Raw genomic sequence first — 45,646 nt, 5'->3', positions numbered from 1 at the left:
GCGTATTCTGGATGATATTGAAACGCGCATTATTTCTGGCGAGTGGCAGCCCGGTCATCGCATCCCGTTTGAGCACGAGCTTACCGAGTATTATAATTGCTCGCGCATGACCGTGAATAAGGCGCTAACGCAGCTGGCAAAAGCCGGTCTGATTGAGCGAAAGCGCCGTTCGGGCAGCTTTGTTTCTTTCCCGCAGTCACAAGCCGCGATTCTCGAAATCCATGATATTCGCGATGAGGTCGCAGCGCTTGGGCAGCCTTATCGTTTTGAGCTGCTGAAACGAAACGAGCGGTTGAGCGGCCCCGCCGATGCGCGTCATATCGACATGCCGCGACACACGCCGCTGGTCGAACTAGTTTGCCGTCATTATGCAGGGAAGCGGGTCTTTGCGCTGGAAGAGCGCATTATCAGCCTTGATGCCGTGCCGAGCGCGGGAGAGACCGATTTTGCAGAGCAATCACCCGGCCCTTGGCTTGTTTCCTGCGTGCCTTGGAGCAATGCGCAGCATTCCATCCGTGCGGTTGTCTCAACCGAGGAAAACGCTGCGATGCTTGGCGTGCCTGCCGGTTCGCCTTGTCTTGTCGTTGAGCGCCAGACATGGAATGCCGATCAGCCGGTGACACATGTGCGCTTCACTTATCCGGGCGATAGTCATGCGCTGGTGGCAAAATTTACGCCGTCGCAGAGCTAAATTTAGCGATGTAATGTAACGTTATTACGCTTTTGGAGGCTTCGCACATAGTGGCCGCTAAAATGATAATGCGCAGAATCCCTTGGACCACTTTCCGCATAATGTGATTCATAGAGAAGTTCTGGTTATGCATAATGCCAAAACTTCTCTATCTGTTTGTTTTTACGCACTATCTTACGCAAAACCGCTTCGTACTTTTGCTGGAAATGCTTAAGAAAAAAGCCGCCGCAGGGGAAAGCGGCGGCCAAGTTGCGGCTCGATCTGGGTGGTGATCAGGCCGCGCGTTTAAGCGCATCTCCGATCATGGAAACGATTGTGTCGATCTGTTCTTTTTCCACGATGAGCGGTGGCGAAAGCGCGATCACATCGCCGGTGACGCGGATCAGAAGACCCTTCTTGAAGCAATCGACAAAGACATCGTAAGCGCGTGCGCCGATGGCGCCTTCGCGTGACGACAGTTCGATTGCGCCAACGAGGCCGAGGTTGCGGATGTCGATGACATTTGGCGCGCCCTTCAGCGAATGAAGCGCGTTCTGCCAATGCTCGGCCAGCTCTGCGCCGCGGGTCAGAAGACCTTCTTCGGCGTAGATTTCAAGCGTGGCAAGACCGGCAGCACAGGCAACCGGATGGCCGGAATAGGTGTAGCCGTGGAAGAGCTCGATGGCGTTTTCCGGGCCGGTCATCAGCGCATCATGCACTGTGCGGCTGGCAAAGACAGCACCCATCGGGATTGCGCCGTTGGTGAGGCCCTTGGCGGTGGTGACGAGATCAGGCTTTACGCCGAAATAATCGACAGCAAATGGTGTGCCGAGGCGTCCGAAGCCGGTGATGACTTCGTCATAGATCACCAGAATGCCGTGCTTGTCAGCGGTCGCGCGAATGCGTTCGAGATAGCCCTTTGGCGGAAGTACAACACCGGCAGAGCCGGACATTGGTTCGACGATGACAGCGGCAATCTTTTCTGCGCCATGCAGCTGAACCAGACGTTCCAGATCGTCGGCGAGTTCAATGCCGTGTTCAGGCAAGCCCTTGGAGAATGCATTGCGGCCAATATCGAGCGTATGACGCATATGATCTGCAGGAATCTGCGGGAAGACGCGGCGGTTGTTGACGAGGCCGCCGACAGAAATGCCGCCGAAGCCAACGCCGTGATAGCCTTTTTCACGACCGATAATGAGGGTACGGGTGCCCTGACCAATGGCACGCTGATAAGCGATGGCGATCTTCAGTGCGGTATCGACCGATTCCGAGCCGGAATTGGTGAAGAACACGCGATCAAGCTTGGCATCCGGGCCGCCGGGCGCAATGGCTGCAAGCTTTTCGGCGAAGTCGAAAGCAATGTTGTGGCCCATCTGGAAGGTCGGCGCGAAGTCCATGGTCGAGATCTGGCGCTCGACGGCCTGTGTGATCTGTTTGCGGCCATGACCGGCATTGCAGCACCAAAGGCCAGCCGTGCCATCCAGAACCTGATGGCCGTCGACATCGGTGTAATACATGCCCGAAGCGCTTGCGAGCAGGCGTGGGGCGGCCTTGAACTGGCGGTTCGCCGTGAACGGCATCCAGAAGTTATCAAGACTTGGCGCGTTGGTGTTATTAAGCATTAAAACCTCCTATTTGAGAGCCTGTTCCAAAAGTCGCCCTGAGCGGCTGCAAATGGCAATTTCCTGCGTTCCGGTGCTCATGTACCTTGAAGTACACTGCGCTTCGGTACTCGAAAATCACCATTTTCGCGCGCACATGCCGCTTTTTGAATGAGGCTCTAGGGAGCAGGAGGCCATGCATTATCGAAGGCAACAAGTCCTTTTCTTCAGAAATTTAAGCCATTGAAATTACGTGCTTTGAAACGGAAGTTTGTGATATATCGAACATCATAAACAATAAGGGGAACCGTCGATGAGCATCGATATCGGAGGCAGGCTTCGCTATGTGCGAATGCGGCAGAATCTGTCTCAGCGAGAGCTTGCAAAACGTGCTGGCGTGACAAATTCCACCATATCGCTGATCGAAGCCAATCAGTCCAATCCGTCGGTTGGTGCATTAAAGCGCATTCTGGATGGAATTCCTATCGGAATGGCCGAGTTTTTTGCGCTTGAGCCGGATGCGCCGCACAAGGTCTTCTATCAGGCGGATGAACTGGTGGAGATCGGCAAGGGGCCGATTTCTTATCGACAGGTGGGCGACCACCTCTTTGCCCGTTCGCTGCAAATCCTCAAAGAGCGCTACGAGCCGGGATCGGATACCGGCAAGGTTCTGCTCATGCATGAGGGCGAGGAGGGGGGCATCGTCATTTCGGGTCGCATCGAAGTGACGGTCGGTAGCGAGCGCCGAATCTTGGGGCCGGGCGATGCCTATTATTTCTCAAGCAAGCTGCCACATCGGTTCAAATGCGTGGGGCCAGTAGCCTGCGAAGTGGTGAGCGCCTGCACACCACCGAGTTTCTGATGTGTCAGCCAAAGCGCCTATAGTGGCACAACCCATGAGCGCTTGATCTGCTGCATCGGGATTTCGGATTTTATGTTCCGAACGCCCTTTATCTTGCCGATATATTCCATCTGGAATTTTCTAAAACCTTCCAGGTCAGGCGTAATGACGCGCAGCAGAAAATCGCAATCACCTGCCATCAAATGGCATTCGACAATCTGCGGCAGCTTTTCAATCGCCTTCACAAAGCTTGTTACAGTCTCTTCGTCCTGACCGGTCAACCATATGCGCACATAAACGGTGAAGCCCATTCCGAGCCTCGCAGCATCGACCAGTGCGACATAGCGTTCGATGAAGCCTGCATCTTCCAGCTGCTTCACCCGGCGAAGGCACGGGGATGGGGAGAGGCCAACACGTTCGGCAAGTTCGGTGTTGTTAATCTTGCCTTCCTGTTGCAGCACCCGAAGGATGGCACGATCAATTGCATCAATTGATGTTGGCATTATAATGCGCCTAATGACAAATTGTTGATATTTACAACCAATATTTTGTGTATAGAGAGTGTGAAAGCAACAATAATCTGCGCGAATTGACGTATTTTCCCGGTTCGGAATGAGCGCATTGTTGCTCTTCAAAAAGGAAATAGTCGATGCGTAGTATGGATTTTGTCGAGGGGCAAAGCGGCGTCTCCCGGCGATCTGAAGGCCTGCGTGGCCTGCGGGAAGCCATTCCCGTCTGTCTGAGTTTTGTTCCGTTCGCACTGCTCTTGGGCGCACAGGCCACACAAAAGGGTCTGAGCCCGGTTGAAGTGCCGATGATGACCGGCCTGAATTTTGGCGGAGGTTCGGAATTTGCTGCCATTGGACTTTGGACGTCGCCGCCGCATATCCTGCTGATTGTCGCGATCACATTTCTGGTAAACAGCCGACATTTCCTGATGGGTGCAGCGCTTGCGCCGCTCATCAAGCATTTGCCGAAGCGCAAGGCATTTCTGGCGCTATTCTTCATGTGCGACGAGAGCTGGGCGCTTGGTCTTGCCGATGCGCGCAAGTCGGGAAACCGCTTCAGCATTCGCTATTATTTTGGAGCCGCACTCGGCCTTTACGCAACCTGGATTGTCTTCACGACTATAGGTGCGCTGGTTGGTCCGGTTCTGGGTGATGTGAAACGCTTCGGTTTCGATATGGCGTTTCCAGCAGTCTTTATCGTTATCCTTGCCAGCATGTGGAAGGGACCGGTTGCCGCTCTGCCATGGCTGGTGAGCCTCATCGTTGCGGGCGTAACCTATCTGAGCGTTCCTGGCGCCTGGTATGTGCCAGCTGGTGTTGTGGCGGGTCTTATCGTGGCCTGGAAGCAGGCGAAGCCAGAATGATGATCGACCCTATTCACGCTCTGACCATATTGCTGATGGCGACGGTCACTTACATGACCCGCATCGGCGGTTATATTTTCCTGCGCAATCGCACTCTGAGTCCGCGGGCGCAAATGCTGCTGGAAAGCGCGCCCGGCTGCGTGCTGATTAGCGTTATCGCGCCGGAGTTTTTTACCGGCAACCCAGCGGATATGATTGCACTTGCGCTGACAATTGCTGCCGCAACGCGGTTTCCGATGCTTGTAACGGTCGTGGTGGCAATCGCATCAGCCGGGCTTCTGCGCCATCTCATTGGCTAGGGCGATCTTTGTGCGCCAAGAGAAAATGCCTATGCGGGGAAATCAGTCCACTGGACTGATTTCTGGTTTCGCTTCCTCGCCACCGTGGTTTATGCGTAGCGGGCGATACTAAGATCGTCGGCACGGATATCCGGCTTATTGCCGGAGATGAGGTCGGCGAGCAGCTTGCCCGAGCCCGGACCCATGGTCCATCCAAGAGTACCGTGGCCTGCATTGATAAACACGTTGTCATAGCGTGTTGCACCGATGATCGGGGTTGAATCCGGCGTCATTGGACGCAGGCCCGACCAGAAGGTCGCAGCCTTAAGATCACCGCCCGGGAACAGATCGCTCACCGAGAGATCAAGCGTTGCGCGACGGGCAGCTGGCAGGTCTTTGGTGAAGCCGGAGACTTCGGCCATGCCGCCCACACGGATGCGATCACCAAGGCGGGTAATGGCAATCTTGTAGCTTTCATCAAGCACGGTCGAGACAGGTGCCAGCTCTTCATTGATGATCGGCGCTGTGATTGAATAGCCTTTGACCGGATAGATCGGAGCATTCAGGCCAAGCGACTTGACCAGAGCGGGCGTGTAGCTGCCCAGTGCCACAACATAGCGATCAGCCGTCAGAACGCCTTCCGAGGTTTCAACGCCCGACACCTTGCCGCCAGAGATCAGCAGCGATTTGATGTCGACGCCAAAGCGGAATTTGACGCCGAGACCTTCGGCGATTTTGGCCAGTTCATTGGTGAATTTAAAGCAGTCGCCGGTCTCATCATGCGGCAGGCGCAGGCCACCGACGAACTTATCGCGGGCGCGGGCCAGAGCAGGCTCAACCCGCACGCAATCTTCGCGGTCGAGCACTTCAAACGGCACGCCGTCCTGACGCAGAACTTCGATATCCTTGCCGATGCCGTCGAGCTGATACTGCTCGCGGAACAGCTGCAAGGTGCCCTGTGTGCGCTGGTCATATTGAATCCCGGTTTCCTCGCGCAGAGCGACAAGGCAATCGCGGCTATATTCGGCCACACGAACCATGCGGGTTTTATTGACCTTGTAGCGGCTCTCGGTGCAGTTTGCGAGCATTTGCAACAGCCAAGCGTACTGCTTCGGATCTGTGGTCAGGCGCAGAACCAGCGGCGCATGTTTCTGAAACAGCCATTTGGCAGCTTTCAATGGAATGCCGGGTGCTGCCCATGGCGATGCATAACCCGGCGAAACCTGGCCGGCATTGGCGAAGCTGGTTTCCAGTGCAGGGCCTTCCTCGCGGTCAACGACAGTGACTTCATGGCCAAGCTTGGCCAGATAGTACGCGCTGGTGACGCCGATGACGCCGCTGCCGAGAATGGTGATCTGCATGTTCGCCTCTTAATTATTATGCTTTTGTTTCAGATGCTGCGCCATCCACGTAAACACGGGCATAGCGGTGGCCTAACGAAGTCAGGATTTCATAAGGAATGGTGTCGCAATCGCGCGCTACATCTTCGAGCCGCTGATGCGGGCCGACGAGTTCAACCAGACTGCCGAGCTTGATTGCGCCTTCCGGCAGGGCAGTTACGTCAAGCGTGATCGAATCCATCGAAACACGACCGACAATCGGCAGGCGCGTATCACCATAAAAGGCGGATCCCTTGTTGCTCAAAGCGCGGAACCAGCCATCGGCATAACCGACTGCAATGGTTGCAATCCGCATGGGCTTGCTTGCTACGAATGTGCCGCCATAACCGACTGCCGCACCCTTATCGATATCGCGCACCTGAATGACGCGCGCTGATAGCTCAAGGACTGGCTTCATAGGATTCTCGCCCGTTTCAGGGCCGACGCCATAAAGGGCCACGCCCGGGCGTGCGAGATTGAAGTGGTAGGTGCTTTCGAGAAAGCAGCCGCCGGAATTTGAAAATGCCACCGGCATTTTTGGCAAACGTGCGAGCGCTGCATTCATGGCCGCAAGCTGACGGGCATTGGCCGGGTTTTCCGGCTCATCGCCGCTCGCCAGATGGCTGATGACAAATTTGACGTCGATATGGTCCAGAAGATGCTGGTCATCGACCAGTTGGTCGAGTTCTTTGGCCGACAGGCCAAGGCGCGACATGCCGGTATCGATCTGTAGCAGCGCAGGCAGTTTTTCGTTCAGGCTTGCGGCAAGTGCCGACCAGTTTTCAATCTGCTCCAGCGAGTTGAGAACAGGCAGGATTTTCTCGCGTGCGCAGGCAGCTTCCGTACCGGGCTGAAGGCCGTTCAGTACGTAAAGCGTCGCATCTGGATTGAGAAAAGGACGGAGCGTAATTGCTTCGCCAAGATGGGCGACGAAGAAATCGCGGCAACCTGCTTCATAAAAAGCCGGCGCGACGCGGTTTGCACCAAGACCGTAAGAATCAGCTTTCACAACAGCGGCTGTGCGGGTTGGCGCAATGCGCTTTGCGATGGTCGAATAATTGTGGCGCAGGGCTTTAAGGTCGATGGTTAGAACGCCGCCTGCGGCGAGGTCTCGTTCAGTTTGAGAAAAATGCATCGACATATCGGTCATTTCCAGTGCACTCGGTTTGTTGGTGGGATGCCTGGAATCTAATCCGCTTCCTCCCAAAAGCACATTGCTTCGATGTCGGGTTTCGGCGACTGGCGGATCGCTATTCCTTGCCCCCAAAGCAATAGCGATAATGATAGTCGAAGACTATTCGAATGTTTTTGCATTTTGTCGTAGATTATGCGAATTTTAGCATGATTTACGCACTTATTAGCTCATCATTCGAAGAATATTCATGGCGACACTGGATAGCATAGACCGCAATATCATCCGTTCGCTGCGACGCGATGGCCGGATGACGAACAGCCAGCTTGCCGCCGAAGTGGGGCTTTCACAGTCGGCCTGTCTGCGGCGTGTACAGATTCTCGAAGAAAGTGGCGTCATTCGCGGATATACCGCGATTGTTGGATCTTCCGGCGGGGATGAGCGGCTGGTGGCGATTGTTCGCATCACGCTGGACCGGCAGACGGAAGAATATCTCAACCGCTTTGAAGAGGCGGTGCGTCGCCATCCAGAAGTGCAGGAATGTTATCTGATGACCGGCGATGCCGATTATATTCTGCGGGTTGAGGCGGAGAATGCCGCTTCCTATGAAATCATTCACAAGGAAATTCTATCGCGGCTGCCGGGTGTTGCGCGCATTCATTCGAGCTTTGCAATCCGCACAGTGCTGCTCTCGAAAGTGCCGGCGTCACGGGCATAGAAAAAGCCCGGCATTTGGCCGGGCTTTTGATTTCTTAGGACGGCTGCTGCTTAGCGGAATTCGTAGCGAAGACCGGCGCGGACCGTATGGATGTTGAAGCCATTGTCCTTGGCCTGTGCGCCTGTTGCGCCCGGACCTTCGGAGTTGCCGTAGGGGTTTGTGCTGCTGTCTGCGGCATCATAACCATAGGCTTTGCCACCGTTGATGCGCAGATAGCGATAGCCAAGGTCAAACTTCAGCTGCTCGGTAAGGTCGTAGCTCACACCAGCCATCAGGCCCATGGCAAAACGCCAGCTGTCGAGGCCGCCTTTGTCTGACTGGTAATCGCAATTGCGGGTTGTGAAGTCAGAGCATACCTGACGTGTATCCCAATTGCCGTATTTCACATAGGCAGCACCCAGACCGGCGCCAAGATAAGGCGTGACCGCTCCAACCTTTGGCAGATCGACATAGGCATTGGCCATTGCTGTCCAGATATTTGCCGTCGATGCGTCTTCATAATGGCAATTATCTTCTACCGGGTTGAGGCCGTGGGCGCTCTTTACGTAGCTGGTGCAGTTTGTACGGCCGTTAATATTGGCGCGGAAGAAATCCAGCGTTGCATCTGTGCGGAACATTTCGTTGAAACGATAACCGACGCCGACGCCGTAGGCTGCGCCGCCTTTCAGCTTGAAGCTATCGTATTTCAACGTGTCGTCGATGCCGCGATAGGGTGGATTTTCCTGGTTCCAGAAATCCCATTCACCATCGGTTTTGTTTTTGAAGTTGTAACCGATGTCGCCACGGATGTACCACCCGGACGCCAAAGGAGCAGGTGCCACAACAACTGGCGCTGGCTCCTCTAGAATAATGTCAGCTGCGCGCGCTCCGTTTGCACCGATCAACATGCTGCATGTCATGAGCGCTATAGCGGAAACATATTTCATCTACCCAACTCCAACCGAAATAATTGCGGTTCCCGAACCGTTGGAAAAAGATGGTAAATGAATATGCTTAAGCTATCGTTACTTCTTATTAGCGAGCACTAAACTTGCGGTAGTATTTATCTTGAGAAGTGTCGTCTAACCGGGAAAGAAAAACCCGGCCTGAGCCGGGTTCTGCAATCTTTACTTGAAATCGACTGACTGTATGACGGACTGGTCGATATCGTTAATGTTACGCTTGCCGCAGAGAGCCATCGTGATGTCGAGTTCTTTGCGGATGATCTCAAGTGCGAGTGTAACGCCTTCCTTACCCATGGCGCCAAGTCCGTATAGGAACGGACGGCCAATGAACACGCCCTGCGCACCCAGTGCGCGGGCTTTCAGAACATCCTGGCCTGAGCGAACACCGCCGTCCATATGCACTTCGATCTGATCGCCGACAGCGTCGACAATTGGCTTGAGCATGGAGATGGACGAGACAGCACCGTCAAGCTGGCGACCGCCGTGGTTGGAAACGATAATCGCATCGGCACCGGATTTTGCGGCCATCTTCGCGTCTTCAACGTCGAGGATGCCCTTGAGGATCAGCTTGCCGCCCCATTGTTCCTTGATCCATGCAACATCGTTCCAGTTCAACTGCGGATCGAACTGCTCTGCCGTCCAGGAGGAAAGCGACGACAGGTCGGTAACATTTTTCGCGTGACCGGCAATGTTGCGGAAGGTGCGGCGCTGTGTGCCCATCATGCCCATGCACCAGCCCGGACGGGTTGCCATCTGCCAGATGTGCTTTGGCGTGAACTTTGGCGGGGCGGAAAGGCCGTTGCGCAGATCCTTGTGGCGCTGACCGAGAATCTGCAGATCAAGCGTCAGCACCAGAGCCGAACAACCGGCAGCTTTCGCACGGGTGATCAGGTTTTTGACGAATTCGCGGTCTTTCATCACGTAGAGCTGAAACCAGAATGGCTTCTTGGTGACGGATGCCACGTCTTCGATGGAGCAGATGCTCATAGTCGAGAGGGTAAAAGGAACGCCAAAAGCCTCTGCTGCCTGTGCCGCAAGCATTTCACCATCTGCGTGTTGCATACCGGTTAGGCCGGTCGGGGCGAGGGCCACAGGCATTGCGACCTTCTCGCCAACCATCGTTGTTTCAAGCGAACGATTGGTCATATCGACCAGAACGCGCTGGCGCAGCTTGATCTTGGCGAAATCGGTTTCATTGGCGCGATAGGTTGATTCCGTCCAGGCACCCGAATCTGCATAATCGAAGAACATTTTCGGGACGCGGCGCTTGGCCAGTCGCTTCAGATCGGCGATCTCGACGATGTTAGGCATTCTCCCACCCCTTGTGGTCAGTTTTCTTTACCAATCGCATGACGGATTGCGCGGCTGAAATCAAGAGTGAACCCGCATGGAATAACAATTGGCTCGCGCTAATTTGATGGTTTGCGAAGTGCAACTATACTATCGGCTTATTTCTGCAGCTGATATGGCGATTGTCAGAAATTGCCGCAAAGATATTTTACGACAGGGGTGCGTCGCATTTGGCACCCTAATTATTTGTATTCACGCGCATCCTCTCCGAAAATCGTTTCGCACTTTTCGGGATGCGCTCTAGAATACTGCATCGTAGTACGGCATTCATTGAGTGCAGCGCGTTATGCAGTCGAGGATAGCAAGATGAGCAAGGCTTCGGAAACCCGATTTATTGGCAAACGATCAAGTGCCGCTGGCGGATGGGGCGCTTTGAAAAGTTGTGGCAAGCAGTTGCTGGCCAGCGGTGCGCCATTGACTGGCGCGCGTGCTCTTCTGAAAGCCAATCAGCCCGATGGTTTCGACTGCCCCGGCTGTGCCTGGGGTGATCCGGAACATGGTTCGTCTTTCGAGTTTTGCGAAAATGGCGTGAAGGCTGTTGCCTGGGAGGCAACCGAACGACGCACGACGCCAAAGTTTTTCACCGAACATACAGTTTCCGAGCTGCAATCCTGGACGGATTATGCGCTGGAGAACACTGGTCGTCTTACACATCCGATGCGTTACAATGCGGCAACCGATAAATATGAAGCGGTCGAATGGGACGAAGCCTTTGCGGCCATCGGCGGCATTTTGCAGGGTTTCGATACGCCGGATCGTGTCGAATTCTATACATCGGGTCGCGCCTCCAATGAGGCGGCATTTCTGTATCAGCTTTTTGTGCGCGCCTATGGCACCAACAATTTCCCTGACTGTTCCAATATGTGCCACGAGGCCAGTGGTGTTGCTCTGAAGCAATCGGTTGGCGTCGGCAAAGGCACGGTTCTGCTTGAGGATTTCGAGCAGGCTGATGCGATTTTCGTGGTCGGTCAAAATCCCGGCACCAATCATCCGCGCATGTTGGGTGATCTACGCCGCGCAGCCGAACGCGGTGCGCAGATCGTTGTTTTCAATCCCGTTCGTGAGCGCGGGCTGGAGCGGTTTGCCGATCCGCAGAACAAACTTGAAATGATGCATGGCGGCAGCGAAGCCATCGCCAGCGATTATTACCAGCCGCGTCTGGGTGGCGATTTGGCCGCCTTCCGCGGAATGGCCAAGGCAGTATTTGCGGCCGATGATGCAGCGCTTGCGGCTGGAGAGCCGTCGGTTCTGGATCGCGAATTTCTGGCAGCGCATACGGCAGAATTTGAAGCTTATCGTGCGGCTGTCGACGCAACTTCATGGGAAGCGATTGAAGATCAATCCGGTCTTCTGCGTCAATCGCTTGAACATGCCGCTCGCATTTACATGAAGGCTGGTAGGGTTATCTGCACATGGGCGATGGGCATTACCCAACATCGTCATTCTGTAATCATGATCCGCGAAATCACCAATTTCATGTTGCTGCGTGGCAATATAGGCAAGCCGGGCGCCGGACTTTGTCCGGTGCGTGGACATTCCAATGTGCAGGGTGATCGCACGGTTGGCATCAATGAGCGTCCGTCGCCTGCATTCCTTGATGCCCTGGAAAAGGAATTTGGTTTCAAAGCGCCGCGTGAACCCGGCCATAATGTGCTTGGCGCGATTGGTGCCATGCTTGATGGCTCGGCAAAGGCTTTTATCGGCCTGGGCGGTAATTTTGCGCGTGCAACACCTGACAGTCCGATGATTATCAAAGCACTGTCCGGCCAAAGACTGACTGTGCATATCGCAACCAAACTTAACCATTCGCATCTTTTGCCGGGGCAGGATTCCTTTATCCTTCCATGCCTTGGCCGCACTGAGATTGATCTTAACTCCAAGGGCGTGGCGCAGATTGTCACCGTGGAGGATTCGATGAGCATGGTGCATGGATCGGGCGGTATCAATCACCCAGCTTCGCCGCTGCTTCGTTCGGAAGTTGCGATCATTGCCGGCATGGCAAATGCGACATTGGGCCCAAAGCCGGTTGACTGGCTGGCACTGGCCGATGATTACGATCTGATCCGTGATCACATCTCACGGGTATTGCCGGACTTCTACGACTTCAACGCGCGCGTTCGTGTGCCGCGTGGTTTTCATTTGCGCAACACGGCGCGAGAACTGGAATGGGCAACACCGGCTGGCAAGGCTACGTTCTGGAGCGGTGCGCTGCCTGAAGCTGTCGAGCATCAGCAGGCACGCGGCAAGCCGGGGCGTTATGTGCTCCAGACATTCCGCAGCCATGACCAGTACAATACCACGATCTATGGCATGGATGATCGTTATCGCGGTGTCTATGGCGAACGGCAGGTGGTGTTCATGAACCCCGCCGATATGTCGGATATTGGTGTTGAAGCCGGAGATCGGGCCGATATCGTCGGTGATTTCGAGGACGGTGTTGAGCGCGTGGCTCGTGATTTCCGCTTTGTCCCTTACGATATTCCGCGTGGATGCATTGCGGGCTACTACCCGGAAATGAATGTGCTTGTGCCTTTGGCAAGCGCGGGTGACGAAAGCTATACGCCAACATCGAAGTCGGTCATTGTTTCGTTCCGTCCGGTTCAGGCGGTTAACGCAGCTAACGCCTGATGGAAGAAGCTGAATATATGGCATTGGTCGATGCGCTGGAGGCTGCATCGGGCAAAGTCTCACGGCTCGGCGCGGGAATTATTGCTGCGGCTGCACTGGATATTGCCAAGGATAGCCGCAGTTTTTCTCTCATACTTGGTGTTGCTCACGCTCTTGTGCTGAGGGAGGTTATTGTACTTGAAACCAATGGTGGCTATATCACGGTCCGGCAACGCGATGCTCGGACACAGCGCACTTATTATCAGTTAAACGCTGCAGGCGAGCGGCTTGTCGAAGAAGTCATTTTATAATTATTTTGTTTTATTGTTTTTGATTTAAACGCTTTCGCGAAGCTATTTGAGAGACGCATTTCTATATGCGAATATGATGATTAATAATGTTATTAAAGCATGCTTTTCTCAGCATTCTTTTGGCTGCATGTTGTTGTCAAAGAAACCAGTGAGAATCGTATCAATGGCCACAAAATTTTCCCCTCTCGCACAAGCGGGATATGGTGCGCTGAAAGCGATTGCGAGTGTTCTCGTCGTTACGACGATGCTTATGGCTTCAAGCAATTATGCGCATTCCGAAATGAGCGGCGTCGTTCCGGTGGCCGTGACGGAGAGCAAGCTGGTCGACTATCAGCCCAAGCTGACGCTCTCCGGTGCAATTGCGGCACGCTCACTGGTCAATGTTTCTTTCCGCGTCAACGGACAGGTTGTGGAGCGCAAGGTCGAAATCGGCCAGCATGTCGAGAAAGGCGAGCTTCTCGCACGGATCGACAATGCCGAACAGCAGTCCAACATGCGCGTTGCACAGGCATCCAAGGATGCAGCACAGGCGCAGCTTGTGCAGGCGGAAGCAAGTTTCAAACGCCAGCAGGCGCTCTTGGCACAAGGCTTCACCACGCGGTCGCAATATGATCAGTCTGAGCAGGTGTTTCGCACCGCTCAAAGCACATTGATGAATGCGGAAAGTCAGCTCAGTAATGCGCGTGACGAGCTTTCCTATACCGAGCTTCATGCGCCGGTTTCAGGTGTGCTGACGGCTCGCAATATCGAAACCGGCCAGGTGGTTCAGGCTGCGCAAACTGCGTTCTCGATTGCCGAAGACGGTCCGCGTGATGCGATCTTCGATGTTCAGGAAACGCTGGTCAATTATGCCAAGATCGGCATGGACGTAACTCTGGCCTTGCTGTCTGACGATAGCGTTCAGGCAGAAGGGAAAATCCGCGAAATCTCACCGGTGGTCGATGCACAGACGGGCACCGTGCGGGTGAAAGTTGGCATTGCTGATACGCCTGAGCAAATGGCCCTTGGGGCAACAGTGACAGGCACGGTTCTTATGGAAAACCAGCAGGTCGTGATCCTGCCATGGAGCGCCATGACGTCCGACTCAGGCCGAACGGCTGTTTGGCGCGTAGCAAAGGACACGCAGGTTGCAACGCTCGTTCCGGTCAAGGTGCTGGCCTATGAAAAGGAACGGGTGATTGTTGCGTCTGGTTTGAATGTTGGCGAGCTGATCGTGACCAAAGGCGCGCAGATGCTGCGATCCGGTGCTCAAACCGAGATTATAAAGGGTCTCGAAAAGGCGGACGCACAATGAAATCGACGATGAAATTTTTAAGCTGCGTTGCCATTGTTGGTTCGCTTGTAACGCTTGCGGCCTGTGGCAAAGATGACGACAAATCATCGCAAGCAGAGACAGTCCGCCCTGTTCTTTACACGATCGCAACGCCGAAGCCTGCAATTCAGACCAGCTTTGCTGGTACGATCGAGCCGCGTTATTCGACTGATCTGGCCTTCCGTGTTCTGGGCCGCATTATCGCGCGTCCGGTTATTGTTGGCGATCTCGTCAAAAAAGATGAGATGGTTGCGATGCTCGATCCCTCCACACTCGATCTCTCAGTTCAGTCTGCCAAGGCTGATCTCGCAAGTGCGGAAGCGCAATATGCCAATGCCGCTGCCAGCGAAGAGCGTCTGCACATTTTGCTCAAGGGCAACAACATCTCTCAGGCTGATTACGATGCTGCCAAACAGTCGCGTGACAGCGCACAGGCGGGGCTTGAAAAAGCACAGGCTGGATTGCGCAAAGCGGAAGATCAGCGCGGCTATGCCGTGTTAAGTCCTGATTTCGATGGCGTCATCTCTGCAACCAATGCCGAAGTGGGGCAGGTGGTTGCTGCCGGGCAAGCGGTGATGACAGTTGCGAGACCGGACATTCGTGAAGCGGTTCTCGATATTCCCGACAGCATGACTGAATACTTCGTGGCTGGAACGCCGTTTAACGTCCAGCTGCAGGCTGATCCGACCGTACCCGGACAGGGTACGGTGCGGGAAGTCGCCCCGCAGGCGGACGCGCAGACGCGCACGCGCCGGGTCCGCATTGCACTTGAAAACCCGCCGGAGGGTTTCCGGTTAGGAGCGACGATAAGGGCAGGGCTTGCAAGAGCGGAAAAAGATCATGTGCTTTTGCCGATTCAGGCCTTGCTTGAAAAAGACGGAAAGACCGAAATCTGGGTGATTGACCCAAAGACGCAGACTGTAAGCCTTCATGACATTCAGGTTGTTGAGCGTCGCAGCGACAGTTTTGTTGCCAATAATGTCGAGGTCGGCAGCTATGTGGCAACGGCTGGCGTGAACGAGCTCAAGGAAGGGCAAAAAGTCCGTTTGGATGCGAAAGGAAACAGCCTGTGAAAAAGGGTTTCAATCTTTCTGACTGGGCTTTGAACCACCGGTCGCTTGTCTGGTATTTTATGCTCGTGTTTCTGGTCGCGGGGCTTATCTCCTATCTCGACCTTGGCCGCGCGGAGGACCCCGAATTCACGGTGAAAACCATGGTGGTGCAGGCCAATTGGCCCGGCGCATCCATCGACGAAACCATGAACCAGGTCACAGACCGCATCGAGAAGAAGCTCGAAGAGCTTGATACGCTCGACTATACGCGCAGTGTGACGACGGCGGGTAAATCCGTTGTCTTCGTTTTTTTGAAAGATACCGTGCGCAAGGAACAGGTGACAAAAGCCTGGTCCGAAGTGCGTCACATGCTTGACGACATCAAGCCTAATCTGCCGGAAGGCGTTTACGGCCCATATTACAACGACAAGTTCGGCGATGTGTTCGGCAATATCTTTGCGTTTACAGCCGATGGCTTATCGATGCGCCAATTGCGCGATTACGCCGAAGATGTTCGCACCAAAATTCTGACTATTCCCAATGCCGGTAAGGTTGAGCTGATCGGCGCGCAGGATGAGGCGATCTATCTCGAATTCTCGACGCGGCAGGTGGCAGCCCTTGGCCTCGACCAGCAGGCAATTCTCAAGGCGCTTCAGGATCAGAATGCGATTACGCCTTCGGGTGTTGTGCAGGCCGGGCCTGAGCGGATCAGCGTTCGTGTGAGTGGGCAGTTCAATTCGGAAGCCGATCTCAGAGCCGTCAATCTGCGCGTGAATGACCGTTTCTTCCGTCTTTCCGATGTGGCGACGATCACGCGCGGCTATGTTGATCCACCGACATCGATTTTCCGTGTGAACGGCCATGACGCGATTGGCCTTGGCATTGGCATGAAACCAAACGGCAATCTGCTCGAATTTGGTGAAAAGCTTGATGCCCTGATGGAGCAGGCAAAGGCTGAGTTGCCGGTTGGCGTGAATGTCTTCAAGGTTGCCGATCAGCCGGAGGTCGTGCAGGACGCGGTGTCAGGGTTCACACAGGCGCTGTTTGAAGCGGTTGTCATCGTTCTCGCCGTGAGCTTCATCAGCCTTGGCTTGCGCGCCGGTTTTGTTGTGTCGCTGTCGATCCCGCTGGTGCTGGCTATCACCTTCCTTGCCATGTCGCTGATGGATATTTCGCTGCAACGTGTGTCGCTCGGTGCATTGATTATCGCGCTGGGGTTGCTGGTTGATGATGCGATGATTGCGGTTGAAATGATGGTCGCGCGGCTGGAGCAGGGCGATCCGATCAACAAGGCCGCGACTTATGTTTATTCGCACACGGCGTTCCCGATGCTCACGGGAACGCTTGTAACCATCGCAGGTTTTATCCCGATTGGCCTCAATACCAGTCAGGCAGGCGAGTATACCTTCACGCTTTTCGTGGTGATTGCTGTTTCGCTGATCGTTTCATGGATTGTGGCTGTGTTGTTTGCGCCGCTTCTTGGTGTGACCTTCCTGCCCAAGAAAATGAAGCATCATGAGGAAAAGCGCAGCCGCTTTTTCGAAGCTTTCTCGAAGACGCTGCTTCTGGCGATGCGACACAAGTGGATCACCATCATCACGACGATCGCTTTGTTTGTGGTGTCCGTGTTCGGCATGGGCTTCATCGAACGACAGTTCTTCCCGCAATCCGACCGACCGGAACTGGTGATCGACTGGACCTTGCCCCAGAACAGCTCCATCGCCGATACCAAGGCGCAGATGGAACGCTTCGAGCAGACCATGCTCAAGGATAATCCGGATATCGACCACTGGAGCACCTATGTCGGGCAAAGTGCGATCCGCTTCATTCTCTCGTTTGATGTGCAGCCAGCCAATCCGTATTTCGGGCAGATGGTGGTTGTCGCCAAGGACGTGGAAGCGCGTGATCGCCTGAAGCAGAAGTTCGACGAAGCGTTGCGCAAGGATTATGTCGGCACCGATACCTATGTGAAGTTCCTCGAACTCGGACCGCCGGTCGGGCGCCCTGTGCAGTATCGTATTTCCGGTCCTGATATCCAGAAACTGCGCGGCGTTGCGCAGGACTTTGCCGGTATCATGAGTGCCGATAAACGCTTAGGCGTCGTCAGCTATAACTGGAACGAGCCGGGTCGTGTCATCCGCGTAGATGTCATGCAGGACAAGGCACGCAAGCTTGGCATTTCATCCAAGGATATTGCGACGACGCTCAATGGTGTTGTGGGCGGTATCAGCATCACACAGGTACGGGATTCCATCTATCTGATCGATGTGATTGTGCGGGCGCAGAAGCATGAGCGCGATTCCATCGACACGCTTCAGAGCCTTCAGATTGCAACTGGCAACGGCAGTTCCGTGCCGCTCGCAGCCATTGCCAATTTCCGCTACGAGCTGGAACAGCCGGTCGTTTATCGCCGTTCGCGCATTCCAACCATCACGGTTGCAGCTGGTATTGTTGATAAAACGATGCCGGACACGATTGTGAAGGAGCTTGAGCCTGCGGTGAAGGCATTCGTCGACAAGCTTCCAGCGGGTTATTCGGTTGCGACAGCCGGTACGGTTGAAGAAAGCGGCAAGAGCCAGGGACCGATTGCTGCCGTTGTGCCGCTCATGCTGTTCGTGATGGCAACCGTTCTGATGCTGCAATTGCAGAGCTTTCAGCGCCTGTTCCTTGTGGTTGCCGTGGCACCTTTGGGGCTGATCGGCGTGGTTGCTGCCCTGCTTCCGAGTGGCAAACCGCTCGGCTTCGTGGCAATCCTCGGTGTGCTGGCGCTGATCGGTATTCTTATCCGAAACTCGGTCATTCTGATCGTGCAGGTCGAAGAGCATATTACTGATGGAATGCATCCCTGGGATGCGGTTGTTCAGGCAAGTCAGCACCGTATGCGGCCCATTGCATTGACGGCAGCGGCTGCAAGTCTGGCGCTGATCCCGATTGCGCGTGAAGTGTTCTGGGGACCGATGGCCTATGCGATGATGGGCGGCATCATTGCCGGTACGGGCATCACTCTGCTGTTTCTGCCAGCACTTTATGTGGCCTGGTTCCGCATCAAGGAGCCTGACGCCAAAGAAGTTGAAACAGCGGTGGAGCCGCAACCGCAACATTGATATGAGTTAGACGACCCAACCGGAGAATGATTATGCAGACTGCCCCATCCCTGATGCTACAGGAAACCGAACAGTCACCATCTGTGGTGGCGAAACTTCTTGCAGCAGAAGTTGGGACATTTGCTGAGATCGGTCGGTTGTTTGAAAAGTTGCCCACCATGATTACGACAGCTGCGCGCGGCTCGTCCGATCATGCCGCGACTTTCTTCAAGTATCTGATGGAGATTGCCACGGGCATTCCGGTTGCCTCTATCGGACCATCGGTGGCCTCCGTTTATGGCGCGAAGCTGAAACTGGGGGGTGGTTTGCATTTCACTGTGTCGCAATCGGGTGCAAGCCCGGACATTATCGCGGTGCAGGATGCAGCAAAGCGGGGTGGTGCAACGACAGTTGCCGTTGTTAACGTGACCGATAGTCCGCTTGCGAAGGGTGCCGACATTGTGCTCGCCCTTCATGCAGGCGAAGAGAAAAGCGTTGCCGCCACCAAGTCCTTCATTGCATCAGTCGCAGCGCTTTCAGGTGTGGTGGCTGCCGCCAGCAACGATGTCCGGCTGAAAGACGGTTTGAGCCGCTTGCCTGAAGCGTTGGCTGCCACAAAGCCGGAAGGCCGCGAGGTGGTGGAAGACCTGTTGGTCGAGGCAAAGTCGCTGTTCACTGGCGGACGTGGTACGGCCTATGCCATTTCCCTTGAAGCGGCCCTCAAGGCCAAGGAAACCGCCAATATTCATGCGGAAGCATTCTCACTTGCCGAGCTGATGCATGGACCGATGCGGCTGGTGGAACCCGGCTTCCCAATTCTGTCGTTCATACCGCAGGATGAAGCGCTTGAAACAAGCATTCAGGCACTGAGCAGGCTTCAGTCGTTCGGCGCAAACCTTGTCTCGTTTGGTGATGCTTCGGTGCCGGGCCATCGGGTGCCGTCTGCCAGCACCGGTAATGGTCATCTCGACCCGCTGGTTGCGCTCATCAACTATTATCGGATCATCGAGACGGTGACGCGCCGCAAGGGCTACGATCCCGATAAGCCACGTCATTTGAACAAGGTAACGTCGACGGTCTAAAGAATACTCCCACAATTCCAATATTCACGCATTATCGACTTGATAGCGCAATCCGGTCAGTGCATTACGCATTCTGGCATGGCGATCATCACATCGTAGAGTAAAAATCACGATGCCATTGAGCCTGCGTAATGAAGGAAGTCCGATGCATAACTTTGTCCTGACCGTCACCTGTAAATCCACTCGCGGTATTGTTGCCGCCATCTCGGGTTATCTTGCAGGCAAAGGGTGCAATATCATCGACAGCGCCCAGTTCGACGATCTGGACACTGGTCGCTTCTTTATGCGTGTCAGCTTCATTTCCGAAGACGGTGTGGCGCTTGATGTTCTGCGCGAAGGCTTTCAGCCTATCGCAGCACCGTTTGAAATGGATTTTGATTTCCACGACAATGCCCATCGCACGAAGACGCTGCTTATGGTGTCGCGTTTTGGTCATTGCCTGAACGATCTTCTCTATCGCTGGAAAATCGGCGCCCTGCCAATCGATATCGTTGGTGTCGTGTCGAACCACTTCGATTATCAGAAGGTCGTCGTCAATCACGACATTCCGTTCCATCATGTGGCTGTCACCAAAGCCAACAAGCCGGAAGCCGAACAGCGTCTTCTGGATATTGTCGATAATACGGGCACTGAGCTGGTGGTTCTTGCACGTTATATGCAGGTTCTGTCCGATCAGCTTTGCCAGAAGATGTCGGGCAAGATCATCAACATCCACCACTCTTTCCTGCCGTCGTTTAAGGGTGCAAACCCTTACAAGCAGGCCTATGAGCGCGGTGTGAAGCTGATTGGCGCCACGGCGCATTATGTAACCGCCGATCTTGATGAAGGTCCGATCATCGAGCAGGATGTCGCCCGTATCACGCACGCGCAGAGTGCCGCCGATTACGTGTCGATTGGCCGTGATGTTGAAGCGCAGGTTCTGGCACGCGCCGTTCACGCGCATATTCATCACCGTTCATTCCTCAACGGCAATCGCACCGTCGTATTCCCGGCGTCACCCGGCTCCTTCGCCTCCGAACGCATGGGGTGATATTGCGGCTCTGGCGGCCTGCAAATTGCGTCTTTTTGTGCTTCCGGTGCTCACGTACTCAAGTACGCTGCGCGCCGGTTCTCAAAAGCCACGATTTTCGGCACGTCATAACGACAATCTCGCTAATCGCGAATGTTGAGATAATAAAAAACCCCGCCAAAAGCGGGGTTTTCTTTTGATCTATCGTGAGACCGATTAGTCGATGTCGAAGGAAACGCCCTGTGCGAGCGGCAGAGCCTTCGAGTAGTTGATGGTGTTGGTTGCGCGGCGCATATAGCCCTTCCACGCATCCGAACCCGATTCACGACCGCCACCAGTTTCCTTTTCGCCGCCGAATGCGCCGCCGATTTCAGCACCCGAAGTGCCGATATTGACGTTTGCAATACCGCAATCCGAACCTTCAACCGAAAGGAAGCGCTCTGCTTCCTGCAGGTTCAGCGTGAAGATCGACGAAGACAGGCCTGCGCCAACTTCGTTATGGCTCGCAAGTACGTCGTCGAAGTCGGAATACTTCATGACGTAAAGGATCGGTGCGAAGGTTTCTTCGAGAACCGGACCCTGCTGCTTTGGCATTTCGACGATAGCCGGACGCACGTAGTAAGCGTTTTCATGGCCAGCGTCGACGCGTTCGCCGCCCTGTACCTTACCGCCGTGAGCGGCTGCTTCCTTGAGTGCCTTCTGCATGTTGTCGAAAGCAACCTTGTCGATCAATGGACCAACCAGAGCTGTGGTTTCGAGCGGCGAACCAACGGTAACGCTGGCATATGCCTTCTGCAGACGTGGAACGAGAGCGTCGTAAACGCTTTCATGTACGAACAGACGACGGAGCGTGGTGCAACGCTGACCAGCGGTGCCCATTGCACCGAAAGCGATTGCGCGCAGCGCCATGTCGAGATCTGCCGATGGGCAGACGATACCGGCATTGTTGCCGCCGAGTTCGAGGATTGCACGCGCAAAACGCTTTGCAAGGCGTGGACCAACTTCGCGGCCCATGCGGGTCGAACCGGTTGCCGAAAGAACTGGAACCTTCGGGCTGTCAACGAGAACTTCACCAACAGTACGGTCGCCGAGTACAACTTCAGCCAGACCTTCTGGAGCATCGCCAAAACGCTTGATGGCGCGCTTCAGGATTGCGTCACATGCAATAGCCGTGAGCAGGGTCTTTTCCGATGGCTTCCAGACAACCGAGTTACCGCAAACGATAGCGAGAGCGGAGTTCCATGCCCAGACAGCAACAGGGAAGTTGAAGGCCGAGATAACACCGACAACGCCAAGCGGATGCCAGGTTTCCATCATGCGATGGCCAGCGCGTTCGGTTGCGATGGTGAGGCCGTAAAGCTGACGCGACAGACCAACTGCGAAATCGCATATGTCGATCATTTCCTGTACTTCGCCGAGGCCTTCCGAAGGAATCTTGCCAGCTTCGAGCGAAACGAGACGGCCGAGATCTTCCTTGGAAGCGCGGAGTTCTTCACCCAAGAGACGGATCAGTTCGCCACGCTTTGGAGCTGGAACAGTGCGCCAAGCGCGGAAAGCTTCGTCAGCCTTGTCGATGATCTTGACTGCATCTTCTTTGCTGTGGGTCTTGATCGAAGCGATCTGTTCACCGGAGACCGGGCTGAAGCCAGCGAGGTCGCCCGACGTGTAAATGGCTGCGTCAACGCCAAGCTTTGAAAGCAGATCAGCGGCTTCTTTTTTCACGTCGAGTTTTTTAACAGCGGTGTTCATATTAATCCTCTTAGCCTGTCTAATTATTATTCTGCTGCTTCAAGACCGCTCAGGCGGGCCTGTACAGCTTCGATGGATTCGCGTTCGATACGGGCATAATGCTCGAATTCATTAAGAACCTTGGCGCCAAGGTCTTCCTCGAAACGCTTCTGGTTCGGGCTTTCCACAAAATCCTGCGCGTCGTCGTCGCCCAGATTGGACTGGAAGATACCAGCGGCACTGACCGGCAGGAAGTCTTCATAGATGATCGGATCGAACTGGACTGCGCCGCCTTCGATCAGAGTTTCAATATCGGTATCAGGCTTGAACGCTGCAAGACGTGCGGCATCCTTGACCGAATAGGCGAAATAGCCAAGCGCTTCTTCACGCACGCCAGCCCATGTGTCAGGGAAAGCGGCAAAGGTGTCGCTCAGTGCCTGCACATATTCAGCCGAGTTTGAACCATCTGGCGCTGGGCGTGCAATGGCGCGGGTGTCGTTGAGCAGCTTGTCGTAAAGCGCGCGACCCTTTGGTGTGAGAGCGACGCCACGCTGTTCGATTTCACCGAAACGGGCAGTGTGGGAGCCTGGGGTCCAAGTGCCGTCTGCGCTTACGAACGAAACTTCTTCTTCCAGTGCCTTGAACGAGGTCTGGCGCAGAAGGATCGGGCATTTGCGGGTTGGTGGACCTTCGACAACTGCCTTCGGGTTGATGCCGCGATCTGGCATCTGAACCTGCACGGCGTCGATGTCGAGCGTGCGTGGTGTCAGGTGGTTGATGTGCGGACCCTTGAAGGAAACAACGTCGGCGATCAGGCGATGCGCATCGTGGAGGCGATGGTAAAGCTCGGCACTGACATTGGCATGATCGTGCCAGCGGAACGTTTCGAGCACTTCTGCAACGAAGGTCTTCGCATCGCCTTCATCAAGGCCGCCATTGGCTTCCGCCTTTTCGACAAGCGCAATCGCGCCCGGCGTGAAGATGTTGCGCTTCGCGAGAACTTCTTCCGATTCTGCACGCAGCTTCTCATCAGAGATCAGATCAAGGCGCAGCAATGAGGTGAAAACACGGAACGGATTGTGCTTGAGTGCTGCATCGTCGATCGGGCGGAAGGCGGTGGAATGCACTGGCACGCCGGCAGCGCTCAAATCGTAGTAGCCAACCGGGAACATTCCCATGACCGAGAAAACGCGGCGCATCATCGACAGCTCAGCGGCAGTGCCCAAACGAATTGCACCGTGACGTTCTTCGGAAATGCGTTCGAGCGAATCTGTTTCCGTCAGACGCTCATGCAGATGCTTATCGTCTGCGAGAACCTTTGCGTTCACATCGGAGACGAGTTCCATCAATGTGCCATAAGCAGGCACTTCTTCCTTGTACATGGCCGACATGGCTGCCGAAAAGGCGGAGCGAATGGCGTCCGGTGAAACGAATTTCTGCGCGTTCATTGCAAGAGCTTCCGTAGAAGTTGGATCGTCTGCTTGGGAGGTATGTTAGAAAATAAAAAACACACCGCGATTATGATGAAAATGTATCATATCAGCCGTTTTGCCGTTATGATCGCGACGAACGCAACTATGTTAATGCGAGATTGGAATGAAGCTTAGCAGGAGACTGATCCCCGACATTGCCACGCTGCAAGCGTTTGAATGTGCGGCCCGACATGGCAGTTTCACGCAGGCCGCCAACGAATTGAACCTCACGCAGAGTGCTGTCAGCCGTCAGATCAAGGATCTCGAAAGCCAGCTCGGTGTATTGCTGTTTGAGCGCATCCGCCAGCGCATTCTTCTCTCTGATGCAGGACGAAAGTTCCTGCCGGAAGTGCGGCGTCTGCTCAACCAGACTGAGGACACGATGCTGCGCGCCATGGCGTCGGCGCAGTCTACCTCTTCATTCAGCGTGGCGACGCTGCCGACATTTGGTACGCGCTGGCTGATGCCGCGTATTCCGGATTTCGTCGAAAAACATCCTGGCATTGCAATCAATGTAGCTTCGCGTTCCGGCGTTTTCGACTTTGAAGAGCAGCCTTTCGATCTTGCTATCCATTATGGCCAGCCGGTCTGGGCACATGCGACCTGCACCTTCCTGTGCTCAGAGGTGATTGTGCCTGTTGCAAGTCCGAGCCTTCTTAAAGCGCGCCATCCGGCAACCCCGGAAGAGCTGGAAAACGAGCCGCTGCTGCATCTAGCGACACGGCCTAAAATGTGGGCGCAATGGTTTGAAAGCTGTGGCGTTGAAGGCAAGTCCGCTTATCGTGGCCACCGTTTTGATCAGTTTTCGATGGTGATCGGGGCGGCACTTGCAGGCCTTGGCTTCGCACTGTTGCCGCTTTATCTGATTGAACAGGAATTGCGTAACGGCGAACTGGTCATGCTTTTCGAGCAGCCGATGCGGACCGAGAATGACTATTATCTTGTGGTTCCGGAAGGCAAACTTGAGAACCCGCTGACGCAGGTCTTCTGTCAGTGGATCGCAGGGCAGGTGGGGAACGTCGTTCTTTAGTATAGGTCATTCCGAATAGGCATGAATTGTTGCAGAAATATTGCTGTTCTTGTGGCTTCCGCAGCATGAAATAGTTGCGACGGTAAAAACCGCCAGTTTTCCAAAATAAGAAATGGTTGCCTTCAATGTTGAACGATCCTCGCTCGCATGGTCTTTGGGAGAAGACCGCTCCAGCCGCACCGAAGACCACATCGCTGAAAGGCGATCTGTCTGCCGATGTGGTGATTGTGGGCGGCGGATTTACCGGCCTTTCGACGGCTTTGCATCTGGCTGAAAAAGGCACCAACGCCGTCGTGCTGGAAGGCATTGAAATCGGCTACGGCGGCTCGGGCCGCAATGTGGGCCTCGTCAATGCGGGCATGTGGGTGATGCCGGATGATCTGCCGGGCGTGCTTGGTCATCAATATGGCGACCGTCTGCTCGATGTGCTCGGCAATGCGCCGAAGCTGGTTTTTGAAATCATCGAGAAACACAAGATTGCCTGCGAAGTTGAAAAGCAGGGCACGCTGCATTGCGCTGTTGGCAAGAAGGGTCTCAAGGAACTTGAAGACCGCTATGAACAGTGGGCGCGGCGCGGTGCCAATGTAAAGCTGCTCAATGCTCAGGAAACCGAAGCCAAGGTCGGCACCAAGGCCTATTCCGGATCGCTTCTCGATCTGCGCGCCGGTACAATTCAGCCACTCGCCTATGTGCGTGGACTTGCACATGCAGCCGTTGCTGCTGGTGCCCGAATTTTCACGGGAAGCCCTGTGACCGGTGCCAGCGAACAAAACGGCAAATGGGTGGTCAAGACTGCTACCGGTACGGTGACAGCCGATTGGATCGTGGTTGCAACCAACGCCTATACCAATGTGCCATGGCCGGAAGTACGCGCCGAGCTTGTGCACCTTCCATATTTCAACATGGCCACCAAGCCTCTCTCGGACAATATTAAGCGTTCCATTCTGCCGGAGCGTCAGGGCGCATGGGACACCAAGGAAGTTTTGTCGTCTTTCCGCTTTGACCAGCAGGGCCGTCTTGTGTTTGGCAGCGTCGGTGCGCTGCGCAATACGGGTGCGAGTGTGCATAAGGCATGGGCAAAGAAGTCGCTGAAACGTCTCTTCCCGCAGATCGGCGAAGTGGAATTTGAGTCGGAATGGTATGGCAAGATCGGCATGACCAATGACAGTCTGCCGAAGTTCCATCGCCTTGCACGCAATGTTGTTGGCTTTTCGGGTTATAACGGACGCGGCATCGCGCCGGGAACAGTGTTTGGCAAGCATCTTGCAAAGCTGGTTTCAGGCGAGATCGGGGAAGCTGATCTGCCACTGCCGGTTAGCGATCCGAGGGAACAGAGTTTCCGTGGTCTGCGCGAAGCCTATTATGAAGCGGGCGCTCAGGTAGCACACGCGGCCGAGATAATTATCTAAAGCAAAGCATGTCTCCCAAAAGTGGAAACCGGTTTTGGGATAAAGACATGCGTTAATGTCAAAGTGTCATATAATTGAAGCCTAAGCCCTTTATGGCATCCGCATCGCTTCCGGGGTGGAAGAGATGCGGAAGGCAAATCAATCTGAAATGCCCTTCGCAGACCGTATATCTGCCGGAGGGCATTTTGCTTTCTGAAATCGTTTCCGATTTTCTGGCAGATGTTTTACAGACTTGTTTGACAGGTGAGTCATGAACAGGAATGATCGCGCTTCTCGATATGACAGTATCTGCGCCATTTCAGCTCGTATGCAGCGTAATCACGCTGGAGCAGCGGCACATGCTGCTGAAAATCACACAGAAATTCGAGGAGCAAACTCCATGACCAAGATGTTGAAGCGGGCTACGGCCATTCCAGCTCTTCTTGCTCTGTCCATGGCTGTCGCACAGGCTGACACGCTGACGCTTTACACGTCGCAGCCAGAAGCTGATGCGACCAAGACGGTTGAAGCTTTCCGCAAGGCTAATCCAGATACGGATGTGCAGATTTTCCGTTCGGGAACAAGCGAACTCCTCACCAAGCTTGCCGCTGAATTTTCAGCTGGCGCGCCACAGCCTGACGTTCTGCTGATCGCTGATGCGGTGACGATGGAAGGTCTCAAGAAGGACAAGCGCCTTCTGCCTTACACGGATGCCAAAGTTGATGGTTTTGCAGCGGATAGCTATGACGCCGACAAGACTTATTTCGGCTCCAAACTGATCACCACCGGCATTGCATACAACACGGGTGCGGCGCAGAAGCCTGAACATTGGGCCGATCTCGCCAAGGCTGACTATAAGGGCCAGGTTGTTATGCCAAGCCCGCTTTATTCGGGTGCTGCGGCCTATCTCCTGAGCGGTTTCGCACTCAACAAGGATCTCGGCTGGGATTATTTCAAGAACCTCAAGTCCAATGAACTTGCAAGCGTGAAGGGCAATGGCGCGGTTCTGAAGTCGGTCGCAAGTGGCGAAAAGCCATACGGCATTCTCGTTGACTTCATGGCGCTCAATGCCAAGGCCAAGGGTTCGCCGATCGAGTTCGTCTTCCCGTCGGAAGGTGTGCCTGCTGTAACCGAACCAGTTGCGATCATGGCGACAGCCAAGAACGTCGATGGTGCCAAGAAGTTCGTTGATTTCATCCTGTCGGATGATGGCCAGAAGCTGGCACTTGAGCAGGGCTATCTGCCTGCCAAGAACGGCGTTGGTCGCCCTGCATGGCTGCCAGAAGGCACCAAGATCAACATCATGTCTATCGACACCCAGAAAGTTCTCGATCAGACTGATGCCGACAAGAAGCAGTTCTCCGAGCTGTTTGGCGGATAAAAAGCGAAAATGCGGATGTTTCGAGATCTTCAGGGCCGTGATACGGCCCTGATTGTTGGTGTAACGCTGATTGTTGCGGTGCTGTCGCTTCTGCCGATGGCGCGTCTGCTTGTTGAGCTTGTTGCGCCGCAGGGACAGCTTTCGACATCCGTTCTTTCTGAAACATTGAGCAGCCGCTCGACATGGATTGCCACATGGCACTCCCTGCAGATCGGTATCGGCGGCACGCTGCTGGCGTTGGTATTTGGCATTATTGCGGCGTTGCTCGTCGGCCTCACAGACATGCGCGGGCGAAATATCTTCGTGCTATTTTATGTGACCCCGCTGCTGATTGCCCCGCAGGTGACAGCGCTGGCGTGGCTCCAGCTTTTCGGGCCTTCCAGCCAATTCCTCAAGATCATCGGCATGGCGCCGCCGCTGGGAAGCCGCAATCCGCTCTATTCTGTCTGGGGCATTATCTTTCTGCTGGGCGTGCAATATGGACCGCTGGTCTTTCTGATTGTGCGCGCTGGTCTGCGCAAGCTTCCACGCGAGCTGGTGGAAGCGGGTCTGAGTGCCGGTGCCAGTAAATGGACCGTTCTTCGCACCATCATCCTGCCGCTGATGACGCCATCGATCATCGGTGCTGCAGCCTTGGCTTTCGTGTCGTGCGTCGGCAATTTCGGCATCCCGGCGTTTCTGGGGATTCCATCGAATTACCTCGTTTTGCCAACGCTGATTTATCAGCGTCTTGCGGGCGGTGGGCCAGCGGTGCTCTCCAGCGTCGCGGTGCTTTCAGTGCTGATTGGTCTGATCGCTATGGCAGGGATCGCAGCGCAAGATTACGCCTCGCGCCGTCGCGATTTCCGCATTGTTTCAACGTCGTTGCCCGCTGCACCTTTTGCGCTTGGCGTATGGCGTATTTGGGCGGAACTGGCTGCATGGCTGTTGATCGTGATCGTGCTGTTTCTGCCGCTGATCGGTTTGACGCTTTCAGCACTGGTTCCGGCCTATGGCGTGCCGCTTACATTTGCGACAGCAACGCTTGAAAATTTCCGCTTTGTGATGCTTGAACACAGCGGATCAGCCCGCGCTTTTGGCAATAGCCTGATGCTGTCCTTTGCGGCGGCTGTCTTTGCTGTGCTGATTGCAGTTCCACTTGCCTATATGCTCGCATGGCGCAAACGGCGGTGGACGCCGATCCTCAACTTCGCAGCCGAGATGCCCTATGCGTTACCGGGCGTGGTGCTGGCAATTGCTTGCCTGCTGATGTTCTTAAAGCCGCTGCCGGTGGTGGGTGTCAGCCTCTATAATACGCTCTGGATCATCCTGTTTGCCTATCTTGCGCGCTTCTTCGTGCTGGCGCTGCGGCCAACGGTTGCTGGCCTTCACCAGATTGACGGTGCGCTGGAAGAAGCCGCGCGAATTGCAGGCGCAGGGCTTTTCTATCGGCTCAGGACCATTATATTTCCTCTTGTCGCACCAGCGACGCTTGCAGGCGGCGTGCTCATTTTCATGACCGCATTCTGTGAGCTGACGGTTTCAGCGCTTCTCTGGGCGTCGGGATCGGAAACGCTGGGCGTGGTGATGTTTTCTTTTGAACAGGCGGGCGATTCCGCCTATGCGGCTGCCATATCCATTCTGGCCGTTGCGGTAACATTCATGCTGATGCTTGCAACAAATCTGTTTGCGCGGCGTCTTCCAAACGGGGTGCTGCCATGGCGCGACTGAAAATCGCTTCTGTTTCCAAGGCCTTCAATGAATTTCAGGCCCTGTCTGAAGTGTCGCTTGATGTGAAGGACGGCGAGTTTGTTGCCATTCTCGGACCATCCGGCTGCGGCAAGACAACGCTTCTGCGGATGATTGCAGGTTTTGAAGACGTTGACGGCGGCGAAATCCATATTGGAGACAGCCGCGTTTCCCATGTTGACGGTAACGTGCCACCGGAAAAGCGGCAGGTCGGTATCGTCTTCCAAAATTATGCGCTCTGGCCGCATATGACGGTCGCCGAGAATGTCGGCTATAGTCTGCGGGTGGCAAAGGTTGCCAAAGCCGAGCGTGAGGACCGTGTTCGCCAAGCGTTGGCGCTGGTCGATCTTGACGGTTTTGGTGATCGCCGCCCGGCCAATCTTTCGGGTGGTCAGCGGCAGCGTGTGGCTTTGGCCCGCTGTCTGGTAGCAGCCCCTTCGCTGGTCTTGTTTGACGAACCGCTTGCCAATCTTGATGTGCATTTGCGTGCTTCGATGGAAGACGAGTTTGCGGCTTTCCACAAGCGCACCGGTACGACGATTATCTACATCACGCATGACCAGGCCGAGGCCATGGCGCTTGCTGACCGGATTGCAGTTCTCGATCACGGCAAGCTTCAGCAGTTCGATACACCACGTAAGCTTTACGAAGAACCGGCCAGCGAAATGGTCGCGTCCTTCATCGCGCATGGTATGGTTCTGCCTGCGGAGGTCGTGTCTTTTGCGCAAGCGGGACATTGTGAGGCGCTGGTGCTGGGAAGCCGTGCTGAGGTGCGTTGTTCCGGCATTGAAATGCCGCGTGCCAATGCGCAGCTCTGCGTTCGTGCAGAGGATCTGGCATTGACTGAAACCGGCGGCATCCCTGTGCGGGTCAAGCGTTCAGTCTATCGCGGTGGCGGTTCGCGCATCGAGGCACATCCGCTGACAAAACCGGATATTCACCTGCATTTTGAAGTGCGCGATCCAGTAAGACTGGAAGAAGGCGATGAGGTTCGCATCGCTATTCGCGGCGGCTGGATCATTCCAACCGATGAAATGCCGGTGAGAAAAGTCTCAACCGGCTTTCCAATCGGCAACAAGATTTAAAGCATGTCGCGGAAAAGCGGGAACCGCCTTCGCGGGGAAATCAGTCCACTGGACTGATTTCTGATCCCGCTTCGATCCGATAACGACATGCGCAAAAAAATAGATAGAGCGAGCGCTGTGGATACGAATAAGCGCGACACGCTCTAGCCTATTTCTTCTTCATCGCTTCCAAAAGGGCTGCACCGAAACCGCCGGTTGACGGCTGTTCCTGTTTGCGCGGGGTGAAGTTTTGCTTCTGTGCAGGTTTCGTGTCGCGCTGCGCATTGTTGCGCGGGGCAGGGGCTTCGCCACCGTCCTTGCGCATTGTGAGGCCGATGCGCTTGCGCGGCACATCCACTTCGGTCACGCGCACCTTCACCACATCGCCAGCCTTGACCACTTCATGCGGGTCTTTGACAAACTTATCAGCGAGCTGCGAAACATGGACAAGTCCGTCCTGATGCACACCGATATCGACAAAGGCACCAAAGGCAGCAACGTTTGTGACGGTGCCTTCCAGCATCATGCCGGGTTTCAGATCCTTGATGTCATCGATGCCATCGGCAAAGGTCGCGGTTTTGAATTCAGGACGGGGATCGCGACCCGGCTTATCAAGCTCGGCGATAATGTCGCGCACGGTTGGTAGACCAAAACGCTCATCGACAAAGACGCGCGGATCAAGGCTTTTAAGTGCTGCGCTATCACCCATGAGGCTGCGCACATCGCGGCCGCAGGCGGAAACGATCTTTTTGGCAACGCCATAGGCTTCCGGGTGAACGGAGGACGCATCAAGCGGCTCGGTGCCGTTGGCGATACGCAGGAAGCCTGCGCATTGTTCAAAAGCGCGGTTGCCGAGGCGGGCTACTTTCAGAAGTTCCTTACGGTTCTTGAAGGCACCGGCGTCGTCGCGATGCGCAACAATTGCTTCGGCGAGAGACTTTCCCAGACCCGATACACGCGCCAGCAGTGAGGCGGATGCCGTGTTGAGATCAACCCCGACAGCGTTCACCGCATCTTCGACCACTGCATCGAGCGAACGTGCCAGACGGGACTGATCGACATCATGCTGATACTGGCCAACGCCGATGGATTTAGGCTCGATCTTGACGAGCTCCGCCAATGGGTCTTGCAGGCGGCGGGCGATGGAAACGGCACCACGCAGCGATACGTCGAGCTGCGGAAATTCGTTCGCTGCGGCTTCTGACGCCGAATAGACCGATGCACCTGCTTCCGACACGATGACTTTGAGCGGCTTGGGCGCTGGCAGGTCGTTGAGCATATCCACGACAAGACGTTCGGTTTCGCGGCTGCCTGTGCCGTTGCCAATCGCAATCAGCTCGATCTTGTATTTACGGATCAGGCTTGCAAGCTCTGCCTGTGTGCCACGCACATCGTTCTTTGGCGGAAACGGATAGACCGTCGTTGTGTCGAGCAGTTTGCCAGTGCCATCGACGATTGCGACTTTGACGCCGGTGCGGATGCCCGGATCAAGGCCCATGGTGGCACGAGAACCGGCAGGGGCTGCGAGCAGCAGGTCTTTGAGGTTGCGGGCGAAGACGTTGATTGCTTCTTCCTCGGCGCGTTCACGCAGGTCGCGCATGAGGTCGAGTGACAAGGAGAGCGAGAGCTTGACGCGCCATGCCCAGCCTGCAACTTCCATCAGCCAGCGGTCGCCGGGCAGGGTTGCGCCGATATTATAGGCGGCTGCAATTTTGCGTTCGACCGGCTTTACAGGCGAGGTGTCATCAGCATCGATTTCAATATCGAGCGACAGAAAATCCTCGTTGCGGCCGCGCAGCATGGCCAGAGCGCGGTGGCCTGCAACATTTGCCCAGCGTTCGGAATGGTCGAAATAATCGGAGAACTTCGCGCCAGCGTCCTGTTTGCCATCGACAACTCGGGAGCGCAGAACAGCGCGATCTTTGAGATAGTTACGCAGATTACCGATTAGTTCAGCATTCTCGGTGAAGCCTTCGGCAATGATGTCGCGTGTGCCCTCAAGAGCTGCTTTGACATCGGCAACGTCGCCTGTGACATATTGTGTGGCAATCTCTGCGGGAACCAGCCTGCGGTCGGTGAGAATGGCTTCGGCAAGCGGTCCAAGACCACGTTCGCGGGCGATTTCTGCTTTGGTGCGGCGCTTAGGCTTATAGGGAAGATACAGATCTTCAAGCTCGGCCTTGGTCTGGACGCCTGCGATTTTCAGCTCCAGTTCCGGCGTCAGCTTTTCCTGCCCGCGGATCGATTCCAGAATGGAAGTGCGCCGTGCTTCAAGCTCACGCAGATAAGAAAGTCGCTCATCCAGCGTGCGCAATTGCGTGTCGTCAAGTCCGCCGGTGACTTCTTTGCGGTAACGGGCGACGAACGGCACAGTCGAGCCTTCATCGAGAAGACCAATGGCTGCTATGGCCTGTTCGGGCTTTGCGTTGATCTCCGCTGCAATGATTGCGGCAATTCGCTTAATATCGTTGGCCATATTCATTCCAATCTCAAATCTTTACGCGAACATAGTCGGATAGGTTTTTGACGCAATCACGACCGCCATAATGGTCCACAGGAAAGCATGTATATTCTTTGTTCACGCGCCTGTGAACGCGCAGGGTCTTTTAAAATCGGAATTGAGCGATACATATATCGTGAAATGACGATATGAACGAAGATCAGCGAGGTGACTATGATGTCGGACATTCAATCTGTAGCACAGCCTAATTCATTGGCTATGCCGTTGGACGAGATACTCAAAGCACTTGGCCATCCAGTTCGTCTCGACATTTTAAGCTGGCTCAAGCAGCCGGAGAAGCATTTCTCCGCTCAGCACATGCCCCTGGAGATGGGTGTGTGCGCCGGTCAGTTCGAGCGGTGCGGCCTCTCCCAGTCCACCGTTTCTGCTCATTTGTCCGTGCTGACGAAAGCGGGGCTGATTACGCCCCACCGCGTTGGTCAATGGACCTTCTACAAGCGCGATGAGGAGGCGATTGCCGCCTTGCTCAAATCACTGTCCGATCTTTAATCCCATTTGCCCAATCGTTCCCACTTGAAGGAAATGTATCTATGGCCACATTGTTCGATCCAGTTACAGTCGGCGATCTCAAGCTTGCCAACCGTATCGTTATGGCACCGCTGACGCGCAATCGCTCGCCCCGCGCTGTGCCAAACGACCTCAACGTCACCTATTATGAACAGCGCGCAAGTGCTGGTCTCATCATCACCGAGGCAACGCCGATCAGCCATCAGGGGCAGGGCTATGCCGATGTGCCGGGCCTTTATTCGGACGAGCAGCTTGCAGGCTGGAAGCGCGTCACCGACGCTGTTCACAGCGCAGGCGGCAAGATCGTCGTGCAGATGTGGCATGTGGGCCGTATTTCGCACGACAGCCTGCAGCCAAATGGCGGCAAGCCGGTTGCGCCTTCGGCCATCACGGCCAAGTCGAAGACCTATCTCGTGCATCCGGATGGCACCGGCGAATTTGCACCAACCTCAGAGCCACGCGCGCTTGAAAAGAGCGAGCTTCCGGAGATCGTTGCGACCTATGCCAAGGCTGCAAAGGATGCGGTTGAAGTGGCTGGCTTTGACGGCGTCGAAATCCACGCTGCAAACGGCTATCTGATCGACCAGTTCCTGCGTTCGGACAGCAATCATCGCACCGATGAATATGGCGGCTCCATCGAAAACCGCGCACGATTCCTGTTTGAAGTGGTAGACGCAATCACCAAGTCAGTTGCACCGGGCAAGGTTGGCATTCGTCTTTCGCCAGTAACGCCTGCCAATGACGCATCGGATTCCGATCCACAGCCGCTGTTTGATTATGTGCTCGAAAAGCTTGCCTCTTACGGCCTTGCATATGTTCACATCATCGAAGGTGCGACCGGCGGCCCACGCGATTTCCAGCAGGGTCCACAGCCATTCGATTATGCGCGTCTGAAGCAGGTTTATCGCGATGCCGGTGGCGAAGCTGCCTGGATGGTCAATAATGGCTATGATCGTGAACTGGCTGAACAGGAAATCGAAAGCGGCCGCGCTGATGTGGTTGCCTTTGGCAAGCCGTTCATCTCCAACCCTGACCTTGTCCGTCGTTTGAAGGACAATTCACCGCTCAATGAGCTGGATCAGCAGCATATGTATGGCGGTGGCGCCAAGGGATACACGGATTACCCGATCCTCGCCTAATAGAAATGAAGAAAGCCGCCATGCCGGTCTGCAAATGGCAATTTGTCTGCGTTCCGATGCTCATGTACCCCAAATTACACTCCGCTTCGGTACTCGAAAATCACCATTTTCGCCATGGCCTGCCGCTTTTTAATTCAGACACTTACTCATAAAATAAAAAGCCCGGCTTTGAGCCGGGCTTTTTTATTACAGACGTGCGCGCGTTGAGCGCGGTGTTGCCAACAATAGATTGGTTTCGCTGGCCTTGATCCCCGGCACCAGCCGGATGCGGCGCAGCACGGCATCGAAATCGGTTAGCGTCGCAGCTCCCAGTTCCACTACCAGATCGAAACGGCCATTGGTGGTGTGGATGGCTGAAATTTCGGAGAAGCCGCCAAGCGCTTTGACCACACGGTCGGCGACATGGCCTTCGATTTCGATCATCATGATACCGCGCACCGGCAGATCGACCGCGTCAGACCGCAGGATTACCGTATAGCCGATGATGTCGCCGGACTGTTCCAGACGTTCCATGCGGGAGCGAACCGTCGCGCGGGAAACGCCGAGATCGATTGCCACATCCGAAATGCTGCGCCGGCCATTGTGACGTAAAAGCGTGATAAGCTTTTCATCCAGATCGTCCATGTTTTCTCCATTTTGAAAAGCCAATCCGACATTCTGATAAACCAAACCGTTAAAATTGCCAATCCGGTTGCTTCACATCGCCAAGCTTAAATGGTCAATCTATGGCGATAGAGCGGCTCCAGTTGCTACAGAATCGTGAGCCGCTCCATCTTTTTGTTACTATGCATTTGCCTACGCAAAACCGCTTCGCACTTTTGCTGGAAATGCTTTAATTTCTCAGGAGTAGCACTTTATGCATTGCAAGATTTTGGGATTGCCGGTTCAGGAAGGCACTGGACGTCTGGGCTGCAATATGGGCCCCGACGGTTATCGCGCCGCTGGCATTGCGGATGCGATTCGTGAACTCGGTCATGAGTTTACCGATCTGGGCAATCTGGCCCCGGCTGAACAGCGCCCACTGAGCCATCCCAATCCTGTGATCAAGGCTTTGCCGCAGGCTGTCGCCTGGATCGAAGCCATTAGTGAAGCCGCTTATCGTGAGAGCGAAGACGGTTTCCCGATATTCCTGGGTGGCGATCATCTGCTTGCAGCAGGCACTGTTCCCGGCATTGCGCGCCGCGCCGCGGAAAAGAGTCGCAAGCAATTTGTGCTGTGGCTTGATGCGCATACGGATTTCCATACGCTGGAAACAACGGGCAGTGGCAATCTGCATGGTACGCCTGTGGCCTATTATACGGGCCAAAAGGGTTTCGAAGGCTATTTCCCGGCATTGGCAGCACCGATTGATCCAGCCAATGTCTGCATGATGGGTATTCGCAGTGTTGATCCCGCAGAACGCGATGCGATCCAGAAAACTGCTGTGTCTGTTTTTGATATGCGCCTTATCGATGAGCACGGTGTGGCAGCGCTGCTGCGCCGCTTCCTGCAGCGTGTGAAAGACGAAAACGGCCTTCTGCATGTGAGCCTGGACGTCGATTTCCTTGAGCCGTCGATTGCGCCAGCTGTCGGCACCACGGTTCCGGGCGGCGCGACCTTCCGTGAAGCGCATCTTATCATGGAAATGCTGCACGACAGCGATCTGGTGACAAGCCTCGATCTGGTTGAGCTTAACCCGTTTCTCGATGAACGCGGACGCACCGCAACGGTGATGGTCGACCTGATGGCGAGCCTGTTGGGCCGCAGCGTCATGGATCGTCCAACCATCAATTATTGAATTCAGAAACCGCATTCGCTGCTGGCGGATCAATGGTCTGCCGCTGAATGCTAAGGAGCAAGAATGACCCAACCGAACCTCAATATCGTCCCTTTCGTCAGTGTCGATCACATGATGAAGCTGGTGCTTTCCGTCGGTGTCGAGACCTTCCTCAAGGAACTCGCCGATTACGTGGAAGAGGATTTCCGCCGCTGGGAAAGCTTCGACAAGACGCCGCGTGTGGCTTCGCATTCCGATGAAGGCGTGATCGAACTGATGCCGACAAGCGACGGTACGATGTACGGCTTCAAATATGTGAATGGTCATCCAAAGAACACGCGCGACGGCCTGCAGACGGTGACAGCTTTTGGCGTTCTCTCGGATGTTGGCAGTGGCTACCCGATGCTTCTGACCGAAATGACCATTTTGACGGCGCTTCGCACCGCTGCAACCTCGGCCGTTGCGGCCAAGCATCTTGCACCAAAGAACGCACGCACGATGGCGATCATCGGCAATGGCGCGCAGAGCGAATTTCAGGCTTTGGCGTTCAAGGCAATTCTCGGCATCGACAAGCTGCGTCTTTACGATATTGACCGCACGGCTTCGGAAAAATGCGCGCGCAATCTCGAAGGCGCAGGCATTGATATTGTGATCTGCAAGGATGTTGAAGAAGTGGTCGAAGGTGCGGACATCATCACCACCGTAACCGCCGACAAGCTCAATGCCACGATCCTGACCGACAACATGGTTGGCGCTGGCGTTCATATCAACGCGGTTGGCGGTGATTGCCCCGGCAAGACCGAGCTTCATGGCGATATTCTGCGTCGCTCGGACATCTTCGTCGAGTATCCGCCGCAGACCCGCATCGAAGGCGAAATTCAGCAGCTTCCGGAAGATTATCCCGTCAATGAATTGTGGGAAGTGATCACCGGCAAGACTGAAGGCCGCAAGGATGCGCGTCAGATTACGCTGTTCGATTCGGTCGGCTTTGCTACGGAAGACTTTTCGGCACTGCGCTATGTTCGCGATAAGCTCCAGGATACGGGCTTCTATGAGCAGCTCGATCTTCTGGCTGATCCGGATGAGCCGCGCGATCTTTACGGCATGTTGCTGCGCCACAAGCAGCAGCTTAAGGCGGAACAGTCCAAGCCTGCCGCATAAAACTTCAAAGCCTGCCTCTTCATCAGAGGCAGGCTTTTTGTTTTGTCTTAGACGCTGATCTTATCCGAAGATAGGTTCCTACTTTTCCGCGATATGTTTTAGAGAGGCTTACGCGAATGGCGCGGGGTAGAAATCGTCCCGCCATGGGTTGCGATTGCCATTTCAAAACTATCGGCGATGCGTCGGGCGCGATCGATAAATACAATTGCACCTTCGGGCGGGAAAACCTCGCGTGCCGTCTGTTCAAACAGCTCCAGCCAGCGGTCGAAATGATCGCCTTTCAAGCCAAGTCGCAGATGCGGCGGCATGGGGCGCCCTTCATAGCTGCCGGTTTTCAGAATGACCGATGACCAGAATTCCGCGATTTGATCAAGGTGGTGATCCCAATCCGCCACCGCTTGCGTGAAGATTGGGCCAATCACGGCATCTTCCCGCGCACGTCCATAAAACGTGTCGACCAGTTGTTTGATGGACGCCTTGTCGATGGATGGATGAGGCTGGTTTATAAGAACGGTCATTTTCGGTGCCAATTGGATTGCTGCCGCAAGAACGGCCTTCGAGCCAGATATAGGCCTGCAATTCCCTTGATGCCAGAGAAGCTTTGCCGCACATGCCTGGAAGCCGCTGGCAATAACGGCATTAAGCGGTTTCGAAGCCCGTCTGATTTCCAATCGCGCTTTGGTTGTAATCTGATGAGCCAAATGAGGTCGAAATATCTGGAATTGTTCGCGTTTTACGACTGCAGTTACCGACGATTTTCTTGCGCTGTCTTCAAATATGGAAATTATTTCCATTTAATTTAAGTTTTCGCGACCGGAATTCAGCTTTGAACAAAGAGAAAAAATAACGGCTGATGTAAAAAATAACATTACTTCTAATTTTAGTATTTACTAATTAAAGTGTTTGCTCATGATTTCGGGCAATATGTTTATTGCTATCTATTTATTATGATTTATTTTTAAAGATATTCACAAAAATGAAAGGAGATAGGTTTGATTTTTTAATAGATATTATTAGTTTAGGATAATCCGAAATATCAATGTTTATGGAGGATATATGCCAAATACAGAGGGGAATTTGGTTGCATTCCATGATGTAAGAAACGTTGAAGCTATTGAAATTCTAAAGACAAGTTCTGATCACGGCTGGAAAAACTTGTTTGCCTACACGGCACGTCTGCAACCATTTAATTCTGTATTCCAGCCCGTCGATTCGCTATTGGTTGCCATGGTCCTTAAAGGGCATCTGCAAGGAGCTTGGCAGATAGGTGGAGAGTTATCGGAACTTTATCTGCAGCCCGGATCAATTATTGTAATTCCTCCGGACGAGAGTTTGAAAGTTTCGATAAATAGTAATGCTGAAGTTATAAATATATATATATCCAAGAACCTAATGGATGATGTTTTTCTAGAATTTTCATCCGTTAGCAATAATCTATTCAAGCTTGACTACAGTCTTTCCATCTATGACGAATTCCTGGAACAGACAATTAATTCCGTTAAAGATATATTGTATGTCGGTGGACGGTTTTCATCCATTGAAGTGCAATATATAGCGCGTCTTCTTGTTGCGCGTGTCGTGTCGAAATATTCTACACTAACATCGGGTGATCTTAACCCTGATGCTGGTCTTTCTCTTCCTACACTTCAAAAGACATTCGATTACATCGATGAAAATCTACATCGTCGCATTGTTATCGATAAGCTTGCCAATACCGCCGGAGTGGGGGCTGCGCAATTTGCCCGTCTGTTCAAGAGGGCAACGAATGTCACGCTGCACCAATACATCATTCGCCGCCGCGTTGATAAGGCGCGTGACCTTTTGATGGAAACGCAGATGCCGATTGCTGAAATCGCGCATGAGTGCGGTTTCGCAGATCAGGTCCATCTTACTCGTTTTTTTGGGAGAATTATTGGAACAAGCCCTGCATCCTTCAGGAGAAGAGCTCAACGATAGGTAGTCCAAAACATACAACTTAATTAGTACATTTTGTATTTATTATACAAAAGGAGTCGATATCAGCATAGACAAACCTCTACCGATAACGAAATTTTGAGACGGGTATTTATCGTCTTCGAGGGGTGTTCTCAGCAACTATTATGAAGTGCAGATTTATGGCTTTACTTTACGCGAGGTTTATACTTTGCGGTTGGTCCTGTTTGTATTTAATATTTAGTTCACATTTTAAATAATATTGATGCCATAGATAAGCGCTCTCTCAATAGTTCGAGTTCTGTTTCACATAGGCCCTTGAAGCTCAGTTTCGGTTGAGGAGAGAGTCATGGTTGCAGTTGTTACGAATAAGGTGAGCGGCAGCTCGCGTACCATTACTGGTGATAACATCGTCCTTTCAGGACCTAGCATTGTTAAACTGTCGCTCAATCCAGACGCGATTGCGGAATACCAGAAGATTGGCAACGATCTCCTTATTCGACTGCATAATGGCGAAACAATCCGAATTGTTCATTTCTATACGCATTATCAAAACGGTGAGGATAACGACCTCGTCCTGCAGGATGATCATGGTAAGCTGTGGGCCGGTAATCACAGCGATGGCTTAGCCGATTTCAATTTCTCCGAGATACAATCCGTTGATCAGCTTGCCGGTGGCGGCGGTGGTGGTTTGGGCCCGGTTCTGCTAGGCCTTGCTGGTCTGGGCGCCATAGGTGCCGCGATCGGAGCATCGTCGCGCGGTGATGATGATAATGACGCGGACGCAGATTCTGATGCCGATGCTGACGCTGACGCAGACGCTGATGCCGACGCTGACGCCGATGCTGACGCCGATGCGGATGCGGATGCCGATGCGGACGCTGACGCCGATGCTGATGCTGATGCCGACGCGGATGCTGACGCCGATGCTGACGCGGATGCTGACGCTGACGCAGATGCGGATGCTGACGCGGATGCTGACGCCGACGCTGATGCTGACGCGGATGCTGATGCTGATGCCGATGCTGACGCGGATGCTGACGCTGACGCAGACGCTGATGCCGACGCTGACGCCGATGCTGATGCTGATGCCGACGCGGATGCTGATGCTGACGCGGATGCCGATGCTGACGCTGACGCAGATGCGGATGCTGACGCCGACGCGGATGCTGACGCGGATGCTGATGCCGATGCCGATGCTGACGCGGATGCTGACGCTGACGCAGACGCTGATGCCGACGCTGACGCCGATGCTGATGCTGACGCTGACGCTGACGCAGATGCCGATGCTGACGCTGATGCCGATGCGGACGCGGATGCTGATGCCGACGCTGATGCTGACGCAGATGCCGACGCGGACGCTGACGCAGATGCTGACGCAGACGCGGATGCTGACGCTGACGCAGATGCTGACGCAGATGCCGATGCTGACGCGGATGCCGACGCAGACGCTGACGCAGATGCCGACGCTGATGCGGACGCTGACGCAGACGCAGACGCTGACGCAGACGCGGATGCTGATGCCGACGCAGACGCTGACGCTGATGCCGATGCGGATGCCGACGCTGATGCCGATGCGGATGCCGATGCTGATGCGGATGCTGATGCCGACGCTGATGCGGATGCTGATGCCGACGCGGATGCCGATGCTGACGCTGATGCGGATGCCGACGCTGATGCCGACGCTGATGCCGACGCGGATGCCGACGCTGATGCTGACGCAGATGCCGATGCTGACGCTGACGCTGACGCTGATGCCGATGCGGATGCGGATGCTGATGCCGACGCTGATGCCGATGCTGACGCTGATGCGGACGCGGATGCCGACGCGGATGCTGACGCTGATGCCGACGCCGATGCGGACGCGGATGCCGATGCTGATGCGGATGCTGATGCCGATGCTGACGCTGATGCGGACGCGGATGCCGACGCTGATGCCGACGCCGATGCCGACGCCGATGCGGACGCGGATGCCGACGCGGATGCTGACGCTGACGCAGATGCCGACGCCGATGCTGACGCGGATGCTGACGCGGACTCAGATTCTGATACGCCGGATGAGCCGAATGTCACTGTCGGTGATGACGGTCGTACACTGACGATTACCGGCGAGCCCAATACGACCGCGACGATTTACAATTCTACAGGTGGCGTAATTGGCACTGTCGGCCTGTCTGGCGACGGGAGTGCAACATTTACGCTCGATCCAAGCAATGGTCAGGTCGTCACTGTGACCTTGACGAACGCTGCGAATAACGAGTCTCCGGGAACGGCTGCGACACTCCCAGATTCATTGGCGCCGGATGACCCAGCTGTAACTGTAGGTGAAGATGGTGTAACCCTCACCATCACCGGTGAGCCGGGTGCAACTGCCACGATTTACGATGCGCAGGGCAATCCGATTGCAACGGTTCCGTTGGGTGCGGAAGGCGAAGCGACCTATACCTTGCCGGAAAGCAACGGTCAGACCGTCACCGTTACCCAAAGCGATGCGGCGGGTAACGAATCGGGCTCAACCTCTGCAACCTTGCCGGATACGCTGGCACCGGATGCGCCGACGGTTGTGGTTGGTGAGGATGGGGTGACACTCACCATTACCGGTGAGCCTGATGCAAGTGCTACGATCTATGATGCCGAAGGCAATCCAATCGCGACAGTTCCATTGGGTGCGGAAGGCGAAGCGACCTATACCTTGCCGGAAAGCAACGGTCAGGCCGTCACCGTTACCCAAAGCGATGCGGCGGGTAACGAATCGGGCTCAACGCCTGCAACTTTGCCGGATACGCTGGCACCGGATGCACCGACAGTTGTCGTTGGTGAAGATGGTGTAACGCTCACCATCACCGGTGAATCGGGTGCGACTGCCACGATCTACGATGCCGAAGGCAATCCGCTTGCGACGGTACCGCTCGGTCCAACGGGTGAGGCAACCTACACGCTTCCGGAAAGCAACGGTCAGGCGATCACCGTCACTCAAAGTGATCTTGCGGGTAATGAATCGGGCTCAACGCCTGCAACCTTGCCGGATACACTTGCTCCATCTGCTCCGGTCGTGGTTGTCGGTGAAGATGGTGTGACGCTCACCATTACCGGTGAGCCGGGTGCAAGCGCGACAATATATGATGCCGAAGGCAATCCGCTTGCGACGGTTCCACTGGGTGCGGAAGGCGAAGCGACCTATACCTTGCCGGAAAGCAATGGTCAGGCGATCACTGTTACCCAAAGCGATGCAGCAGGTAACGAATCGAGCGCAACACCTGCAACCCTGCCAGATACGCTGGCACCGGATGCACCGACAGTCGTCGTCGGTGAAGATGGTGTAACACTCACCATCACTGGTGAGCCGGGTGCAACCGCCACGATCTATGATGCCGGAGGTAATCCGATAGCGACGGTTCCACTGGGTGCGGAAGGCGAAGCGACCTATACCTTGCCGGAAACGAATGGCCAGGCAGTTACCGTTACCCAGAGCGATGGGGCAGGTAATGAATCAGGCTCCACGCCAGCAACCTTGCCGGATACGTTGGCACCAGATGCGCCAACAGTGGCTGTGGGTGCTGACGGACGTACGCTGACGATCACTGGTGAGGCGAACGCCACGGCGACAATTCATAATGCGCTTGGTCAAGTTATCGCGACAGTGCCGCTCGGCGCTGGTGGAACAGCAACCTATACGCTGGACCAAAGCAACGGGCAGAACGTATTGGTCTCACAGACTGATGCTGCGGGTAATCAGTCGGAGGCCAGCCCTGCGACCGTGCCGGATACGCTGGCACCGCTTGCGCCAACGGACATCACCATCACGCCAGATGGTGTGACCGTTAGCGGTAAGGGTGAACCGAATACGACGGTCATTATTCGAGGCGCAGGTAACGCTGTCGTCGGTGAAGGAACCGTTGACTCTAGCGGCAACTTCCAGATTGGGCTTACAACTCCGCAGAGGGAGGGGCAGCAACTGTCCGTCACACTGGAGGATGCGGCAGGCAATCTCTCAAACCCAGGCTCGGTAACCGCACCGATTATCGATCCGGGCAGCACAGCGCCGGTCGACGATAATGTAACTGCAGAAGTGGTTATTCAGCCAACGACAACCGCCGTCACTTATCCGGGTGCATCCTATCTGGCACTTGTCGGTATTCTGGGTCTTGATCTGCGTGTTCTGAGCGTGAACTCCGTGGGTATCACGGTGGCACAGGGTCATCAGCAGAATCTGCAGCTGACTTACGCACAGGCGCTGGGTGTGGATCTGGCAGGTGGTACATCGATTATCGTCCAGAAACTGATGCCGGACGGTACATGGGCCGCGGTGGACGGCAATGGCAATGCCACACTGCTTACCCTGACACTTCTGGGTAATCGTGCCGAAGCCTCCGTACTGCTGGGTGAAGGTACATATCGTGCCTTTGCCGCAGTTCAGAACACGGTCAGTGTGGGTCTGCTTGGCAATCTGGCAGTCTCGGGCCAGGATCTGAACTATCAGGAACCAAGTGGTATTCAGGCTCCAGCCATTCAGGGCAACGTCATGGCCAATGACGGTGCAGCGATTGAAGCTGGCCACCTGGTTACAAGTGTCACCGTTGGCGGTGTCGCACATGCCGTGGTTGCGGGTGCTCAGGGTACAACGATCACTGGTCAGTATGGTACATTGGTCATCCATCAGGATGGCACATATACCTACACGCCAAATGCGAGTGCGGCTGCCATCGGGCAGGTCGAGCAGTTTACCTATACGGTTCACGATCCGCTCACCAACGCCAATACAACCGCAAATCTGAACATCCGTATCGATAGCGATGGTCAGGGACTTGTGTGGAGTGATGACTTCACCCAGCCTGCAACCTACGACTTCGTTGCCACCGACGACACGGATACGTCGGGAATTGTCTGGGTCAATGCGGTCAATAATGCCTTCTTTGATCAGACACAGCCTCTCACCGCGCTTCTGGGTGGCGCTCAATCGAACAGTAATACGTTCACTATCGGCAGTAATATGGATGCCACCGGAACCATAACCATTTCGGTTACGGTAGCGGCTGTAGCGAGCGGTACGGTTGTCATCCAAAGGCTTGTTGGTGGTACCTGGCAGAATGTGGGCACGCCAGAAACCTACACTATGACGCTCGGTCTGCTCGGCGTCGTGAAGACCCTTGACGTTGGCAGCCTTAATCTGGTCCCGGGCCAGTATCGTGTCCATACCACGATCAGTGGTGTTGCAGGTTCGGTTAATACGATCTCGGATGTCAATGTCACCTTGACTGACCAGCATGTGATCCAGAGCAATCCTGGTACGACGGGCAATCTGCTCGACAATGACGGGACCTTGCCACTTGCTGCAAAACTACAGGTTCAGGGCAGCGGCGGCTTTGTGACTGTCAGTGCTACCGGCACTGTCATTCAGGGACTGCATGGTGACCTGACGATCTACAGTAATGGTGAATACAAGTATCAGCCGCACTCGAACCTTGCTTACACAGATCGCTTTGCGACGGATACCTTCAACTACAAGATCGTGCTGCCAAACGGCCACGAAACGGCGGCTCACATCACCATCGGGCTGGAAGAAGGTAGCCAGATACTCAGTGCCCGTATTGCAGAAGATCCGGTTCATGATGATGCCGTGGCTGCGGAGCATCACGATACGGCGGCTGCTGCATCGGCGAACGAGCATAACGACAATTCTGATGCACATACGACCCATCAAGCGGATGAGCATCAGGTGGCGGACGACAACACCCTGAATGATGGCAGCGGTGATGTCCACGCTTCAACTGAAACACCTGTGGATCAGGAGGCCACACAAACGACCGAACAGACGGCTTCAGCTGAAGGGAGTGGTGATGCACCCGTTGCAGATCAGCATGAAAGCGATGTTGTCCCGCTCGGTGATCATCTGGCGGCACCAGATGCAGATGCTGGCGAAACCCCAGCTCAGCATAGCCTGACAGAGGGCATATTGCTCGATGATGGCAGTGGTGAAGTGACATTGCCGTCAAGCAATGACCAGTCGTCCAGCGATGACAGTGCCACACAGACATCTGACACGGGTCTGGGTACGGCTCCAGTCGAGGAAACGGCCTCAGTGGATGATCCGCTCGGAC

At 54.8% G+C, this 45,646-nt stretch carries 35 protein-coding genes and 1 pseudogene; 25 read left to right on the top strand and 11 right to left on the bottom strand.

All coding sequences use genetic code 11. The annotated features are described in order from the left end of the window. A partial coding sequence (gene hutC, locus CEV34_RS03270; RefSeq protein ID WP_094543204.1) for a histidine utilization repressor occupies positions 1–691 on the top strand: 691 nt, incomplete at its 5' end. Between the two features lie 134 nt (positions 692–825). Beyond that, positions 826–963: a hypothetical protein gene (locus CEV34_RS26930; RefSeq protein WP_171380199.1), complete on the top strand. Its 138-nt coding sequence runs from the start codon at positions 826–828 to the stop codon at positions 961–963. Here the strand turns inward: CEV34_RS26930 and aptA are convergent, their stop codons facing one another. After that, positions 964–2,292, bottom strand: a complete 1,329-nt coding sequence (gene aptA, locus CEV34_RS03265) for an omega-aminotransferase AptA (RefSeq protein ID WP_007876210.1) — start codon at positions 2,290–2,292, stop codon at positions 964–966. A gap of 52 nt (positions 2,293–2,344) precedes the next feature. On the opposite strand from aptA, the pseudogene CEV34_RS26655 reads away from it, so the two are divergent. Beyond that, positions 2,345–2,471 (top strand): annotated as a pseudogene (locus CEV34_RS26655) (flagellar basal body P-ring protein FlgI); the annotation flags it as partial. A 113-nt stretch (positions 2,472–2,584) separates the two neighbouring features. Continuing rightward, the gene (locus tag CEV34_RS03260; RefSeq protein WP_007876209.1) at positions 2,585–3,133 is read left to right on the top strand and encodes a cupin domain-containing protein; all 549 of its coding nucleotides are present in this window, start codon (positions 2,585–2,587) and stop codon (positions 3,131–3,133) included. Between the two features lie 17 nt (positions 3,134–3,150). Here the strand turns inward: CEV34_RS03260 and CEV34_RS03255 are convergent, their stop codons facing one another. Continuing rightward, entirely contained in the window at positions 3,151–3,615 is a 465-nt protein-coding gene (locus CEV34_RS03255) for an Lrp/AsnC family transcriptional regulator (RefSeq protein ID WP_007876207.1), read from the bottom strand. A gap of 155 nt (positions 3,616–3,770) precedes the next feature. On the opposite strand from CEV34_RS03255, the gene CEV34_RS03250 reads away from it, so the two are divergent. After that, positions 3,771–4,484, top strand: a complete 714-nt coding sequence (locus tag CEV34_RS03250) for an AzlC family ABC transporter permease (protein WP_007876205.1) — start codon at positions 3,771–3,773, stop codon at positions 4,482–4,484. After that, entirely contained in the window at positions 4,484–4,783 is a 300-nt protein-coding gene (locus tag CEV34_RS03245; protein WP_007876204.1) for an AzlD family protein, read from the top strand. The genes CEV34_RS03250 and CEV34_RS03245 overlap by 1 nt, the downstream gene beginning before the upstream one ends. A gap of 89 nt (positions 4,784–4,872) precedes the next feature. Here CEV34_RS03245 and CEV34_RS03240 read toward each other — a convergent pair whose 3' ends face one another. Both CEV34_RS03240 and alr read right to left on the bottom strand, forming a co-directional pair. Further along, positions 4,873–6,123, bottom strand: a complete 1,251-nt coding sequence (locus CEV34_RS03240; RefSeq protein WP_007876203.1) for a D-amino acid dehydrogenase — start codon at positions 6,121–6,123, stop codon at positions 4,873–4,875. Positions 6,124–6,139: 16 nt separating this feature from the next. After that, entirely contained in the window at positions 6,140–7,291 is a 1,152-nt protein-coding gene (gene alr, locus CEV34_RS03235; protein WP_039860053.1) for an alanine racemase, read from the bottom strand. A gap of 232 nt (positions 7,292–7,523) precedes the next feature. Here alr and CEV34_RS03230 point away from each other — a divergent pair, with 232 nt between their 5' ends. Continuing rightward, complete coding sequence (locus CEV34_RS03230; protein WP_007876200.1) at positions 7,524–7,991, top strand: Lrp/AsnC family transcriptional regulator; 468 nt, start codon at positions 7,524–7,526, stop codon at positions 7,989–7,991. A gap of 50 nt (positions 7,992–8,041) precedes the next feature. Here CEV34_RS03230 and CEV34_RS03225 read toward each other — a convergent pair whose 3' ends face one another. After that, positions 8,042–8,917: an outer membrane protein gene (locus CEV34_RS03225; protein ID WP_007876198.1), complete on the bottom strand. Its 876-nt coding sequence runs from the start codon at positions 8,915–8,917 to the stop codon at positions 8,042–8,044. Between the two features lie 180 nt (positions 8,918–9,097). Further along, positions 9,098–10,246, bottom strand: coding sequence for an alpha-hydroxy acid oxidase (locus tag CEV34_RS03220; protein ID WP_007876196.1), 1,149 nt, complete (start codon positions 10,244–10,246; stop codon positions 9,098–9,100). Between the two features lie 345 nt (positions 10,247–10,591). Here CEV34_RS03220 and CEV34_RS03215 point away from each other — a divergent pair, with 345 nt between their 5' ends. The 7 genes from CEV34_RS03215 (at position 10,592) to purU (ending at position 20,762) form a co-directional block, all read left to right on the top strand. Next, positions 10,592–12,913: an FdhF/YdeP family oxidoreductase gene (locus CEV34_RS03215; RefSeq protein ID WP_007876194.1), complete on the top strand. Its 2,322-nt coding sequence runs from the start codon at positions 10,592–10,594 to the stop codon at positions 12,911–12,913. Beyond that, positions 12,913–13,203, top strand: coding sequence for a hypothetical protein (locus CEV34_RS03210; protein WP_007876192.1), 291 nt, complete (start codon positions 12,913–12,915; stop codon positions 13,201–13,203). The genes CEV34_RS03215 and CEV34_RS03210 overlap by 1 nt, the downstream gene beginning before the upstream one ends. 244 nt (positions 13,204–13,447) lie before the next feature. Next, positions 13,448–14,497, top strand: a complete 1,050-nt coding sequence (locus CEV34_RS03205; protein WP_235819006.1) for an efflux RND transporter periplasmic adaptor subunit — start codon at positions 13,448–13,450, stop codon at positions 14,495–14,497. After that, the gene (locus CEV34_RS03200; RefSeq protein WP_007876188.1) at positions 14,494–15,588 is read left to right on the top strand and encodes an efflux RND transporter periplasmic adaptor subunit; all 1,095 of its coding nucleotides are present in this window, start codon (positions 14,494–14,496) and stop codon (positions 15,586–15,588) included. Before CEV34_RS03205 ends, CEV34_RS03200 begins: the two co-directional genes overlap by 4 nt. Then, complete coding sequence (locus tag CEV34_RS03195; RefSeq protein WP_007876187.1) at positions 15,585–18,671, top strand: efflux RND transporter permease subunit; 3,087 nt, start codon at positions 15,585–15,587, stop codon at positions 18,669–18,671. Before CEV34_RS03200 ends, CEV34_RS03195 begins: the two co-directional genes overlap by 4 nt. Before the next feature lie 32 nt (positions 18,672–18,703). Next, entirely contained in the window at positions 18,704–19,732 is a 1,029-nt protein-coding gene (locus CEV34_RS03190; protein ID WP_007876185.1) for an SIS domain-containing protein, read from the top strand. Between the two features lie 145 nt (positions 19,733–19,877). Continuing rightward, a complete protein-coding gene (gene purU / locus CEV34_RS03185) occupies positions 19,878–20,762 on the top strand; it encodes a formyltetrahydrofolate deformylase (protein WP_007876183.1) in 885 nt (294 codons plus the stop codon). A gap of 195 nt (positions 20,763–20,957) precedes the next feature. On the opposite strand, the gene amaB is transcribed toward purU, so the two are convergent. Both amaB and hglS read right to left on the bottom strand, forming a co-directional pair. Continuing rightward, positions 20,958–22,490 (bottom strand): L-piperidine-6-carboxylate dehydrogenase, encoded by a 1,533-nt coding sequence (amaB, locus tag CEV34_RS03175; RefSeq protein ID WP_007876181.1) that lies wholly within the window; start codon positions 22,488–22,490, stop codon positions 20,958–20,960. A 26-nt stretch (positions 22,491–22,516) separates the two neighbouring features. After that, positions 22,517–23,917, bottom strand: coding sequence for a 2-oxoadipate dioxygenase/decarboxylase HglS (gene hglS / locus CEV34_RS03170; RefSeq protein ID WP_007876179.1), 1,401 nt, complete (start codon positions 23,915–23,917; stop codon positions 22,517–22,519). Between the two features lie 148 nt (positions 23,918–24,065). Between hglS and CEV34_RS03165 the strand changes: the two genes are divergently transcribed. From CEV34_RS03165 to CEV34_RS03145, 5 genes are all read left to right on the top strand, one after another. After that, complete coding sequence (locus CEV34_RS03165) at positions 24,066–24,971, top strand: LysR family transcriptional regulator (protein WP_007876178.1); 906 nt, start codon at positions 24,066–24,068, stop codon at positions 24,969–24,971. Positions 24,972–25,096: 125 nt separating this feature from the next. Continuing rightward, entirely contained in the window at positions 25,097–26,380 is a 1,284-nt protein-coding gene (locus CEV34_RS03160; protein ID WP_007876176.1) for an NAD(P)/FAD-dependent oxidoreductase, read from the top strand. Positions 26,381–26,759: 379 nt separating this feature from the next. Then, positions 26,760–27,740: an ABC transporter substrate-binding protein gene (locus tag CEV34_RS03155; protein WP_007876174.1), complete on the top strand. Its 981-nt coding sequence runs from the start codon at positions 26,760–26,762 to the stop codon at positions 27,738–27,740. Positions 27,741–27,749: 9 nt separating this feature from the next. After that, positions 27,750–29,450, top strand: a complete 1,701-nt coding sequence (locus CEV34_RS03150) for an ABC transporter permease (protein ID WP_007876172.1) — start codon at positions 27,750–27,752, stop codon at positions 29,448–29,450. Further along, the gene (locus CEV34_RS03145) at positions 29,438–30,553 is read left to right on the top strand and encodes an ABC transporter ATP-binding protein (RefSeq protein ID WP_007876171.1); all 1,116 of its coding nucleotides are present in this window, start codon (positions 29,438–29,440) and stop codon (positions 30,551–30,553) included. The genes CEV34_RS03150 and CEV34_RS03145 overlap by 13 nt, the downstream gene beginning before the upstream one ends. A 148-nt stretch (positions 30,554–30,701) precedes the next feature. Here CEV34_RS03145 and CEV34_RS03140 read toward each other — a convergent pair whose 3' ends face one another. Further along, positions 30,702–33,008 carry a Tex family protein gene (locus CEV34_RS03140; RefSeq protein ID WP_007876170.1) on the bottom strand — a complete coding sequence of 769 codons (2,307 nt, stop codon included), beginning with the start codon at positions 33,006–33,008 and terminating at the stop codon, positions 30,702–30,704. A 243-nt stretch (positions 33,009–33,251) separates the two neighbouring features. Between CEV34_RS03140 and CEV34_RS03135 the strand changes: the two genes are divergently transcribed. Together CEV34_RS03135 and CEV34_RS03130 are read left to right on the top strand one after the other, a co-directional pair. Beyond that, a complete protein-coding gene (locus CEV34_RS03135; RefSeq protein ID WP_007876169.1) occupies positions 33,252–33,542 on the top strand; it encodes an ArsR/SmtB family transcription factor in 291 nt (96 codons plus the stop codon). A gap of 41 nt (positions 33,543–33,583) precedes the next feature. Beyond that, on the top strand, positions 33,584–34,699 hold the full coding sequence (locus CEV34_RS03130; RefSeq protein WP_007876168.1) for an alkene reductase: 1,116 nt from the start codon (positions 33,584–33,586) through the stop codon (positions 34,697–34,699). 186 nt (positions 34,700–34,885) lie between these two features. On the opposite strand, the gene CEV34_RS03125 is transcribed toward CEV34_RS03130, so the two are convergent. After that, positions 34,886–35,323 (bottom strand): Lrp/AsnC family transcriptional regulator, encoded by a 438-nt coding sequence (locus tag CEV34_RS03125; protein ID WP_007876167.1) that lies wholly within the window; start codon positions 35,321–35,323, stop codon positions 34,886–34,888. Positions 35,324–35,555: 232 nt separating this feature from the next. Between CEV34_RS03125 and rocF the strand changes: the two genes are divergently transcribed. Next, the gene (gene rocF / locus CEV34_RS03120; RefSeq protein ID WP_007876166.1) at positions 35,556–36,476 is read left to right on the top strand and encodes an arginase; all 921 of its coding nucleotides are present in this window, start codon (positions 35,556–35,558) and stop codon (positions 36,474–36,476) included. Between the two features lie 63 nt (positions 36,477–36,539). Further along, the gene (locus CEV34_RS03115; protein WP_007876164.1) at positions 36,540–37,616 is read left to right on the top strand and encodes an ornithine cyclodeaminase; all 1,077 of its coding nucleotides are present in this window, start codon (positions 36,540–36,542) and stop codon (positions 37,614–37,616) included. A gap of 98 nt (positions 37,617–37,714) precedes the next feature. Here CEV34_RS03115 and CEV34_RS03110 read toward each other — a convergent pair whose 3' ends face one another. After that, the gene (locus tag CEV34_RS03110) at positions 37,715–38,134 is read right to left on the bottom strand and encodes a group III truncated hemoglobin (protein WP_007876161.1); all 420 of its coding nucleotides are present in this window, start codon (positions 38,132–38,134) and stop codon (positions 37,715–37,717) included. A 538-nt stretch (positions 38,135–38,672) separates the two neighbouring features. Between CEV34_RS03110 and CEV34_RS03105 the strand changes: the two genes are divergently transcribed. Beyond that, positions 38,673–39,572 (top strand): helix-turn-helix domain-containing protein, encoded by a 900-nt coding sequence (locus tag CEV34_RS03105; protein WP_007876156.1) that lies wholly within the window; start codon positions 38,673–38,675, stop codon positions 39,570–39,572. A 325-nt stretch (positions 39,573–39,897) separates the two neighbouring features. After that, a partial coding sequence (locus CEV34_RS26650; RefSeq protein ID WP_143853299.1) for a BapA/Bap/LapF family large adhesin occupies positions 39,898–45,646 on the top strand: 5,749 nt, incomplete at its 3' end.

Source organism: Brucella pseudogrignonensis (assembly GCF_002252525.1).
GTDB lineage: Bacteria > Pseudomonadota > Alphaproteobacteria > Rhizobiales > Rhizobiaceae > Brucella > Brucella pseudogrignonensis.
The sequence above is the reverse complement of the archived record's forward strand: the minus strand, read 5'-3'. Positions and strand labels throughout refer to the sequence as shown.

Coding starts and splice junctions, on each gene's coding strand:
- CEV34_RS26930 (WP_171380199.1), top strand. CDS start 826: ATGCCAAAACTTCTCTATCTGTTTGTTTTTACGCACTATCTTACGCAA.
- aptA (WP_007876210.1), bottom strand. CDS start 2,292: ATGCTTAATAACACCAACGCGCCAAGTCTTGATAACTTCTGGATGCCG.
- CEV34_RS03260 (WP_007876209.1), top strand. CDS start 2,585: ATGAGCATCGATATCGGAGGCAGGCTTCGCTATGTGCGAATGCGGCAG.
- CEV34_RS03255 (WP_007876207.1), bottom strand. CDS start 3,615: ATGCCAACATCAATTGATGCAATTGATCGTGCCATCCTTCGGGTGCTG.
- CEV34_RS03250 (WP_007876205.1), top strand. CDS start 3,771: ATGGATTTTGTCGAGGGGCAAAGCGGCGTCTCCCGGCGATCTGAAGGC.
- CEV34_RS03245 (WP_007876204.1), top strand. CDS start 4,484: ATGATCGACCCTATTCACGCTCTGACCATATTGCTGATGGCGACGGTC.
- CEV34_RS03240 (WP_007876203.1), bottom strand. CDS start 6,123: ATGCAGATCACCATTCTCGGCAGCGGCGTCATCGGCGTCACCAGCGCG.
- alr (WP_039860053.1), bottom strand. CDS start 7,291: ATGACCGATATGTCGATGCATTTTTCTCAAACTGAACGAGACCTCGCC.
- CEV34_RS03230 (WP_007876200.1), top strand. CDS start 7,524: ATGGCGACACTGGATAGCATAGACCGCAATATCATCCGTTCGCTGCGA.
- CEV34_RS03225 (WP_007876198.1), bottom strand. CDS start 8,917: ATGAAATATGTTTCCGCTATAGCGCTCATGACATGCAGCATGTTGATC.
- CEV34_RS03220 (WP_007876196.1), bottom strand. CDS start 10,246: ATGCCTAACATCGTCGAGATCGCCGATCTGAAGCGACTGGCCAAGCGC.
- CEV34_RS03215 (WP_007876194.1), top strand. CDS start 10,592: ATGAGCAAGGCTTCGGAAACCCGATTTATTGGCAAACGATCAAGTGCC.
- CEV34_RS03210 (WP_007876192.1), top strand. CDS start 12,913: ATGGAAGAAGCTGAATATATGGCATTGGTCGATGCGCTGGAGGCTGCA.
- CEV34_RS03205 (WP_235819006.1), top strand. CDS start 13,448: ATGCTTATGGCTTCAAGCAATTATGCGCATTCCGAAATGAGCGGCGTC.
- CEV34_RS03200 (WP_007876188.1), top strand. CDS start 14,494: ATGAAATCGACGATGAAATTTTTAAGCTGCGTTGCCATTGTTGGTTCG.
- CEV34_RS03190 (WP_007876185.1), top strand. CDS start 18,704: ATGCAGACTGCCCCATCCCTGATGCTACAGGAAACCGAACAGTCACCA.
- purU (WP_007876183.1), top strand. CDS start 19,878: ATGCATAACTTTGTCCTGACCGTCACCTGTAAATCCACTCGCGGTATT.
- amaB (WP_007876181.1), bottom strand. CDS start 22,490: ATGAACACCGCTGTTAAAAAACTCGACGTGAAAAAAGAAGCCGCTGAT.
- hglS (WP_007876179.1), bottom strand. CDS start 23,917: ATGAACGCGCAGAAATTCGTTTCACCGGACGCCATTCGCTCCGCCTTT.
- CEV34_RS03165 (WP_007876178.1), top strand. CDS start 24,066: ATGAAGCTTAGCAGGAGACTGATCCCCGACATTGCCACGCTGCAAGCG.
- CEV34_RS03160 (WP_007876176.1), top strand. CDS start 25,097: ATGTTGAACGATCCTCGCTCGCATGGTCTTTGGGAGAAGACCGCTCCA.
- CEV34_RS03155 (WP_007876174.1), top strand. CDS start 26,760: ATGACCAAGATGTTGAAGCGGGCTACGGCCATTCCAGCTCTTCTTGCT.
- CEV34_RS03150 (WP_007876172.1), top strand. CDS start 27,750: ATGCGGATGTTTCGAGATCTTCAGGGCCGTGATACGGCCCTGATTGTT.
- CEV34_RS03145 (WP_007876171.1), top strand. CDS start 29,438: ATGGCGCGACTGAAAATCGCTTCTGTTTCCAAGGCCTTCAATGAATTT.
- CEV34_RS03140 (WP_007876170.1), bottom strand. CDS start 33,008: ATGGCCAACGATATTAAGCGAATTGCCGCAATCATTGCAGCGGAGATC.
- CEV34_RS03135 (WP_007876169.1), top strand. CDS start 33,252: ATGCCGTTGGACGAGATACTCAAAGCACTTGGCCATCCAGTTCGTCTC.
- CEV34_RS03130 (WP_007876168.1), top strand. CDS start 33,584: ATGGCCACATTGTTCGATCCAGTTACAGTCGGCGATCTCAAGCTTGCC.
- CEV34_RS03125 (WP_007876167.1), bottom strand. CDS start 35,323: ATGGACGATCTGGATGAAAAGCTTATCACGCTTTTACGTCACAATGGC.
- rocF (WP_007876166.1), top strand. CDS start 35,556: ATGCATTGCAAGATTTTGGGATTGCCGGTTCAGGAAGGCACTGGACGT.
- CEV34_RS03115 (WP_007876164.1), top strand. CDS start 36,540: ATGACCCAACCGAACCTCAATATCGTCCCTTTCGTCAGTGTCGATCAC.
- CEV34_RS03110 (WP_007876161.1), bottom strand. CDS start 38,134: ATGACCGTTCTTATAAACCAGCCTCATCCATCCATCGACAAGGCGTCC.
- CEV34_RS03105 (WP_007876156.1), top strand. CDS start 38,673: ATGCCAAATACAGAGGGGAATTTGGTTGCATTCCATGATGTAAGAAAC.